This is a genomic window from Colwellia sp. MB3u-41, assembly GCF_014076845.1.
In the GTDB taxonomy this organism is placed as follows: Bacteria; Pseudomonadota; Gammaproteobacteria; order Enterobacterales; family Alteromonadaceae; genus Colwellia_A.
The window spans coordinates 115343-173013 of record NZ_JACGUT010000077.1 but is presented as its reverse complement, the minus strand read 5'-3'; the positions used below and the strand labels follow the sequence as shown (position 1 = coordinate 173013).

Genomic DNA, 57671 nt, shown 5'->3' with positions numbered 1-57671 from the left:
GAGTCTTTAGCTAAAGAACTCGCAGAGCGCTACCCTGACCGTATTGTAATATTTGACTGCCCACCCTTAATTGGCGTTACAGAAACGATGGTCTTAGCCAACTTAATGGGCCAAGCGCTGGTGGTAGTTGAAGAATCAAAAACGCTCTTAGCTGACATTGAAAAAGCGACAGGAAATCTCAATGAAGATTTAGCACTAGGTTTAGTGCTAAACAAAGCAATCAGATCTCACAAGGATATGTATGGCTATTATGGTTATGGATACGGCAGTAAATAAGACAGTATTAGCTGCAGCAATCTTTGCCATTTTATCTGCAAATACTTTCGCAGGGGAATGGCAGTTTACACCACAGTTGATTATTGATGAAACCTATACTGATAATGTTAATTCATCTGTTAACGAAAAAACATCAAGTTTAGTTAGTCAAACAGGTGTTGAATTAAGTACACTGTTTTCATCAAAAAAATTAAATTTTTCCTTTGATGCAAAAAGTCTTTATGCAATGTACACCCATGACCATGATACCGATGATGACTATCATACATTGGACAGTTCTTTTCGCTTAAACTTAGGCCCAAAAGGACTTGCTTTAATCGGTAGTGCTGCAATATCAAACCAAACACGTAATAATTCCCGTAATGCGCTTGCAGATATTGTTTCTGGTGACACCATTAGAGTTGAAAATTATTCGGGTGGTTTTCAGTACACTATTAATAATAGTGCTTTTATTGTTAATTCGGGTATTCAATACCAAACAACTAAGTCACAAGACGGTATAGGTGAACGAGAAGGCTATGCGGTACAGTTTTCAAGTAAAAATGGCTCTGCTGCTCGAAATATATATTGGGATACGTCATCTGAATATTCTGATGCGACTAATCAAGGCAGAGACGGACAGTTATTCAAAGGTGAAGTTAAAATCGGTTTGATTACGGGTTATAAAATAACCCCGTTTATACGATATTATGATGAAACTAATGAAGGTGATCTTGTTAATAATAGTTCATCACTTGAGTCAGACTCTTATGGTGGCGGCTTACGCTGGTTAATAAGCCCTAGAATCCTATTCGACCTATCTTATAACACACCTACTGGTACTCAGCTAGACCTCGATGGTAAAGAACAACAAGACTATGCTGCGGCCACAATTCGCTGGGAGCCTAGTCAAAGAACGACCTTAATAATTGATTACGGCCAACGATTTTATGGTGAAAGTTACGGTCTTGACTTTACCCATCAGAATAAGCGTTTGACTAATACAATAACCTATACAGAAGATGTTCAAGCATTTACCCGTAATAATTATGATAGTGTCGCCTTAGGTAGCTTTTGGTGTCCACAAGGTAACATAGCTGACTCTTCAACTTGTTTTGTCAATAATAATGATAATATCGATTTTGATAATTATCAGCTAATCAGCTTAAATGATTTTGTTTTAGTGGAAGATTTAGGCCTTTCATTAAACAAAGAGTTACAGTGGTCTTCAGAATTAGCGCTACCGCGAACCACTTTCAGTGTTGAGCTATCAAACTTGACCCGTGAAAATTTAAATACCCGTACCGAAGATGAAAATAAAAGGGCATCGTTTGCGATTAAACGCAAAGTTAGTGGTAAATCAAATATAAATCTCATGCTTGAATATACTGACACCCACTTTTTACTTGCACAAGAAAATGGCCGTCAAGACCGTTACCGACGTTATAGTATTGAGTATGACAAATCCTTAAATAGTAAACTAACCGTTAAATTAGGTGTAAGCCATCTTAACCGCAGTTCTACTACCCAGTCATTCAATTATGAGGAAGACAGAGTCTACTTCAATTTCAGTAAAGGTTTTTAGCAGTATGTATGAAAATTATTATGGTTTTAAAGAACGTCCTTTTCAGCTAAGCCCTGATCCGCGCTTCTTCTTCGCATCAAGTAATCATCAAAGAGCCATGTCTTATTTACAGTATGGTTTAGACCAAGGCGAAGGTTTTATCGTAGTAACAGGCCCTATTGGTACCGGTAAAACGACCATTGCTCGTAACCTGCTTAATAATATTGCTGACGATTCAATTATTGCCGCTCAACTTGTTACCACAAAACTTGATCCACGAGAATTACTTGAACTTGTTGCCTTTGAATTTAAAATTACGGTAAAAGGTAAAAGTAAAGCTGAGTTATTACAGTCAATTGAACAGTTTCTTATTGATTTGAATCGCCAAGGTAAGCGCGCTTTGTTGATTGTTGATGAAGCACAAAATTTACCGATAGAAACGGTTGAAGAACTCCGTATGTTATCTAATTTTCAACTTGATAATAAGCCATTGATACAAAGTTTCCTTCTCGGACAAGAAGAACTTAAAGATATTATTCAAGCGCCTAATATGGAGCAATTTCGTCAACGTATTATTGCTTCAGCACATTTAAAGCCACTGACAAGTGAAGAAGTAAAAGAATATATTAATCATAGATTACATCAGGCAGGTTGTAATAAAGAAGCTCTTTTTTCGGATGATGGCTTCGCTATTATTTATGAAAAAACCTTAGGTGTGCCCAGAAAGATCAATATTTTTGTTGACCGCTTATTACTCTTTGGTTTTTTAGAAGAGCTAACCTGTATTGATGTTGATGCTATTAATGAAGTTGCATTAGAGATGCAAGTAGAGCTAACAGGTTCACTGCACAAAACTCAATTAATGAGTAACGAACCCAGCCAAGCAAACGCACAACTCATCGTAAATTCAACTGAGAATGTTGAAAACATGAAAGAAATATTAAGAGAAGTCGAAGATATATTAGAGTCATCAATTAAGCAAAAAATTAAAATGGCTCGCTATGTTGATAAATTGCTTAAGCAAAAAAGCCGTTTGTATGCAGAAGCTAATATCGACTTAACGGCTAACAAAGGTACTGAACAAGATAAAGGTTAATAAATTTAAGTAAAGTAGAAGGTTTTGTTACGGCCAAACCTTCCAACTATTTTCTCTCTACCTGCCAGCACCCTACGTTTCATTAATGGTTAGACCATATTTTTCAATTAACGAATATAAAGTAGGCCGGGTTACACCGAGTAATTCTGCTGCTTTTGACATATTTCCTTCGGCTAGCGCATAAGCTTTTTGAATAGCGATTGATTCAGCTTTTTCACGTACTGAACGTAAGTTCAAAGATAATTCAAATTCAGTATTAGTGTGGTCAAAAAAGCCTAAGTCAAACGCTGTTACTTGTGTACCTGTCGTCATAATCACCGAACTTTTAACTTTGTTCTGAAGTTCACGAATATTACCGGGCCACTTATGCGCTTTAATTGCACTTAAACCGTCTTCTGAAAAGCTTTTTACATTACGTTTATACTCAAGAGAATACACCTGTAAGAAATACTGGGCGAGTATCAATACATCTTCATCTCGGTCACGTAAAGGTGGAATATTTAGGGTGATTTCACTCACGCGGTAAAATAAATCTTCACGGAAAGTTTTGTCTACCACCATTTGTTCTAAATTTTGATTCGTCGCACAGACTACTCGAACATCTACATTGATTTCTTGTCGTCCACCCAGGCGCTCAATCGTTTTTTCTTGGAGAAATCGTAATAGTTTTGCTTGTAAACTAAAGGGCATGTCTCCAATTTCATCTAAAAATAAAGTGCCACCTTCTGCACATTCTATTTTTCCTTTGGTTGCACGGTGTGCCCCTGTGAAGGCACCTTTTTCGAAACCAAATAACTCACTTTCTAGTAGATTTTCAGGAATTGAGGCACAATTGATCGCAACAAAAGGCTTTTTACTGCGGTCGCTGGCAATATGAACAGCATTAGCGGTAACTTCTTTACCGGTACCGCTTTCCCCTAACAGTAATGCTGTTATTTGTGTTGGCGCAATACGCTTGACCATCATGCGTAAACGGTCAATCGCTTCGCTGTTACCGATAATGCCGATATCGCTACCCACAACTTCACGCATTTTTCGATTTTCTTCTTCAATAGCGGCGACACTAAAGGCACGCGCAATGATGACATTGATAACGTCAGGGTCTATCGGTTTTTGGTAAAAGTCGTATGCTCCCGCTGAAATCGCTTTTAATGCATTTTTGCGGTCGTCATTGCCAGTAATAACAATAACCTTTGTATGAGGCGCTATCGTTAGAATTTCTTGCAGTGCCACTAAACCTTCAGTGGCATTAGCTTCATCGGGCGGCAGGCCTAAATCAAGTGTAACAACCTTAGGTTCATGGCGACGCACTGCCGCAATAGCACTATCGCGGTCTGAAGCTAGTACCGCTTCATAATCTGATAAGCTCCATTTGAGTTGTTTTTGTATTCCTTTATCATCATCAATGATCAGTAACTTTTCCATGCGGCTAAACCCCCTTTCTTATCATAACGTTAGCTTTCAATAATTCACTCATAAACAGGGTTTATGGGTAGGTCAATAATGAATGTAGTCCCTTGCCCTTCAATGCTTTCAACCTTAATTAGCCCTGCAATACCCTCAATAAACTGCTTCGCTTCAAAAACGCCAATCCCCATACCCGCGTTACCTTTGGTGGTATCAAAAGGCTTAAACAGTCGGTTATTAATAAAAGGCTTCGACATACCACAACCGTTATCTGAAATTTTTATGCCTATATGGTTGTCTTGCTGAGTAAGCTGTACTTTAACCCAACCTTGCTTATTTGTCGCTTCTTGTGCATTTTGTATTAAATGGTTGAGTACTGAATGAAATGATTCGCTATGAATGGCCATTTCACAGCTATTAATCTTTTCAAATGTCACAAGCGGTAAACTAATATTTCGCTGCTCTACTACACTGCTAATCAATTTTGCCATATCAACTAACTGGCTTTCAGACTGCGCCATTTGTTTATTTCGTAATTGCGATAAAACTTTTGATAAACGCTCAGTAGCTGACTCAACCGTTTCAAAAACATCAGCTATAAAGTCAGGGTTATCACGGTGCTTTTTAGCGTTAGTGCTGATTAAGGCTAACTGTGCTTGCACATTTTTTAAATCATGTACTAAAAAAGCGGACATACGATTAAAAGCGTCAAATTGTTTCGATTCGGCGAGTTTGTCATTAGCTTCATGTAAAGAGATAAAGTTTCCTAATTGTTTTGATATCGCAAAAAGTAAATCTCTGTCTTCCCAATTTAATTGCTTAACTTCGTTTTTACCGACCAAAAAGAACATACCATAAAAAGCTTTGCCAATAAAAATAGGAACGACAATTCTTATATTATTTGCATCAATTAAGGGTAAATTTAACGACAGGTTAGGGTAAATAGTTGGAGTTTGCTTATATTCGTCAATATCGATGATCCAACCTTGCTGCTGACAAAAACTGCTACAGTGAATTAGTTGGTCATTGAAAGAATCATCTAAAATAATATTCTCAGAGTATTGAACACTAAATCGTTGCTCCGTCACTTTTTTTAAAATAGCACCACCATAAGCATCAACTTTAGACATCATAATTTGTGTCGCCATTTGGTAATAGCTTTCTGCGTTAGTAGTTTCTATTTTTCCAATTAAATTTAACCATTCATCTCGGTATTCGTACTTATTAGCAAAAAAGTTTTTCGCGATAAATACCTTTAATTTTCGACGTAAAGATTCGGTGATCAATAAAGCGACGAGCACCAAGCTACCAAGCATTAGAAAACTAATACTAACGACACTCCCCCACTCACCACCGATGTAATTAATGACATAACCTGCCAGTGCCATAACCAGTAAATAAATACCTGCAATCATCAACATCGAGCTATAAAAAACCACATGTCGTGACACAAAAATGCGCACAGAGCCATTACGAATTCGACGTGTACTAATGAGCAATAACGGAAAAATCATTAGAGAAATATAGCCTCGGCTGAACCAAAAATTAAAATCGACACCATCAACCATAGTCGCTTGCGCATATAAAATGAAGTCAAAAATCGCAACACTCGCCAACGCTAGAACCATAGGTAAAATAGCCCAACGCACTTGCGAATTTGCACTACGATAAAGCTGTTCAAGCAGTACTAAACTCCATAAATTGAGCACGATAAAAAGAAGGAATATGTATTCGTAAGAATAGTTGAGTAGAGAGCTGGTTAACCAACACACCAACATTAACGTCCCCCAAATACTCACGTATTGACGAATATAATAATTAGCGATAATAGCCTTAAAAGAGGGATGCTCTGTATTGCAAAGTACAATTAATAACGACCAACAGGCTATTTTAAAAGCATCAGCAAACATTGCCCACTGCAAACTAAAACCCAGTTTGATTTGCAATGCTGCCACAACATTGGCAATAACCGTTACCAGTGTTGAAATTAGCACCCAGCGAGCAAGAGTTGTATTGTTGCGCGCTGCAAAAATAAGTAATGCAAAAACAAAATAAGCGGCGCTAGCTAACGAATAACCGAAGAGTCCTAATGAGTCCATAATATAAACTTCTTATTGAGTTTTTGTTTAATTGTTTTGTTGTACTTTTTCTTTGGTAAAGATTTGCGTTAATACCGGTACCAGTAAAAAACTAGCAATCGCTGACACACATAATCCAGAAATAATAACCGTACCTAGCGGTTGCCATAAACCGCCGCCAAAAAGTGTTAATGGCAATAAGCCACCGATGGTTGTTAACGTTGTTAATAATATTGGCGTAAAGCGGGTGGCACTTGCATCGAGAATTGCTTGCTGTAAATTATTTGATTCTGCCATATTACGGTTCGTTGTATCGATCAATATAATGGCGTTATTCACCACAATACCGAACAAACTAATTAAACCGATAAACGCCATCATCGAGAATGACTGCCCAGTAATGTAGAGACCTATTACTGAACCCGCCATCGCAAAAGGGATAGAAGTGAATATAATCAATGGCTGTAAAAATGACTTGAACTGTAATACCAGCACCGCAAAAATACCAATCGCCGTAACTAACATTATTTGCGCAAGACCTGAGAAATTCTCTTGCCTTGATTCTTCTTCACCCCCTAAAGTATAGCTAACGCCCTTGGGCATTTTATATTGTGCTAAATAGTTAATTACCTTTGTAGTCATTTCACTCACCGTATGACTTTTATCAACGTCAGCAGAAACCTTCGCCATGCGTAACTTTTGATAATGGTAAAACTCAGTACGGCCTTTTTGCAGTTTGGTGGTAATAAATTGATTGAGTGGAATAGCTTCGCCTAAACGATTAGTGACATTAATATCTTCTAAGCCGTTGATATCAGGTTTTTTACGGCGAACAACAATAGGATAATTTTCACCATTATCATCATTAAAACGACCGACTGTGGTACCAGAAAGGATTGTCTGCAGAGTTGTGTCGAGCGTATTAATGTCGATATTAGTTAAACCTGCTTTTTCATAATTTATATCAAGCAATAGTTCTGTATTAGCAATTCCGATAGGGTTATCAATATTAATGATGCCTTCAGTACTTGCCATCATACTTGAAAGATCGTTAGCAACCTGTTCTAAGTCGGTAAGTGACTCGCCCATTAATCGTACACTGATGGGTAAATCGGTGACCGGACCTTGGGTAAATTCACTAACAGTAATTTTAGCTTGTTGCCATTGCCCAAACTCCTCACGAAGCTCGGTAACAAAACGAGAGACTCTTTCTGCATCGTATTCATGTAAAACCACAATCACCTGACCGTATGTTGCCACACCTCGTTTAGGTATTTGATTATAGTAAATACGCGGGTTTGCATTACCGACGTTTAAAGCAACTTTATCGACTAATGCATTTCTTTCAATTATTTCAGTCATTTGTTGCATAACTTGGTCGGTATAAGCTAGCGATGAGTTTGGTGGTGTTTCAACATCAAGCATGATCATCGGCTTTTCTGCTTTAGGAAACAGACTGACACCTACTTTGCTAAACAATGACAACATACCGACCAAACAAAGTACTGCGATAGCGATAACGATCCAGCGAGAAAGTATGAGTCGAGCAAGCCATTTGGCATAAACACGCTCTGCAAAGATATTGACGTAATGCTGTAGTGTTTTTATTTTTGACTTACTTGGTGCTGTATTTTTGGCAAAAAATCGACTGGCTAATAATGGCGTTAATGTAAGCGCAATCAATAGAGAAGCGAACAAGACTAAAACAACCGTAACCGGCATTGAACGAACAAAGTCACCGGTATTACTTGCTAACATTAGCATGGGTAAAAACGCTAACATTGTAGTGACTGTTCCACTGGTTATTGCCCAACCAACTTTGGCGGTACCTGATGCTGCGGCATCGCCCAGATTTACAGCTGTTTTTTTCTCTCGGTGAATGCTTTCAGTAACCACTATGGCATTATCAACAAGCAAACCTAATGCGATAATCAACCCAACAATAGACATTTGTTGTAAGCCAAAGCCACTAAAATCTAACCAACCAATAGCGACTAAAAACGACAATGGAATAACAGCAATGACAACTAAAGATTCACGTAATCCTAAAAATACCAAAGACAGCAGACCAACCAAGACAAGGCCTTGCCAAAGGTTGTCAAAAAAGCCGTTGACTCTCAATTCAACACTGTCGGCTTGCTTGAATAAAACATCAACTTTTATGTTGCTGGGTAAACTTTCTGTAAAGCGCGCAATTTCATTATCAATACTTTCAGTTAATCCAAAAATATTCGTATTAGGTCGTTGCTCTATCGTAAGAAATATAACGGGTTTATTATCAAAATAAGCTAAATAGTTAGGTTCTAATCCTGAAAACTCAACAGTTGCGACATCTTTTAGACGCAAAACAAAACTGTCATCAGAGCGAATAACGGTTTCACCTAACTGAGCCAACTGTACAAAATTACCACTTGCTTTTACATTAAAGCGCCTTGAACTTGCATCAACATAACCGGGTGTAATATTTGTTGCGCGTCCTTGCAAAATAACATTAATATCGGTAACCGATAAGCCGTAATGTTTCAACAGCGCTAAATTCACGTCAATTGCGACAATTTGCTGAGGGTATCCCCAAACATCGGCTTTGCGAACATCGTTAATCGCTTCCAGACGTTTTTCTAACTGCTTAGCGTAAAACTCCATTGATTTGTAGTCTGTAGGCTCACTCCAAAGCGCAAGTTGCATAATAGCAACACTCGTAGGCGTGGCTTTTAACACAAGTAAATCGTGAACGCCTTCGGGTAAGGTAGGTTTTACCGTTGAAACCGCCTGTTTTACTTTGTTATAGGAAGCCTCAGGGTCTGTTCCGTAGAGAAAAGTAATTTCAATGCGAGCACCACCATTTTTTACTTGTGATTCAATCTTTTGAATATTTTCAATATCTGAAAATTCTTCTTCAAGTGGGTTAACCACTAGAGTTTCAATATCTGTTGGCGAGGCTCCGGGGTAAATCACTTCAATTAACGTAATAGACATGTCAAATTGAGGGTCTTCTGAGCGTGGCATTTGAAAATAAGAAACAATACCGACTAGCACCAATAATACGACTATCGTCAAAGTAAATTGGGCGTTCTTTATGGCGAGTTTAGGTAAAAGCATAGTGGCTATTCACCTAATTTAATATGTTGCCAGCCACTGGTAACTATTTGTATAGGCTGATCGTCAACTGACGCAAACAAATATAAAAATTGATTGTCTAAACGATAAATATCGTAGTGCTGATAAGTGAGTTCTTGATCGTTTTTTGTAATCACAATAGCTTGACCGTTGTCGTCAACAGAAATTAAGGCAGAAATAGGTAAACGGTAAACAAAATTGTCACTGGTAAAATCGATCGTAATTTCGGCAATTTGTCCTGCGACAAGACCACTTTTTAACGTAAGGTTCGGTAGTAAGACTTCAATAATAAACATATTACCGTCAGTGTTAGCAATAGCCGGTATTTTACTAACTTCACCAATAACAACGCCTAACGCTTGTAAGCTAACATTTACTTTTTGACCTAAACGAACCTGGCTTACTTCACTACCCGTTAACGCAACTTTTACTACCCAGTTTTTATCCAGCGCCGCTATTTTTAGTATTTCATGCCCGGGTGACTGTAATTCGCCTAATTCAGTATAGCGATTTAAGACCACCCCAGAAAATGGTGCTATGACTTGCGCTTTTTCGAAATTATAAAAGGCAATTTGATATGCCGCTCTCGTTGTTTCAACTTGGGTGAGTGCAATATCAAGATCTTGTTCTGAATTCAATGCATGTTCAAGCAACTTTTTTTGACGGTTAACTTCACGTTTTGCTTGTAATAGTTGTGCATAAGTCGCATTTTTATTTTGAAGTAATTCGGTAGTGTCTAAAGAAGCAAGTAACTGATTTTTTTCAAAATACTGCCCTTCATCAACGGATAGTTCGGTTAAATAGCCGCTACTTTTGAAAGATAAATTCAACGTTCGTTTAAAATCGAGTTTCCCCGTTCGTTTGATCGTATCTGCGTAAGGCTCAACAATGACTTGTTCGAGATCGTAACTTTGCGACAATACTGAAAATGATGCAGAAATGATTATTCCTGCGATTAAAAATCGAACAAAACTATTCCATGATTTCATATGTAATTCTATAACGCGTTAAATTAACTAATTTTATTATAGCCAATACTTTAGGGGTGTTGCTAAATAAAGTACATCTTTTTCCATTATTTTTGCTCTGCTTGATTCAGATTTATAAAATTCGCACATCAACTGAAAATAAAGACGACAAAGCTAGACAATTTTCACGATTAATTATAGTATTTGCCGCGCTTAGAACAGCAAACCACCCGTAGCTCAGCTGGATAGAGTTCACGCCTCCGAAGCGTGAGGTCACAGGTTCAAATCCTGTCGGGTGGACCACTTTTTATTCAAGTATCAAGCAGCACTTAAAATAGATAGTTTCATTTTATATAACTGTTGTTCTTCTTTTTTGTAGCTCCACTTCAACGCATTTTCCAACATCTTTTTAGCCAATTTCATCTCACTTCTTTTAAAGTATATTTTAGCTAAACCTATGTAAGCTTCTTTTAGATAAGGCGCATTTTTTAAGGCTTTTTTGAAATAAATTTCAGCTTGTTCACTATCTTTATGTGATTTATAGGCTTGTTCGAGCCAAACATATGGATTTGGGTTGTCCAAAGTATTCAATTTTTTTTGATAAAAATCGACTTCCGCCATTCTATTTTCCGTTAACAATAAAATCATATAATTACGTATTATAGGAATGTTTTTTTCATCCAAAGATATACCTAATTGATATAATTTTTCAGAGGTTAACTTATCATTTTCAGTTTTATGCAATAAAGCCATAAAGTTAAGGGCTTCAACGCTAGACGGTAAAATTCTCAACGCCTCTTTTCCATAGGCAAAAGCTAAATCTGGTTTGTTATGTATAAGGGCATCGCCAGCAATATTTCGATAGTACATAGACAAAAATTTATTAAAGGAGAATTCTGGTCCTTTTTCACTGTTTTTCACTGGGAAATAATCAATCACGATGCCTGGTTTAGTCAGATATATCAGACCTTTTTCTGGAACAAAGCTAGGATCATAGATAATAGTTTGCACATGTGAAGACGATGATAAAAACTGATTGTTTTTTTGGAAAATAGGCGCCGAAGTCACTTCACGATAAGAGGTTTTCAACCCCACTAGTCGAGTTAAAGCCGTTGTCAGAATAGATAAGCTTAAGCAATTCCCTTGTTTTTCACTTAAAGACTTTTGAGCAATATTGGTTTCACCGTAAAAGGTAAAGTTATTTTTAAAGCGTTGCAGATAAGTCGCTAAAGCAACATGCGACTCAAGCCCTTCCTTTTTAAGCTTTTCATACTCTTCAAAAAAATCAGCTTCTTGTTCCTTGGAAAGTGCGAAAATATCTTGTTCACTTATGACCGCCTCCGTAAACGTGAATAAACTGTTATTCAGCGGAATATCAATCTTTGCTTTAGGGTCAATGATAGCGTTAGAACAAGCACTTACTAACGAGATAAATAAAATAATAGCGGTGAGTTTTAACATAACAATTCCTTTGCTCCATTCGTTTGACAGACTTTATCTCCATCAAAGTATACTATAAGTGTATTCTTGTCAGTAAAGGTAGCTTATCAGTCTGCTATTTTATTAAAGCTAAGATGCGAATAAGCCTTTAATGTTTTGCTGATTAAGTATCAGATGAAAATGGTATTTAGGAGAAATATTTCAGTCCTCTCAAATTAAAACCAATAAAAAGCCTCGCAAGTGCGAGGCTGATTTTCATTTCCCTTTGGCTTCAAAAACAGCCAAAAATAAAGCCCCTTCCTAAATGACTATATAGGTTCACTTAGGAAGGGGCTTTGGATTCTAAAGAGCTCAACTCTATACTTTTTAATTAATGAGAAGTTGGCATTTACTTTTAAGTTGATTTAATTCTCTCGGTAAGAGAACATCAAAAGTCATATAAAGTAAGGACTGTTCTATATCAACCCAAGCTAAAGTATGAATATTCTTTCTTACATTTGCTTTATCATTAACACCAAACTTACACCTCGAATTATCAAATTGGTCTTTAGAGTTATTTAAAAGCATCTTTGCGTTTTCTTTTTGTTCTTTAGTGCTTAAAGAGTGTATAAATATTTTTTTGTAATCATTAAGCTTTATGATTAATATTGCTTGGGTATCACTTGACTGACTTTCTAAATACCCTGATTCAATGATTTTAAAAGAACTTTTACTTAAAGTTACTGTAGCTCCATTAGTAAACCTCGCAAGAGCAATATTAAGTTCTGATTTATAAATAACAATAAACAATGAAATTGTTATTGCAATAAACATTATTAAGAGTGCATGAAAGACTTTATTGTTCTTCTTCATTTCTTTGTTCCTGATTATCGTTATTATCATCATCGTCATCATCACCAAACAGCCATTCAAAAAATGTTTGTCCACCTTTTGCAACCAAGTCTGCCTGACTTGTTGGAGGTAAGTGACCTAGGTTGATACCGTTTTGAACAGTATTTCCAGCTTCATCAACATATTCATCCCTTTTTTCAGCTTCCTCTTTAAATAACCTATTGGAGATTCTAGTTATTTTGGTAGAACCTTGTAATAAGAGGTACAGAAATACCAATATAATTGGACCAATTCATTCCAATCATATTGGACCAACGTAAAATTAATTAAATCTTAAATAACCAATTAATTTATTATAAATTAATTGGTTATGAAGTTTCAGAACCTTAATTATGACAGCTACACACAATTATGTGAAAGAACATTTTTTTGTAAAACCAACTTAAACTCACAACCAAAGTTATTGGAAAGCATCACCTCGATTTATTAAAATAATGACTTATTTTTGATTGGGGCGATAACATGAATACAGTTGTTAAGGATTGGGTTATCGTTACAATCATTGAAAATAAAAAGCCGATTGGAAAAGTACTTTATGGCATCGTAATTGACGATATGAGTTGCCGATTTTTGAAGGGTGATTATGTTTGCTCGTCTATGATCATAGACATCAACTTTGACACTCAGCTCATAAAAACTGAATCAGGCAGTCTTTACCAAATTATCGAAAATGGTAAACGAACAAAAATTATGACGGAAGAATTTGAGTTATTACGCCAAGGTTTTAACCCTGAGCAAATAATTGCTATTCGCCCATCAACGAAACTAAAAGTCCATTAAGAATTTGGCTTCAAAAGCAGCCAAAAATAAAGCCCCGCGAGAGCGAGCCTTTGAATTCAATCATTAGATTTAACTTTTACTGCTTAATCTAATGATTGAATTTGACCAAAACGAACCTTCAGATAAACATTGAGGATCAAGCTTTTTCAATTTTTCTTTAAACTCTTGAACCAAAAAAGTTTCAACTCTATTTTCAACGATTGAATCTTCGTCAATAACGATTGCCTTTTCCACCATGATTGCATAAGACTGCAACGCTTTTCTAAGCTTATACGGAGAAGAGTTTACTAATTGATTACTTGAACCGACATGAACTTTAAGTGATTTAAGATCGATGAAGATATCTCTATCATCCCTATCTTCCCCAATTTTCAAAATATCAGGTTCGAGACGGTAGTGATCGAAGTTAATGTTAGGAGCAGCCCAATCGGGCAACCCCATTTCACATAATGCTCTGATATCACTTATGGGCGCATCAATTTTAGTGAAGATATTTTTATCCCACTTAATATATTGTGCATCCTCCCAATAGTCTTTTTCTGTGTATCTAGTCATCTACTTTAGCAACTCTGACTTCGCATCATTTAAAGCTTTAATGTATGTCTCTAGCTCAACGTTTATGGATGATACCTGCCCACTTTGAATTTCAAACTTAAATGACTCATCGGGTTCATTGGTTACAATGCCGACAAAAGCACCATCTATTTTGATCTCTGCTATTAGACTTTCATAATCTAAATCGCTGCCAACAGTTATTTCTATATTTCCCATGTTGTTATCTTTCCATAAAAGCATGGCCTTAAAATAACATTTTCTTTGAAAACAACCAAAAGCCCGCGAGTGCAATCCTTCTAGTCGGCAAGTTGAGAGGTTATCTTTCAATCCCTTTGGCTTCAAAGCAGCCAAAATAAAGCCCCTTGATGCCAAACAGCAAAAAGCCCCGTTGGTGGTGCTTAAGATTCAAAACTATCCCCTCATACGAGCCAAATTTAATCTATCTCTTTTCAGATTTAACTTATTACTATTTTTCATTGTATTGATAGGGTTGTAACTGTTCATTATTCTAGCACCATATTCTTTCAATAAATTGACAGTAACAGAAGGAAATAAAACAGGCATGCAGTAGGATTTCCCTCGATATACAGCTTCAAATTGGTACGTTTTATTCAAAGGGTAATAAGTAAGATTAATTGAACTTGGTGTAAAATAACCATAACTACGAACGGCTGCTTTTATCGCAGTATTATATTGGCGAAACAGCTCAACTCTATTTTTCCCTTCACCAGCAACGAATATATTAAATGGTTTTATGTACTCATATCTAGCAACATTACCGTCCCAAAATGAACTATCTGAAAAATAAAGTTTAGTTAGTCCATTTAGTTGCTCAAATAACTCCTTCGCATCAACTTCACTTAACTTTTCATAACGTTGAAAAGTACCACCGATTGTTAACCATGGGTCTACTGACATTGGTAGCTCTTCATCAGCAGAAGTAACACCATAAAAAGGGATTACTGCATCAACAAATAGGGATGGAAAGATAGAAGCCTTATAGCATGAACTATTATCAGGCAAGCTTTTCTCAAGGTTACTTTTTAGTTCAATTAATTGATGAGATAACATATATGCACCTAAAATATGGGTTCCATAATAGAAAAAATTGGAGTTATTTCAAGTTTGGTTTCAATAAGAGCCAGAAAGAAAGCTCCTAGACGCCCAAAAACAGAAGGCCCCGCGAATGCGAGGCTTAGGATTTATAGGTTAATTATCATGACCTTCGAACTCTCTAAAAACCCAAGAAAGGTTGCCATTAACGGCTGGCATCAATTCAATTTTGTTAAATGACAATAATCTCTGCCCGCTGCTTTTAAGAACTGATTCTGGCAAAAAATCACCGAATACAAATTCATCTAATTTTCCTCGTATCTCTTTGTAAACTTCATAAGCATTTTCAACAGGAACAAAACAAACTTTGCATTCCGTATCTTTTACCAATATCAATGCTCTAAACTCATGCCCCCTAATCATTCCCATGTACAAATTTTCATAATTCATAGCATTTTCTACAAGGTGCTTCACGGTACAAGTCGATATATTCCTTATAGCTGATTTTGCATTATCATAAAGCTGTTCCCAGTCGTCAGCTTGATATATGTCCTTTGGGTGTAACTGCTGGTCTTTATTAAAGATTGCAGTAAAGGCGTGCCAGTTAGGTAGCAAAGGTTTGAACGACTGGCTTTTAATCATACATGCAGCTTGAAATGGTGGCATATCTCTTAGTTGGTATGGCAAGCGCTTGGTTGAATAAAGTAGATGATTTGGGTTCGATAACAATGATATATGCTGCATTATCGATATAATTTCATATTCTCTTGCTTCATTACCCATATTCATTTCGCTATCGTCAAATAAATCGAAATGATCATTTTGATATTCAATTAGGAATGCTAGATAACAATCGCGACCCGCATTCGGTTTTCCCTCTAACGAAAAGGCATAGATGTTTCTTACAGATTCCTCCATATCTATTGCATCACGGAGGATTTGAATTATAGCGTCTTTTGAACCGTAAGTTGTCCGGGGGAGTTTTTGTCGCACGACAGTTGCATTGGTGTTAGCTAACACCAATTCTATTGCTGGTATGTTCATATTTGTTATTCCTTAGCACATTGGCTATCAGCCAAAGCATTATTAAGTAAAATAGTGTTGTGCCATCAGTACTCTGAAAAACACCTGTTCAAAATATCAACATTATTTAGCGAAGGCAATACTTATTATTTCTCCTGAATAGATTGAAATACAAAAACAATCCCTAAGTTAGAGTTCCAGGCCACATTGAATTCCTTTGGCTTCAAAAGCAGCCAAAAATAAAGCCCCTTGTGAAGGTCCAACTTTAAGAGGGCACTTCATAAGGGGCTTTGGATTGAAATAAAAAGTAAGACGACTAATTTTTTAGAGCTAATTTCATCTAAAGCCTATCTGTGCATTTTTATTGAAGTGATTATGTTGCTATTTTTTTCAATAATAACTTTAGCCCCGCCACCAGTAATAGATCTGCCTGTTTTTGCTTTGAACTCTCTTCCTCTAAAGATAAAGTTAATCACAACAGAACTTTTACTTTCTGTTAAGTGAAAGTCATAGTTTTCTTTCAACAAAAGAAATTTATATTTAGTTCCAGACTTTTTATCTAAGTAACGCTTAAATGCAAGGTCTACGTATTTTAAATGATAGCCTTTATATAAGACTTCTTTGTTCTCTTCTGAAATAGTCTCATCAAATGCTAAAGCATAGTTGGGGCTTATCATTACTAATATTAACAATACAATTTTCATAATTTACTCTATAAATGGGTCGTCTTTTATACTGTTTTTTAGACATGCCAAAACTTCAGGCTTGATGTTTTGCTATAAAATAAGTGGTTTATTCGTACTGAGGCATTACGCTAATAATTTATCACAACAACTGACGTTGGTGCGTCGCTTTAATCCTTTATGCTTACAGTAATCCGTTAATACATCACTATGTCCTACTGCACCATGAAACAGTTTTCTAAAATCCTTACTTAGTGTTAACCAGTTTTCAGGGTTTATATTTAATCGATTAAGTAAGGCAGGTTGATTGTCTTCAATATACCCCGTTTTATCTTCACGAAGACAGCGACCTGTTAGTTCAATTAATTCAAGGTAATCTGTTAACTCAAACGGTAAGCCTTTTGGCATTGCTTGGCGAGGATTACCCACAAAAGGAAGCAGCATATTGGATTGTTTTGATTTTTTAGCTGATATGACACGTTGTTTTACACTGGTGTAATCCGAACTTTCAGGGGTTTTAGCTATATTCGCTCGAACAGGGTTTAAGTCTACATACGCCATACAAGCAGCAAGCGCAGCTTCATCTAACAAGGCTTGTGATTTAAATCGACCTTCCCAAAAATGACCTGTACAGTTATCTTCTTGGTTGGCTTGTATTGCTATACTTTGGTTGAGCAATCGCATAAACCAGCTGATATCCATTAGACGGTTACGATACACTTCAACGGTTTCAAGTAACGAAGTCATTAAATAGTCAGGAATTTCTTCACCACGGTAATATTGTTGTGTTAGCAACGTGCCTTTGAATAATTGATGCCAGCGCTCAATAACTTCTTTTGTTGACCAGCCTTTTGCCGTGTCTTCATCAATAAATAGTACGGTATGTGTGTGGTTACTCATCACAGCATAAGCGCATACATCAATAGCAAACACTTGACTTAGTGACAGTAATTTATCTTCTACCCAACCTCTCCTATGATCAAAGTTCTGCCTAGTATTTTTATCTTCACCGCATAAAAAAGCACGACGAACACAACGAGAAATACAGTGATAATAAGGAGTGTCAATTAAGCTAATTAATTGTTTTCTAGCGGTAGTCATAAAAAGACCTCTCAACTAAGGTGATTGATTAACCTTAGTTGAGAGGTTTGTATTTATCAAATTTGAGCGACTGTCCTTGTTAATTTTAAAATGTCATTGGAACAACCAGTAAAAATATATAGATATAGAGATTTTAGTGAATATACCGTTGACAGTCTTTGTATGGACCAACTTTTTTTCGCAAATCCGAACTCATTCAATGATCCAATGGATTGCCAGCCGACAATAGAATCAGACTCAGATAACATTGAACTTAGGGCTATTTTATCCGAGCTTATAAAAAATAGGGTTGAAACTGAAACACTTTCAACTCTCAAATCTGCAAAAATCAATCTACAAAATAGTAATACTTACGCACGTGATTTAGCGAGAACAAATGTAAATGATGAGTTGGCTAGAATCTCCTATTATGCAACAAATCCAGAATATGAAGAGCAGGGTACGAGCACTGAAGAAGCCGAAAATTGGATACTTCTGGGTGAAATTCGAAGAGAAATTATAAATAAATATAACAAAGGTGTTTGCTGTTTTTCTTCCTCCTATGAAAGCTCATTATTATGGAGTCATTACGGTGATCAACATCAAGGATTGTGTGTTGGTTATAGTTTAAGTAGAAATCCTGCACCTATACTTCACAAGGTTATTTACGATGACAATAGAGTTTTGAAGACCAGCTTAATTGCACAAGCAATGCTTCAAAATGATCTAAATGCCAAAAAACAACTTGATGACCGTGTTTTACTACGAAAAGCAACACCGTGGAAATATGAAGATGAATGGCGAATTTTTGATTCTGTTGGTCTAAATGATTCACCACTTGCTATGACTGACATAACCTTTGGGTTACGTTGCCCTTCATCTATTATGCATACAATTATTAATGCACTTAAGGATAGAGATGATGGGATCGATTTTTATCAAATGCGCCAAATAAGCGGTAGCTATGAATTACGTAGAGTATCTATTGATGGTGAAATATCCAGCTACTTTCCACGCACAGCAAGATCTGGTATTGAGATTTTTGGCCCCGTTGACAAATAAAATTTGAAAACAACAAAGTTCAGCTTCTGCATCCATTGGTCAGCAGAGTGCGAGGCTAATTTCAATCCCTTTGGCTTCAAAAGCAGCCAAAAATAAAGCCCCTTGCATAGTGACCAATTCGAGGCACTGCACAAGGGGCTTTGTATTCAAAGTATAGTGAGGGGTTGTGTGAGAATAACTCTCAAGTGTCAACGACCCCTTTATTTTTTCCTAATTTTTTAATCTTTTAGTGTTTTTCCTAAGTGACATTGCAGAAAAGAGTATAATGAAAACGGCTAATAACAAAGGATATAGAAAATATTTGGTATTATTCCAGTTATTCACGATTTCATCAGAACTTGCAATATTAATTTTACCAGAATCGATACCCCAAACATGAAAATAACGTGTGTTTAAATTATGAGATAGGAACCCCTTTTTATCATTAACACTCAATATAATATTTTTATCTTTATACTCTCTCAATTGAGTATAAAGTGACTCTGATGCTCCTGCTCGATATGTTAGAATATATTTATTATCATCTGACTCAATTTCAAGCACTATATCTCGATTTAGACTTAAAGTTTTTAACGTCCCTTCTATGTAAGTTTCTTGGTTTTTTTGAGGAATTTCCAAATAATCACTAACAGTTTTTGAATATAGTATTGAAGCCCCGGTTAATAATCCGAATATGCAAAGTAAAACATTTAGAAATGCGGAGGTATTAGTAACAGCCTTTTTTAACTCAACTTCATCTATATTCTCACTTCCCTGTTGAATCAGATCATCTAACAGACTACTCTTTTCTTTGGTAGGTAAAAAAGAAATAAAAAATGGTGTATTATTTTTATTCACGACCTCTTTAATTTTATATTTTCCAAATTTTAAAAGAGTCAAATCTTTAAGAGAAGATTTGACTAAAACTCGACCAAAGCTTTTTTTGACTAGTTCACCATTTGAAATTTCAAACTTAATAGTGAATATATATAAACTCAACATAAAGATTGGAATAAGCATAAAAATAAGAGTTACAAACTCTATCTGAGTATTTACATACAAATACCCGCCAATAGATACCGCAATAAGAGCAAAGCCTATACTTGTCAACTTTGTTGAATATGTCATATTATTACTCATTCTCTTTTCGATCTACAGGGTAATTTTCAGGTGATTCAGATGCAAGAGCTTCACTTGCCTGAAGTACTGTTTCTGTAAATAAAGTTGTTGCTACTGCAACTCCAGTAGTAGCTGGTGCTCCCCCTGTAACTCCAGCAATAAACCCTTTAACAGCAGCCAATCCTGTCTTGTCCATAGTCATATCTTGATTTGTATATAAATCGGCTGACAGCTGACCCGCTGCTCCTGAAATTGTCCCTGTTACAGCTCCAGCAGTCATTTGTACGGCAGTTTGAATAACTTTTGAACCAGCCATTTTAGCTACCGTTCCTGCTATTAAGGTAGTTGCTCCCCCTCCTGTTGCAGCTCCTATAAATCCTCCCACGGCTATAGCTAAAGCCTTTTCTCCAAAACTAGCATTAGAATCATGTACAGCTTGACCTGCTTGCACTACGCCAATTACAAAACCTACCGCTTGTAAAAGAAGCTTACCATCGGGATCCGTATATTTATATGGATTATTATTAACATACATATACCGATTAAACGACATTACAGGATTTTTAGCCGTATAACCAACCGGATCATTCGAATAAAAACGACCGATAACTGGATCATAGTATCGTGCCTGCATATAACTTAACCCTAAGTCAGTATCAAACTTATGCCCTGTATAACCAATTTCATTTTTTGTCCCACCCCAGTCTTGGCCAAAAGGCTTATAGCGATGTTGTGAAACCATGTTGCCTAAACTATTTGATTTCGCCGCTGTACTGCCTAGCAAGTCACGGTGAATATAAGTAACTACACTGGCTTTTTGTTGTGCGACGAGTTGACTCCCTAAATAGTAATTCTCTTGTGATACACCATTAATATTCTCAAAAACAAGTTGCCCCGATGATGTATAAAAAGAATAACGCGTGCCAGTGCTATCTATTGCTTTAACCCGGCGATTATGGCCATCATATCGATAGCTGTTCCCATTACCATAGGTCATTTGATTTGCTAAATTATAACTAAACGATTTATTACCATTACTGGTCACATTGCCTCTACTATCATAAGCCATATTATAGTTGACAGAGCCAGAGGTGCTGGACAATTTTTTATCACTCCCGTAGTAATAGTTAATATAGGAACCGCCAAACCTAAACGTAGTAATATTGCCCATATTATCGTAGTTCATATCACCAATAACGTTCCATGAACCTACTGGTCCAGGACCAGGATAAGGTGGTGTAGGAGGTGGATAATCCCCCCCAATAGCAATGCTGGTTGCCGGGACTGATTCAGCTTGAAATTGTGTCTCTGAACCACCAGATGATATAACATATTTCTTCGTAGTATCTAAACGATCTAGCGCATCATAGGTAAACTTTAAATCATGTGAGGTGTTCTGTAGATCGTTCCAGCGCGTAATATTGAAGTTTCCATCATAGCTATATTGGTTATTAACAAGAGAGCTACCACCACATGAAGTACGCTGAATATTAGGTACACCAAAACTTTTTAAAGTTTGTATTGTTAAACAACTATTGCCATGGGTCATATTCTTTAATTGCCCGTTTTCAAAATAATCAATGTTACTGGCATAACTCCCTACCGACTGCGCTTGACCTAATGCGTTAGGAGAATAATAAATAGTTCTTCCACTCGGGTAAGTGATACTATTTTTGTTAGCCTCAGCATTATATTGATGGGTTAGTGTCCATATATAGCCATCAAAAACTAATGACTCTGATGTCATCAAATTCAAATCATTGTAGTTATAATTATGTGTTGCACCATTAAAACTCAATGATTTCAAATTACCGTTCTTATCATAAAAGTATGCTTTATTTGCCGTTGAGTCACCAAAACTGACCAGACTTAATGCTCCCAAATTATTGTAGCTATACGTTGTTTTTTCACCTATTGAAACCGAAGTGTCACAAGCTGTTAAACTGCTTGAAACTGAGTTTCCTTGAGCTGACCACACAGTGTTACCGACTGCATCAATACTAACAGCCGTATTACCTATGTCAGGTCTAACTGTTTTACATAAGTTGTGATAATAGTCGTAAACTCTATGCTCGGAAATTCCTCCTTGGGTGATACTTTTAAGGTTCCCATATAAACTGTAAGTCATAATAGTGTTCGCAAGATTATTGGGGGTCACAATACTAATGGGCTCTTGCTGACTTGGGCTACCGTAGGCTTTATAAGTTGTGGTGGTGAGCAAATTACGATTATCTGTCACCGACACTTTACTATTGGGTGCATAGCTATAACGAACACCGTTACCACCAAGTGCATTATTTACTGACTTGGTTATTCTCCCTAAACCATCGTAGGTTATATTAGTGCCATATGTTGTTGTTATAGATCTTTTGGGTTGAGATTGGAATGTTTTTTTCCCATAGGCGTTGTAAGTATTTCTTGTGTAAACAATGGTTGATGAATCACGTTTATCACGTACTTTTGTCAGTACTGGGCGAAGCAGACCATTATAATAGACTTTACTTTCAAAGTTGCCCTTAGTAGTCGTTTTTATCAGCATACCATTATGCACAAATGAAGATTCTTCACTTCCATGAGCACTATTATAAGAAATAGTTGTATTGTTCCATTGAGCACTTGCAGGGTTTATAAGCGTTTTACGCCCTAAGTTATCATGACCATAGTTGATGACATTACCATTAAAGTCTGTTGTTTGCTTTATCCAGCCATTGCTATCAACGGTTCTATAGCCGTATTGGCTTGTGGTTGAAGTGCTTTGAGGTGTTCTGATTGTACGAGGGATACCACGATAATAATCGCTCGCTTCAGACCAACGATTACTTGCATTTAAACGGGTGAGTTTAGGTAGGCCCGCGTTTGTACCACTGGTGTGATAACTTTCATTACGTTTAACCCAGCGACCCAAGCGATAGCTATGATATGGCTTTGATTTATATCCCCCACTTGCCGAGTGATAGGTTTGCTGTGAAACCAATTCATTCCCTACATAATTATTATCACTACTCACGTAGGTTGTGGTGGGTAAGTTTAATAAGTAGTTCGTTGTGTCATGGTAATAGCCTTGTTTTGTATAGCGCTTATTGTTATTAAAATTATTGTATTCATAGGTCTTTCTAGCAACGCCATAATCATTGTGCTCAGAAAAAACTTTATAATATCTTTTGTTTACACTGCCTTGATGTAGCTCAATTGTTTTTTTCGTCATCAGTGCTCTATAAGTGATAGGCGCAACATTAACATTCTCAACTAAACTATCACCTACAAAGGGTCCTTGCTGATACGTATTAACCACTCGTTTTAATAAGTTCGTTGCGTTGGTATCATAATATTCAGTGACCACAAGCTTACCATCAAGCACACTCGTGTAATCTCTATTGTGGTAGTACATAGTTTTCGAACCATCCGGTGCTAATACTGTCGTTCTCTTATAATCTATATTGTTAATATAATCAGCAGGATAAGGAGAAGAAATTCTGAAGTTTGAGCCTGAAGAAGCCTCATTTGCATAATAACCTAAGTTTTCAGAGTAACTATAAGACCAATTTGATATGGGTAAACCCGGTCCTGAAATTGTTTTGGTAGTCAATGCCATTGATTGATGGCACTTTTTTGTATAATAAATATTTTTATATGCGTTATACAGTTTATGAACCTTCGTCTTGCCCCGTAATCTTGCCTCAACAGTGAACGTGCCCTTAACACCATTAGGATGAGTGATCGAAACAGTTTGAGGGTATCGAGATGGAATGCTACATCGGGTTTCTAGCCTTTTGTAATGATTAAATGCAGAAAAATTGAAACGCCATTCACTATTATCAGGCCTTCTTACTGAGGCCAACGTTTTTACATCTCCACCTTGATAGCTATAAAACCACTGACGCCCATTAGCATTAACACTGGTAATTAGTCGATTATTAGGCGAGGCTAAATCATAACGTAAAGTAATAAGACGGCCGTCACTCGATGATATTTGATTAAGTACTTTATAAGTATTAGGCCCAGCTTGAACATTACCATAATGATAATTAACCGTATTATTAAACCTATCTTGAATTTTGCTAACATACAGATATATATTTTTAACACCGATACTTCCTGAGCCATTTGTTAAAATGCGATCAGTCTCTATCACTTTTACGTTAAACGTATAAGTTAACCCATTTGGTGACTGCACAATATACATCTCTCCCACACCAAGCGTATTAGGTGCACAAGTAACTCGCCAATTAGATTTTGTTTTTTTCGGATGAGTTCCACCTACATACAGTAACTGCTCAGAAACCATGCCTGGAACATGTAAATGCTCACCATCAAAATATTCAGAGCCAAGAAAAACGCCACCACTCGCAACCATTTGCGTTACCTCTGGTTCACCACTACATTCTTGTCCTCGACCCCAAGTTCCTAGCATTTTATGGCCAATAATGACCTTAGTACGAATGTGTGGAATATCTAATGCCCAATCACCAAAACCACCTTTTGCCCAAAAACTAAAAGCGCTATCTTTAAATTGACGGGAAATTGAAACAGGAATGTTGTTATTACCAGGAAGAGATACGTCTGTATAAGTGAAACTAAGCGCACCAGTATTTAAGTCTATCTGCTCCCCCAATAAACCTGTTGTTTCTGGAGTAATGGAATCTTTTGCATTTAAACCAAACTGGATAAATTCATTTGACGAAGGTGATGAATCACCTTCGCCTGTATCAGGAATAAGATTGACATGTTGATTGTCTAAAGTGGTACCTGATGATTTAGTTATGACTTCTTTTTTTTGTGTGTTTATATCTACTTTTTTTATTACTTCTGCAGATAGAGCTTCAACACTCGCGAGCAGTGAACTTGCAATGATGATCAATTTAAATATTTTACACATTTTAAAAGTCCCTTTATACGTGATTAAAAACAAATGATACTTTTTATTAACATTAGTTTAACATTTTATTTTCGTCAAATAAGATCATAAGTCAAAACAGACAACACTTACCCACCGTTAGCCTCAAGGGATTAGCCATTAAGTATTTTTAATAGTAAGTTAGCCCATAGTCGTCAGTTAAGTTAAATGGGTATTAGTTAATGACAACATTGGTTATTTTAGCTGCAGGCTTAGGCTCGCGCTTTGGTGGCAACAAACAGTTAGCCGGGTTTAGTGCCGCCAATTTGACTTTAATGGAGTGCAATATTTGTCATGCGGTAGACGCAGGATTTACAAAAGTTATTTTTATTATTCGGGCAGATTTACGTGCTTTATTTTCTCAACAGGTATTGCCCCGGCTTGTTGGTAAAATAGAAATAGAATTTATTGAGTAAAACTTAAGTGATTTACCTGCAGGAATTTCTCTTCCTGAAAATAGAGAAAACCCCCTCGGGACTGCGCATGCAATTTGGTGTTGTCGTAAGAGTATTAACAGTAATTTTGCAGTAATCAATGCTGATGATTACTATGGAAAAAAGGCTTTTAAATTACTCCTAACAAAAAGCACTGATTTTCCTGAGCCTTATTTAATGGTGGCTTTTCAATTAGACAAAACCCTTTCTGAATTTGGTGGTGTTAATCGTGGATTTTGCCAGTTTGACTCTCATAATTTACTATTAAGTATTGATGAATGTCATGACATTAAGCGTGTTGTGAGTGATGATGAACAAAAAATTACCGGCCAATTTAATCATTTAAGTACAAGAAGTGAACTTCAGCCAAACAGTCTAACATCAATGAATTGTTGGCGTTTTACCACAGATATATTTTCAGCGATAGAGGTTTATATTAGTAAAGCTGTCACTGACAACAACAAAGAGAGTACGACTGCAAATGTTAATCGTTTTGAATGCTACTTAACAGCCGTTGTTATGCAACAAATAGCGCAAGAGAACAAAAAAGTTAAGCTGCTAACCTCGACAGATAACTGGTTTGGCTTAACCTTTCCTGAAGATACAGCTTTAGTTGAAAAGAACATAGTTAACCTTCATCAAGAAAAAGCCTTTGCTACGCTAGTTAGCTAAAAGCTGATTAAGTAAAGGTACAACCTTCTCTTGAGTTAATGCTAATTGGTCAAAAAGTACAAATTGTTGGCGAGCCTTTACGATGAAAATTTGGCAATGATTACTGTTAATCATTGCCTCTATATACCACAAACCATTGATCAAATAACAACAAGCGAGATAGGCAACTACTTTTTCTTTATCGATAACAACATCAGCGCATTGCTGATAGCTTTGAATAGCAATATCAACATCAGTCAGCATTAACCCATTAATCGCAATAAACATCGCAATATCGTATTCAGCTTCAGCTAAACAACTACATTCAAAATCGACTAGCCATGTATGATCCAGCGGACTTTCAGGGTTAAACGAGTCGCTTAAGCGAATGTTTTCATCATTTACATCACCATGACATAGCACCAAGCGATTATTTTTTGATTGAGATGGCGTTATCTTGACGATAATTTTATTCAAAACAGTCCGCTGAGATGGCGTGATTGCTTTGTTGATGGTTTGTCTTAACATTAGTGGTTCAATCGCTAATATTGGATGATTTAGGGGCAATTTTAATTGATGTGTTTTGGCCATCAAGTTCATCGCAATGATAATTTTGTTGATGGGTAAACGGGTAACGTTTTCAGCAAAGTAATGAGCGAGTGAATCGCCCACGATAAACTGACATACCAACCATAAGGGTGAATGATAAATTATTGCCGGTGCCAAACCAGCTTCGGCTGCCAGCAAGTTACTCGCAATTTCAGCCATGGCGGTTTCTTTATGGTCAGCGAGCGATTTAACAAAATAATCTGTTTCAATAGAATTTACAGTAGAAATAACGCTAAAGCACTCATGACTTTCACCGCCAGCCAACGGCGTAATTTTATACTGGCCCTTGGCAAAACAAGGTAAAGCTTTAATTTCTTGAGAAATATTGTCAATGCTTTGATTCATTAACGTTGTCACCTAACTATTCTGTCGCAGACGCAATATTACCATTTGATTGATGATTATTTTTTTGGTATTTACCCAACCACATCACATAACCCACAATCGCAATGACCACATATAAACAAAATAACACAACCGTTGGTTGTAAGTCTTTTTCGATGTAAAGATAAATAGAGACAAGATCAATCACTATCCAGTAGAGCCAATTTTCTAATACTTTCTTAGTGACTAAATACGTGGCGAACACAGCAAAAACTGTAGTAGCAGAATCTAGATAAGGAAAATCTGTTGGTGTGTAGTTGTCCATTAACCAACCAATAGCCAAAGCACAAGCTGTTAGTAATAATATAATTTTAGTGTGAAAAATTAATGGCCAGCTTTGAATCTCAAGCGTCGATGAATGTGCATTGCGGTTAACGCCAGGATTGGCAGACGGCGAAATTTTACGCCAGCAATACCATCCAAAAATAGCCATTACGAGATAATAAACCTGAAGTACCGCATCCATCCATAAATAGACATCATAAAAAATAACGGTATAAATTACCGTACTGACTAGCGCTGCAGGCCAGCACCAACTATTTTCTTTTGCGGCAAGTACGACATAAAACAAAGCAGAAATAACCGCTAAGAGTTCCCACAAGGGTAAACCATAAAAATAATTAAGAGTGCTTTGTAGCGAATCAATCATTAGCTTTCAGCTTCTACTTCTGAACGATCACCACCAATAAATTTACAAACGAACACCGCTGCATTTAAAGTTTGATGAACATGTTTAATTTCTGCCATAACATGGCGAGTCGCTAAATCGTAATCACCAAAAACTTGTGTGCTCATACCATTAGTGACCACATTCAAACCATCGACATTACGTAGACGCTTTATAAATGCCCAAATCTCAGTTTTAAACTGTTCTTCTGCTAGTGGATACAAACTAATTTCTATCGATATTTTCATATTATTTCCTAATGGTATGCCACTTTTTTACAGTGAACAAAAACTGCGTGATCCTAAACAAAAAACGTCACCCTGAACGATAATCCCGTCACTCTAAATGAGAACCTCATCATCCTAAGCAAAAAACCCGTCATCCTGAACTTGTTTCAGGATCTCATGACTTTAAGTCTCGAATACAGATACTGAAATAAATTCAGCATGACGGCATGTTACTTCAACATGGTGGCATATCAATTTAGGATGACCGCGTATTAGCTGAGGAGCGCTTAGCTCTAAAAGTTATAATCAAACGTTAAACCAAATACCGCGGGTTCACCAAACTGATAATAAGCTTTATTGGCATAACCATCGCGTGGGTCATTACCAAAGTAAAAACCACGCGTTTGGTATTCTTTATCAAGCATATTACGCGCCCATAATTTCACTTGCCAATTTTGTGCTAAATAACGAATTGATCCCTGTAACAATGCCACCGAATTAGATTTTTCATCATGACTGTCAGAAAAATAAAACTCGTCTTTACCATCGACAGCTAAGTTGAATTGCCATTGGTCATTAATAAAGTAGTTCAATCCAAAGTTAAATTGATGGTTTGGCGCATGTGCTTGATCGCGACCTGTTTCTCTATCACCATTTTTATAAACATAGCCACTAAATTCAGTATCAAGTAAACCTAAGCCACCATATATCTCTAGGTTGTCTGTAACATTCCAGGCGGCTTCAATTTCAATACCTTGGTTATAACCTTGCGCGGCATTGTCCCAGTAACTAATAAACTCTGAACTACCATCTTGGCGTTCTTTAAGGTGGTAACTGCTTATTTGAATATCGTCTCTGTCCATATAAAAAACAGCGGCACGTACATAAGCACTATCATCAAAAAAGTTTGCCTTATAGCCTAGCTCATAATTCCACAAATATTCAGGCTCAAAGCTACGTAGGTCTTCAGATAATGTACCGCTTGAATTAACGCTACCAGCTTTGTAACCACGGTTAGCTGAAGCATACATCATAGAACTTTCATCAACTTGGTAAGAGAGTACAACTTTACCACCGACCATATTATCGTCAGGCGAGTTATCAATCGCGTCGGAATTATTATAGTCACTGCTACGACGTTCAATGCGTAAACCGGTAGTTAGTCTAAATTTTTCATTTAACTGCGTGTCAAATTGTGTAAAAACAGCAAAAGTGTCAGCGGTATAGCTTGATGAAAAGTCACTGGCTAAATAAGTGTATTGGCGCTGCAGGTCTTCTTCTTCTTTTTTGACGTAAATACCGGCAACCCACGAAGTTGTATTCGCAAAAATATTAGCATCAGGTTGAGAAACAAAGCGAAGTTCAGCGGTACTGTTCTTTTTGTCACGTAGGTAATGATCTGTTGAAGAATAACCATCCACTTCAGCTAAACAACCCGTTGGTGTAATACAAGGATCAGGATTATAAATACCGTTGTCCCAATCATCAGCGATCCATTCATATTCACCATAAGCCCAATCTTCATCATAACCATAGGCTAAGTCCGAATTTGCATGACTAAGAGTAGACACCACATTAAACCCTTTAATGCCTGAATAGGTAAATTTTGCACTCATTGCTATAGTTTCTTGCTGATCAAAACCAGGCTGGTTTGAAAAAGATGTTCTGTTGTTGTCGAGTGAAAACGCGTCGTAACCATTGTCAAAGTCAAAGTACAGCACAGCTAAATCAATCGTTAAATGTTCACTTGCTGTAATCGCTAACTTGCCACGTAAAGATGTTTCATCACGATTATTGGTATCGTCTTTTCCTAGATAAGTATTTTCAATAAAGCCGTCACTTTTATATTGCTCCGCTGAAAAGCGGTAATTTACTTTTTCACTGGCAGGACCAGAAAGTACAAGCCCTGCGCCAACACTATTATAGTTACCTGCACTAAAGCGTATGGCTGATTCAAACTCATCGCTTGGCGCATTAGTCGACATATAAACCAAACCAGCTAACGCTGTGGCGCCAAACCGGGTGCCTTGTGGGCCACGAAACAATTCTACTTGCGCAATATCAAACGTAGAAGCAATACTGCCTATGCCTGAGAAATCAATATCGTCAACAACTAAACCGACCGAAGCATTAATAGGTTCTTGAAATTGGCTACGCTCGCCAATACCCCTAATTTGATAGTAGCGGGCGCGTTGAGAGCCACTTGAATAATTGACATTAGCAATTCCGCCAACAAGTTCTTCTAAATTTTGGGCATTACGAAGTGCGATGTCCTCTTGAGTCAAAATAGATAAAGACGAAGGCGTATTTTGAACATTGATTTCGCGATAATCACCCTTTACCATGATTTTTTCGAGTACGTCTGTGTCATCAGTTGCATAAGCAACAGGTAAGTTTAGGGAAAGTGCTAAGGCAATGGCTAAAGGAGATTTTATTAGGTTCATACAGCGCTCTTTTTGTGGCATGCAAGCAAAAGAGAGCAATACAAAAATACAACGCAAGTAAGCACTTACATTAAGTGTTTACGACAAGTATTTAAAGTATTAACCATTCCTACGCCGGCATTATCCGTTTCAGGTATTAAGGGTAAAAATTCTCAGCAATACAAAAGCCTATTAACAACAGCTTTTTATTGCACCCCTTGGTTTGTTCGGCATACTAACAATTTTCTCACCAATGTACAGGAAATTGTCATTATTCATGACCATGTATTTGCTTAATATGATGATTTTCAGTAAATTAGCATTATAGTTTTTTTTATTAAATTGCCATGACAAATCATCTAAGCCAAAATCATTTATGTTCAATAACTTTATTAGGTAATTTAGTTGCTAAACCTGACATTCGTTATCAAGCAAACCCTGTAGTTGCCGTAGCTGAACTCGTCTTGGCGACTCATAGTAAATGGTTTGACAAAGCCAGCAATCAATTTAAAGAATGGACGAGTTACCATACAGTTAAAGTGATTGGCGATATTGTTGATCGTTCGCTATGTCACTCACAAAAAGGCGATATTATTTTAGTGCAAGGCTATTTACTCAATAGTAAAAAAGCTAATCGTGAGATATTACACGCCACTTATGCACAAACATTCGCGAAAGGTTACGCACAATCAATTAACCAAGTGCATATGAGTGGGGAAATTAGCAGTGAAATTAATTTAGTACTTACCGAGAATAATAAAGAATTAGTTGCGCTCAACTTAACGGTAAATAATTTAGTGTATTCCCCTATTACTCAGCAAACCCAAAATATCTCTATCGAACGTTCAGTGCATATTTGGGGTAAGCAAGCGCATTATATTAAAGATAAAGCTGAACTCGGTGACCAGCTAGTGGTTGATGGACGATTAAGCTACCTTAACGATAGTAAAAAATCACAGTTTATTGATTCCCACCAAGTCGTTTTATTGAAACATTAACATTCTTTCACTATAATTTTTATAAATATGGGATTGTTGACGAGATATGAAAATTCTTTATTATATAAAAAAGATAGTTAAGCCTGCACTTTCAACGGTACTCGTTATTTACTGTTTATTACATGTATTAACAACCGTTGCAGAAGAATATAGCCTTGAGATTTTAGCAAAATTACCCACACTTAGTACGAAAAATAAAATAACATTAATTCCATTGCCCCTTAAAAGAAAAGAGAAAAATCAATACTTACTTGCAGATGAAAAAGGTGAGTTATCTTTACTCAGCGGTGCCAAACTACTTTCTTTATCTCGCTTACCCTTAAGCGACCAAAATAACCTGGCACAAGTAAAGTTAACCGCTTTTACCTTACATCCAAGCTTTTCGTTAGCAGATAAACCCGGTTACCAAACCTTTTTTACAGCTCATATTGAACCCAATAAAAAAAATAATAATGTTGCACGCTTAACTCTATTAGAGGATCCAGTAACATTGCCATTTGACGCGGTGGTCACCCAATGGCAATACGATAGTTCAGCCCCTGATCGTATAGATAAAGAGCAACGCAGAGAAGTCATCAGAATTGCGGTTCCTAGCAATACCCATCATATCCAGAAAATGGCGTTCAATCCTTATAATAAAGTATGGCACGAAGACTACGGCTTAATACATATTGCCCTATCAGACAGTGTACAAAAACAATCGAATGCTAATACAAGCACGTTATATTCTGGTGTTGTTTTACGTATTAACCCTGCAAGATTTGGTCTCAAGAGTTATAGAACGCCAAGCAGTAACCCTTTCATGAAAATAAACAGTATTAACAATGAGATTTTTATTTTAGGGGCTCAAAATATCAATTCTTTTTCGTGGTCGAAACAACATTATGGCGCATTGCTCATAGAACACACCTACGAGGGTGTTCACCAAGTCGCTGTTGCAGAAAAAGGGGCTGATTGGCGAGATTCTGATCAAAAGAAACTCGTTTTTACACTTAAGTCTAGCCAATGGCGCAATGAAAGTATTTTTCCATATTATGGCAGATCGCTAAAAAATGCTGTCGGTAATATTTTATACCTTGCTAATAATGCAAAGAACTGGCAACTTGCTCAATTTAGTACCGCGATAAAAAATGGTGAGGTTAAGAAAGAATTTTTGGGACAAACTATTGTATCTTTTAACAAAGATGAGCTTTCCCCAGCAAATAAAGTTTCACTGCTCTTAGATCATGCCGGCGAACCTTTACTGCTAGATTATGCCAACAAGCGATTATTAGCCATTCAACCGAGTACATTGGTAATAGATAAAGACAGTAATATTGAGGCCAGAGGTGAACAAGAAGAGCATGATGAGCAAGCAGACACAGTAAACAGTAATGCTTACGGCAATCTCTTATTAATATTATTTATCTCAGTAGTAGCCGTAATATTTTATCGATTACGACCGAAAAGCAATGCTGTAAAAGCGAAATTAAGCAGTCAGTTTGCTCGGTTTGAATTAGATAGCTCGCAAACGACCCTATTATTTTACAAACGTCATCAGTCTGAAGTCGGTAGCCAACTAGCTATTGCTGACATTGTTAAGAGTGAAATTTCTATTAATGGTAATATTGTCAGTATCATCAATAAAGATGATGACTACGGCTACAACGAACAACGAGAAAACCAATTACACCTCAATTTCACTAAAGCTAATCGACATAAACTTCTTAATGATGAAATCCGAGAAGTTCAACTTTACCTGACAGATATAAACACTAAAGAATATGTCATCTGTTTGTACTTACGAAAAGGCAACCAGCGTTTAACTAAGGCTAAATACTTTGACACTTTAGAGTCATTGATTGATTGGAGTTGGTTTATCGCTAAACAATTAAACCCGCAGGCGACACAAAAGCGTAAAATAAAAGCGGCTGTATTTGAGCCCCCCCAAATTAAGGCATCAGTAAAAGTAGAGCAACCTCACGTTATTAGCAAAGAAATAAAATCGGTTACAGAAAATAAATCAGCAGAAGAACTACACAATATTACTCTCCATGACTCTGAATTAATTAATACTTTAGATAAGCTTGCCGACTTAAAACAAAAAGGCTTTCTCAATGAAGAAGAGTTTAGTTTAGCTAAAGCTAAAATTTTATCAGACATCACAGATAATAAATAAATGCTAAACAGACACACTAAAACACTATTTTTGATCACAACATTGGTAAGTATTGCCATTCTTTTAAGTGTGCTTTTTTCTTTAGATGCACTGCAAAGTGACAACCTTCAACCCCTCATTGATCAATTAATTCCTCAAGGGCCACTAGGGATACTGACCCTATTAATTGTATTAGCATTACTCACCAGCATAGGTTTACCTAGGCAAGTTGCAGCCTTTTCTTGTGGCTATATATTGGGTATCTTTTATGGTGCGCTAGTCGCTACTTTAGCGGCAACGCTCGGTTGTATATTAACATTATTGGTCGCAAAAACTTTTTTTAGACAGAGAGTGCTAGACACCTACCCTGAAAAACTAAACCGCGTATCTGTTTTCTTCTCAACTCACACTTTTAGCAAAGCATTAATTATTCGTTTACTTCCAGCGGGTTCTAACTTTCTAACTAACATACTAGCAGGTATTGCCAATATAAATTTTATCCCTTATGTTACAGGGACTTGCGTTGGATTTATTCCACAAATGTTTATATTTTCATTACTTGGTGCGGGGATTAAAATAGGGGAAAATCAACAAATACTGCTGAGTTTATGCTTACTCGTTGTTGCGTTAATTTTTGGCTATTTACTCTATAAGAAAGAAAACACTGCCCAAAAAAAAGGAGCTATTTAGCTCCTTATTATCACACGAATACCGATGAGTTAATCAAGGGTAAGTAAATACTTAACTAAGTTATTGTAGTCGGCTTCAAGATTTTTTTTGTCTAAACTGGCATTATCAATTTTATAACGACCATTAACAATAACCGTAGGAACGCCAGTTAACCCACCACTCTTCGCATAATAGTCTTGTTTTTTCTTCATTTGTTTAACTTTGCTGTTAACACCAAAGCTTTTCATTAATTTATCAAATTTTTCGCCGTCAGCGCCATTTAATACAAACACATTACGAATATCTTTTTCAGAGGTAAAAACCGCACGTTGTACATGAATATAATTAAAAAGTGCGCCCATTAACTTTCTTTCCATACCTAGCTCTTCAGCAACTACCAACGCTTTACTTAACATTTGTTGCATCACTGGAGAAGCGCCACGTAAGAAATCAACATGATTAAATTCAAAGTTAACCCCTGTTGGTAATTGTTTTTTTACGCCAGCCATAAAAGGTTCAAAACGAAAACAATGTGGGCAATAAAATGAAAAGAATTCACGCACTTCAGGTTTTTTCGTTACTTGTTCGCTAACAACGGTATAGTGTGTACCTTCTTGATAATTTGCTGCAGAAGCCATTAATGGCAACAAGAGCATAACAAATAAACTTAATAACTTTTTCATTTAATTTTTTCCTCTATGATAAATTTTGCACTTTTTATTACTAATAATTATGCAGGTAATAAACTTAATGGGGGCTGTTGAAGCGCAGACACTTGCTCTTTAAGCATCAGAATTTGCTGTTCCCAATATTTATCCGTATTAAACCATGGAAAGTTATGTGGGAACGCTGGATCTTGCCAACGCTTACATAACCAGGCCATATAATTAACAACTCGCATGGTACGTAATGATTCTATCAAAATAAGTTGCTTGGGTTCAAATGAATAAAACTCTTCGTACCCAGATAGCATTGTATCAAGCTGTAACAATCGCTGTTGACGATCGCCAGAAAGCATCATCCATAAGTCTTGAATCGCTGGCCCCATGCGACAATCATCTAGATCGACAAAGTGTGGGCCATTGTCTGTCCATAAAATATTACCTGCATGACAATCACCATGCAAACGTATTTCGTTACTGGGTTGATATTGCTCGGCGGCTATATCAACAACTTGCTCTAAAATAGTAAAAAAAGCTTTGCTCAAGTAATGGGGGACGAAACCAGAATCTTTTATGATATCTGTTGCCTGAAAAAGCATTTCTTGCTTATTAAAAGTTGGGCGATGCTTAAAACGTTTTGTTGCCGCGACAGCATGAATGCGTCCTAAAAATCGTCCCATCCATTCAAGCTGATCTAAATTGTCCACTTCAAATATACGACCACCACGACAAGGGTAGATAGCAAAATTGAAGCCTTCATAAGAGAAAAGTGACTCTCCACCAATCTTTAATGGCGCAACTAGCGGTAATTCTTGCTTGGCTAATTCAAAAGCAAAACTATGTTCTTCTCTTAGTTCAGCTTCGGTCCAGCGTTGTGGCCGATAAAATTTAGTAACATATTTTTTTTTATCATCATCATGAAATTGATACACACGATTTTCATAACTATTTAAGGCAAGCAAGCCACTATCAACAAAGAGGCCTGTGCTTTCTAGGCCATCTAAAATTAAGTTGGGTGACAGTGTAGTAAAATCAAATACAGACATTAGCGTTTATTAAAAAACCTACTTTCATGTTCAAGAGAAACGTCATCTTCCTCTGAAACCAGTTCAATAACAAATGAAATATCGGTCATGTACTCTTTTAATTCATAAGGGTCAACAGAAAGGCTCATCGGCAAGGTATAGACACCCGCAGCTTTTACCATAACTTCTTTTTCGCCATGCCATTTAGTATTTGCAATACCTTTTACTGACAAGCGATAAACGTTGTCAGTTTGCGATTTGTTTAATATTTTTAAGGTGTAAACATTTTCTATATCACCGTTAAATTTTTCTTTAGCTAACTCATTTCTGTCACGAATAATATCCATGGTAACAGGGACTCTATTAACAATTTCTAAAACAAGTAAGCTAGTCATCACTGTTAAAACAATTGCATATCCTACTAATTTTGAGCGGATAAAGTGAACTTTTTTGCCTTGTAATTCATGTTCAGTGGTGTAACGTATTAGCCCTTTCGGGTAGTTCATTTTGTCCATAACATCGTCACAGGCATCGATACACGCGCCACAGTTAATACATTCATACTGTAAGCCGTTACGAATATCTATACCTGTTGGACAAACCTGCACACAAAGGTTGCAATCAATACAATCACCGATGTCTAACGATGCATGGTCTATCTTGCGAGAGCGCGCGCCACGGTCTTCACCACGATTAAAGTCATATGAAACTGTTAAGGTATCTTTGTCAAACATCGCTGATTGAAAACGCGCATAAGGACACATATGTAAACACATAATTTCTCGCATCCAGCCAGCATTTCCATAGGTACAAAAGGTAAAAAACCACACAACCGCGGCTAAAGTAAACGAGGCCTGAAAAGTGAAAAAATCAATAAAAACTTCATCTACTGGTGCAAAATAACCCGCAAAGGTCAGTGCGGTTAACAGAGAGAAAAATAGCCAGCAGGTGTGCTTCAATGCTTTGCGCCAGAATTTGTCAAAATCAAGCTCACGGCTATCGAGTTTTTTACGTTGATTAGCGGTGCCTTCAATTTTTTCTTCAAACCAGATAAAAATAAAGGTCCAAACGGTCTGAGGACATAAGTACCCACACCAGACACGCCCTAAAAAGGTAGTGATGAAAAACAATAAAAAAGCACTAAGAATACAAAGCCAAGCGAGCAGTGTTAAGTCTTGCGGCCATAACGTTAAGCCCCATAAGGTAAAACGTTGCTCTGAAATATCAAATAAAATGGCTTGATGATCGTTATATTGTAGCCAAGGCAGTAACGCAAAAAGGGCTAAAAAAACAAAGTTCATTCTTTGCCTAAGTAATTGAAAGACACCACTAACCTTACGCACATAAATTTGGTCACGTGGCTGGTAGGTTTCTACCTTATTCGGTTGATGTATCTGAATGTTTTTAACGGGAATTTGTACCGATGGTTTTTTGTTCTTGTCTTCTGATTTCACGATAAATCCTTGATATACGAGAGCACCGAGATTATAACGATATTTAGCGACTAATACGTTATAAAATAATTAAAATTAGTGAATAAGCCAAAAATTGATTATTCTTATATAACCATTCAATTATATGAAAATTTATGAAAAATTTATTGATCTTAATCGTTGCAACTGCCTTATTTTTACATTTTTATCCGCAACCAGAGCTAGAAGACTGGTTTACAGAACAAAAAACAATGATTGTCGATAAATTTTCAGAAGCTACCGATACGAGGGTGAGATTAAAAGCAGATAAGATTTATACCGATTTAAAAAGCGAACTGGCTAGCTTTAGCAGTGAAGAACAGGTTTTTTTAAAAAAAATAACTGCCGATAGAAAGTCAGTAAAAGCATTTTTTATCGACTACTGTAACGCTAATCAGCAAAGCCCTCATTTTCATCATGAAAATCAAAAGAAAGTTTGCCGAACTATTTCGCGTTATAGTTCGCTGCTATAAACCGATAAACAATTATCATTTATTGACGGGAAAACAGCGTTACCGAGAAACTAAAAAAAATGTCGATTCTCAATAGCGCTATATGTACTAAGTAGAAAGGCTTGCTAACAACTTAGAAAATGCTTGTTCTGATTGTTGCTCTAAGTGATGTGCTCCCGCTTTAATTACCCAGTGGCCATTCACCATTACGTCGTGAACCATGTTCTGCTGGCTCGCAAAGATCATACTATCTAATAGATGTTGGTCATGATGGGCAAATAAAGCCACTTTCTTTGCGTTAAGTACCAGCAAGTCAGCTTGTTTCCCTACTGCCAATTCCCCCGTATTACTGTTAGTACTTTGCGCGCCGCCTAACGCTGCTTTTTGCCATAAATTACGACCCACTGAAGGTTCATTTTCTGTTGCCAAAATGGCACGTTGCTGTTTAATTAATCGTTGAGCATATTCTAGCCAACGCAATTCTTCCACAGGATTAACTGAAATATGGCTATCAGATCCTATCGCTAAGGTGCCTTGTTCAGCTAAAAACTCAGTGGTTGGAAAAATACCATCCCCCAAATTTGCTTCAGTGGTTGGGCAAATCCCAGCAATAGCTTTGCTGACAATAAGACCTTGGCGCTCTTGTTCGTTGATATGCGTGGCATGAATTAAGCACCATTGTTGATCTAATGCTGCATTATTTAATAACCATTCCACCGGACGTTGACCATAATGTGCTAAACAGTCGTCTACTTCTTTTTGTTGCTCAGCAATATGAATGTGCACAGGAGCTTTATTGTCTAAATCTCGTACATGTTTTACCGCTTGTTCTAACGAAGGCTTATCAACCGCTCTTAACGAGTGTGGTGCAATACCAATATTGGTGTTTTGATATTTGGCACTTAAAGTAAAGCAATCACTGACCAGTTGATTGAATTGTTCAACTGAATTAATAAAACGTTTTTGTCCATCGTTTGCAGGTAATGGACCAAAGCCACTAAACCGATAAAGTACAGGTAATAACGTTAAGCCAATACCCGATTGTTGACTGGCCTTAAAAATAGCTTTTGCCATTTCTGCAAGTTCGTCGTGGTTATCGCCATTGATTTGATGATGTAAATAATGAAACTCGGCTACTCGGGTATATCCCATTTTAAGCATTTCAATATAGAGCTGGGTGGCAATTATTTCGGCATCATTTACGGTTAATTGGTCAATAAATTTGTACATAACGTGACGCCATGTCCAAAAACTATCTTGACCTTCGCTGCCCTGCTCACTGAAACCGGCAAAGGCGCGCTGAAAGGCATGAGAATGACAATTAACCATACCGGGAATAACAACGCCTACTTTTTCAGCGCCATCAATATACCCCGATGCGATTGCCGTGATCACACCGTTTTCTATTGTCAGTGTTTGTTGTGTTTTCCAACCGCTGCTGAGTAAAATACGTTCTGCAAATAACTTCATCAATAATCCCTGTGCTAATTTTTTTGTTGCGAAAATTCAATCAATGTTTTTACTAATTGTTCAAGCTTAGGAATAACGTCATTTGCCAACGATTCGTTATATTCAGGGCTAGGCTCACTCATATAAGTACGTTGGGATAGTTCTAACTGTACCGCATGAATGTTTTTCTCTGGCTTGCCATATTCACGGGTAATAAAGCCCCCTTTAAACCGTCCGTTAGTGATCATTGAATAAGGTGAATAATCAAGATTTTGCAGTGCCGTTATTAATTCAGGCGCGCAACTCTTACCGTCAGCCGTGCCAAAATTAAAATCGGGTAATTGTCCCTCAAAAAACCGAGGAACTTTTGATAAAATAGAATGTGCTTCAAGTAAAACAGCTTGACCAAATTCTGTTTGAATATCAGTTAACGTTGTTTTTAATGCTTGATGATAGGGCTGCCAATACGTACTTATTCGATGAGATATTTCAGCTTTATTAGGTGCTTGTCCATCAAGGTAAAGTGATTCAAGATCAAAAGAAGTCGTCGGACAAAGTTCAGTGCTATTTGCCCCTGGATACAAATCAACACCTTTAGGGTCTCGATTAAGATCAATAACATAACGGCTATACTTTGGCATAATAATATAGGCACCTAGCGCTTGTGCAAAAGCATAAAGTTTGTCTTTATGCCAGTCTGTATCGGCCACTTTTTTACCTTGATCTGTCATTTTACGAGCAATGTCGCTAGGTAAATTTTCACCATTATGTGGCATACTAATCAGTAACGGAATACGACCTTTTATCAACGTATAGGTATCAGACATTTTAACCCTCTAATTGTATATACAACTTGTATAGACTAATTTATCATGCAGTTGCTATCGCACGCAAATTTATTGTTCTATGAGATCCGCGAAAAAAGAGCCTTTAAGACTTTTATAAACTACCGTTTTTTTAATAAATTTTCTCGTCATTTGTTCACTGCACTTATCATCTTCTTTACACATAAAAATATAACCTTGATTAGATTTAAAGAGATTGGTAGTGGTTTATAATGTATGTTTATCAGGCTGTTTCTCCTTAATATTGCTAAATATATTTGCTGGTTAGCGACTTATAGCATAGAGTGTCTTTTATAAAAATTAACTTTTACTCTCTCATGTAGACCTAAAAATCAAACAATGAATGATGACACTATAAGTAACTTACAGCGCATTTTTAGGTACCCAATTTGTTGGATTAAACGTACGCTATTTTGCAGTATTTTATTAATCACATGCGGTGTTTATGCAGAACAACCACCCAATAGAAATAATTCTCCCCTCAAAATAGCCCTACCCGACAGATCATCAATCAATGAGGCCTCTGGAGAAAAATTCCAACTACTCGTCAATTTTCTCAAAGAGTACTGGCAAATTTGGGCAATAGATAATCAACGTGAAGTTTCATTTAGCTATATGTCGACAGATAAGGCTTATCAATCGCTGGCAAATAATAGTATCGATATTATTGCCATGACCCGCTACCAAAAAGAGCAGCCAAACATATTTTTCAGTATTCCTTACGCTAAGTGGAAACAAAGAGTTTACCGTCGCATCCAAAGTAATAAAAGTGATGGTATGCAAATAGGGATATATTCCAAAGAGCAATCAACACTGGGATTTCTCAGCGATCATATCGATCGTTATTATTACCAAGATATTGACAAATTACTGGGTGATTATCAAAAGTATGATGCATTATATGCAACAGAACCTTGGTTACTTAATGAAAAATTAAACGAATATAATATCAGTGGTGCTTTTCATATAACGAAGAATGAAGTTCCTGAAATTTACTTTCGTTTTGCAGTCAACAAAAACGAAAGAATGCTAATGCATGAAATTAACGATGGCATTCGCTCGGTAAGTCAACAGCAAGCTGAGTTATGGAGTAATAAATATTTAGAATTAAATAAAGGAGATATATCCTTAACGTTTGGTCGTTATTTCACTCATTTATCTTTTGCAGAAAAAGATTTTATTATTGACCATAATCAACTCTATTTTTCTGTCCTTGCCAATGGTTTTCCTCCCTATATTATTACTAAAAACTTTAATCACATTACTGAGCGAGGTTTCACAATTGATTTATTCAATATTTCAACAGAGCGAACGGGTATTGTTTACAAACCCGTTTATTTAAATAATATAGAACAAGTTTTCACCTATTTAGAACAACAAAAAATCAATGTACTTCCCCTCGTGGAGTACAATAAGGAACGAGCAGAAAAACTCAACTTTTCGACACCCTATTTAAAAGCCAATTATAGTATGGTCTACCGTCATAATGACACCATAATAGATGGAATAAGTGGCATTGCTAACCAGAATATTGCCGTGGTCAATGACTTTAATGTCACAAAATTAATAAAAGAAAAACTACCTTTTGCCAATATTAATTACTTCGACTCGATGATCAAGGCTATTTCTTCAGTGTCATTGGGCGAGTCTGATGTATTTATAGGAGGGTCACTAATCTCTTCCTATTTAATTAAAGAAAACCGCTTATCAAACTTAACAAGCCAACCCTTAATAAAATTTAACGATAGTGCTCAATTCTCTTTTGCCAGTAAACTTGGCCATGATGAGGTTATCAGCTTACTCAATCGCACCATCAAAAGTATCTCTGCAACAGGCTATGAGCAACTTTATGCTAAATGGAGCCAGTCAGCCTTTCATGATAATAATGCCGATAAGCAAATTGCTAATGCTTATCGGAAAGTCAGTTATTTATTTGCGGCGATTATGCTTTTTGGTCTCATTATTTTTTGGATTTATTACCGTCAACTCAGGCTAAGAAAACTTGCACAAGAAAAGATTGAACATGCCTTGGCGATTGCTGAATCGGCAAAAACAGAAGCAGAAAAATCAGCTCAAGCCAAAATAACTTTTCTTGCTCGTATGAGTCACGAAATTCGAACCCCGATGAATGGTGTTTTAGGCATGGCAGAAGCGCTTGCGTTTACCTCTTTAAATAAAGAACAGAGTGATTTACTTGAAACGTTGCAAGGTTCAGCAACCAATTTATTAGCTTTATTAAATGACGTACTCGACTTTTCAAAAATGGACGCAGGTAAGCTTACTTTAGAGTCTGTACCCGTAAATTTTCATTTACTGTGTAAAAATATTATTAGTGGCTTTAATCACATAGAACCATATAAAGCGCTAGATATTAACTTACAAATAGACAGTCAAATAACCCATTGCTATTTGACCGACCCTACTCGTTTCACACAAGTGCTTAATAACTTGCTCAGTAATGCCGTTAAATTCACCGAAAAAGGACAAATTGACCTCATTGTCTCTTTACTTAAAAGTGAGATGATTAATAACAACACCTATGACACACTTTACTTTGATGTTAAAGATACTGGTATGGGAATAGCAGCAAACAAACTAAACTTTTTATTTACCCCTTTTATTCAAGCCGATGATGACATCACGCGAAAGTATGGTGGTACCGGGTTAGGGTTAAGTATTTGCCAAGAAATAATTACTGCTATGGGCAGCGAAATTAAAATTGACTCAACTATTAAGCAAGGTAGCTCCTTCCATTTTACTTTAAAATTAAAGCAATCAAGTTTAGAGAGCACAACTGATAACCGCCGCAGCAATACTCGTTTAGTTAATGCTGCTGACGATGATCGTTTTAAAGGCCTCCGTATACTTATTGCTGAAGATAACTTAGTCAATGTTAAGGTGCTCAGTGCCCAACTTGAACGACTAAATATTAAGGCTGATATTGCTTACGACGGTAAGGAAGCTTTAGATTTACATGAAAAAGAAGCTTATGACATTATAATTTCTGACTGTCACATGCCTAATATTGATGGCTTTGAACTTGCTCAAACACTGACGAAAAATATTCAAAACCGTCCTCTTTGGTTAATTGCCGTGACTGCTGATGCGCTAAGTGGTGCGGCAGAAAAGTGCAGCGCTGCCGGGTTTGATGACTACATGGCGAAGCCTTGCCCACAAGAGGAAATCACGAATAAACTTAACAATGCCTATCGGCAGTTATTGAAAAAACAGCAGAAACAGAAATTAACGCAACAGAATTTCACCCTCTTTGACTTAGCTATGCTACTAAAAAATAATGAACACGATATTGAGTTGAGTAAAAATGTTGGCCAACTTTTTATTGCCTCTTGGCAAAAAGAAAAACAACAATGGTTAAGTGCAATCCAAAAACCTGATCATAAATATATACAGGCACTGGCTCATAAACTAAAGGGGAGTACTCGATACTTTGCCCATAATGAAATATCCAAAACAATAAATAATATCAGTAAACAAGCAACAGCAGAAAATGGTGAAGATATAAAAATATCTGCTACACAGCTTTGTTTACAACTAGATATTCTTACTGAAGAAATTAGTTGCTGGTTATTATCAGCATCGCGATAGTCCTGTTATTAATAATATAAATTGTTTATTGTTAATCGCTTTAATCAATCGTTATGAGTTATTTATATCACTTTATTAAATCGCTTTATTCAACCATACTATCCTAATTCCCCCCATCCAAATCAATCAAAGAGAGTGACTATGTTTACGAACAAAGAAACACAACAAGTGCCAAATACTACTTTTCCAATCATTACTCCTGACGGTTGGGCAAGTCGTAATAGTGATGATATCTTTGCCAATAAAACGGTTATTGTTTTTTCATTACCGGGTGCTTTTACACCCACTTGTTCATCTTCACATTTACCAAGATACAATGAACTTGCGAAAAAATTTGCCGCTAATGGCGTTGATGAAATAATTTGTATGTCTGTTAATGACACTTTTGTGATGAATGCTTGGGCGCAAGATAAAGATGCCGACAATATTAGCTTTATTCCTGATGGAAATGGTGATTTTACCGAAGCGATGGGCTTATTGGTTGATAAAAAAGAAATTGGTTTTGGAAAGCGCAGCTGGCGTTACTCGATGTTAGTAAAAAATGGCATTATAGAAAAAATGTTCATTGAACCTAACTTGCCCGGCGACCCATTTGAAGTCTCTGATGCCGATACCATGCTTGGTTACATTAACCCTGATGCAGTTCAATCCCAAGAAATAACCATATTTAGCAAGCCAGACTGTCCATTTTGTAAAAAAGCGAAAGCATTATTAACCAGCAAAGGCCTAAAGTTTGAAGAATTAATCGTTGGTAATGATGTAAATATCTCAATGTTCCGTGCAATTACAAACGCGGATACCGTACCACAAGTTTTTATTGATGGTAAGCATATTGGTGGTAGTGAAGATTTAGCCACTTATTTTGGTTAATTCAAACTGACATTTACCTTAAGACGCTATGCCGATTGAAGTTAATTCATCGGCATTTTTATTTCATAGCCTAGGTGTTTTTGATAAAATCTCCTGTTCTTAGTTTAAAACTAATAAAGAATATGAGGACTCGATGAAGTTATTGCGTCAATTAACTATTAAATCTCGTCTAAGCTTAATCATCAGCAGACTAGCAATTCTTAGTAGTGTCAGTTTATCAAACGCTTTACACGCAACAGCAAGAAAAAGTACAACAGGAAGTTGAAGGTGCTGTCAGCATTCTTGAGCATTTTCATCAATTACAGTTGTCGGGTAAAATCATAGAAAAGCAAGCCCAAGAACAAGCAATATCAATATTATCAAGCTTTCGTTATGACAATAATAATGATGTTTAGCTAAACGATTTATAACCTCATATGATCATACATCCTTTCAAACCACAATTAAATAATAAACCGGTTGGGCAAGTAAAGGATCCTGATGGTACGCCGTTGTTTCTTAATATGGTCGATATTGTTAAAGAAAAAGGCCAAGGCTGTATGCCTTATAAATGGCCTAAACCTGGCTTAGAAAAACCAGTTGATAACATTTATGCTGAACAACGTAACCTCCTATTATTAGTGTCATTTTTGTTGGCTGTTGCTATGGGGTTCATTGTATATTATTAGCAATAAATATTTTGGTTCCCGCACAGACCGCCTCTGATCTTATGAAAAACATGGCTGAAGGTGACGGCGACCTTACCAAACGATTAGACAATAAAGGTAACGATGAAATATCAGGTTTATCTCATTACTTTAATTTATTTACTGATAAAATGCGCTTGTCGTTAGTAGAAATATCAACCCGAACAAACCATGTCATGCAAAGTGCAGAATTACTCTCTGAAATGAGTCAAAGTAATAATGATTTTGTACAGATGCAAAGCGACAATACCACGCAAGTTGCTGCAGCAATGGAGCAAATGACGGCAAATATTCGAGAAGTCAGTAGCAATGCAGAAGCGGCAGAAAAAGCCGCAGAACAAGCAAGAGAAAATACCATATCAAGTAAGAAAATTGTTTCCACCACCATTTTTCAATTCACAGGGTTATCAAAGGATATTAATAAAGTCAGTGATGTGATCACCCATTTAGTGGAAGAGTCACAGAATATTGGCACTGTACTCGTCATTCGAGGTATGGCTGAACAAACTAATTTATTAGCATTGAATGCGGCCATTGAAGCAGCAAGAGCGGGAGAGCAAGGCCGTGGTTGCTGATGAAGTGTATTTACCGATTAGTGACTTAGCAGGAATGACAAGCGAATCGATTACAACAACCGAAAAATTGGCTTTAGCAAGCGTCGATTTGAAAAAGAATAGTAAGGAAGTCGCTGAAACTATAAGCCACTTTATATTACGTAGTCTCGTTAAAAACGATATGGCTAGACCACATTAAATCTAGCCATATTTTTACACTTTAAATTTACCTACAAGGTCATTCAAGCCCGTAAACTCTTGTTGTAAGCTGTCACAGGCTTGTTGTGTTTGCTGTAAATTTTGTACACCTTGCTGATTTAAGTCCATCAGTTTTAATATATCTTCATCAATAGAGTGAATCACATTAACTTGTTGTTGGGTCGCTTGTGTTACTGCATGATTTTCATTGTCGACCTGTTGTAAAGTATGAATAATTAATTGCATTTTTTCATCAGCAATAGTGGCTTTTTCGACACTATTAGTACTATTTCTTTGGCTTTCTGCCATAGAAGTGACAACCGCATTGGTACCCATTTCCAGATTATTAATCATAGTTTCAATTTCAAGCGCTGCTTCTTGGGTACGCTGTGCTAGCTCTCTAACTTCATCAGACACAACAGCAAAACCTCGACCAGCTTCTCCAGCTCGAGCCGCTTCAATAGCCGCATTTAGCGCAAGTAAATTAGTTTGAGAACTAACGCCTTTTATCACATCTAAAATACTGGCTATATTTTTAGTTTCACTGCTGAGCTTCTCAATTTCATCACTTGACTGAGTCATTATTTTTGATAAATGCCCAATAGATTGAATATTGTCGTTGAGTGCCGCTAGCCCTTCATTTGACTGCGCTCGCATTCCTGATGTTAAATCTGATGCAGTAACGGCATTGGTAGAAATTTCTTGTGACGAATGGTTAAGTTCTGTTACCGCTGTCGAGACACTCTCGCCACGATTAAGCTGTTGGTCTGCCATATCAATACCTACTTGCGAGCTTTTTCGCACCTGGTCAATTTGCTGCTCTAGGTTGGCAGCAGATTCTTTAACTTTTTTCATCGAATGATGCATCGTCTCAATAATGCCATTAAAGTTTTGTGATAACTCTCCAAACTCATCTTGGCTATCCACCAATATACGTTCGGTTAAATCGCCATCACCTCGAGAAATACCTTTTATAGCCAGGTTTAAAGTATGAATTGGCTTCATTAAATAACTAAATAATAGATGCAAAAGAATGATTGTTGCTAAAAGGCTCACAATAACGACAACAATTGCTATATTTCTAGAATTAACCATAGGTTGATAAGCTTTTTCGCTATCAAGTACAACACCCACATACCAATCAACCGATTCAATACCTTTAATGGGAATAAAGGAAACAATGGTCTTGTTATTAATTTCATTTAAGTCACTCAGAAATGGCGGTGATTGCCCCAATAACTCACTAACATCTTTATCGACATATTTATCATCAGGATGACTTAATATTTTTCCTTTTGATGTCACTAAATAGGCGTAGCCTAAATCAAGAAAATCAATTTCATTCAAAATAGATGAAATCTCATCTAGAAAAATATCCCCTCCTGCGGCCCCAACAAACTGATTATCTTTTAAAATAGGCGCGACTGCAGTTAACACTTTTTGATCCGTCGTCGCATCAATGTAAGTTTCAGTAAAAGAAGACTTACGCCCTGCTTTTGCTAATAAATACCAAGGGCGCTGGCGAATATCAAAACCTTCAGGAAGTTTTATCGTGAGATCATCAAGAATAAATTTGCCAGTACTGGCGAGTCCGACAAAAGTATTTTTCATCTTCCCCGCTTTTACCGCTTGTTGAACCCCATGAAAAATTTCTTCATCATCATTAATATCAGTTATATTTAGCGCCACTGCATCAATTATTTGTAAGCGGTTCGTTAACCAATTAGCAATATTTCCAGAGACAGAACGTCCTATTTCATCAATCGCATTATTAAGGTTTTTTTGGGTATTATCTTTCAAAAATATATAATTAATTGATGTGGATGCTGACAGGGCTATTAATAATAATACGGTAGTAGCAATAATTATTTTGTGGGAAAATTTTAATCTAAACACTCACTAACTCTCTTACTTCATCATTCAATCTTATTACATTACCATATCACTCCAAAAAGCTAGAGCCAACTTCCTGTTACATTTAATTTTTGAAAGCAACTTCAAAATTAATCTGATAAAATAGTTTTATATTTTTATTAATAATATTCTACTTACCTTTATGGACAATCAACCTTTCAACCCTCTTCATGGCATCACCTTAAAAGCGCTTGTTACCGAACTCGTTGAATATTTTGGTTACCCTGCCCTTAGCCAACAAATAAAAATAAAATGCTTTACCGAAGATCCAAGTATTAATTCAACCTTAAAATTTTTACGTAAAACACCTTGGGCCCGAGAAAAAGTTGAAGCACTTTTTATTAAGAACTTTCATAAAGTTCATCAGCCTAATTCTGGTGAAAAGAGCGACGATTAATTTCGCCCGCTATTTAGATTTAATAAAAATTTAACTTATAGCGCAATAAACTAATTGCTTGATTAGAAACCTGTCACACTGGCTCCATATTCATTATTTTTTGGAGTCAGGGATGAAACCCATTAATCACTATATTTTAACTTGGCAATGCCCTGATACCTCAGGCGTATTAGCTAAAGTTTCTCAAAGCCTTTATCAACATGGCGCTTTTATTACAGAAACCTCCCAGTACAGTGACCCCTATACCGCCACCTTTTTTTCGCGTATCGCATTTGACGACAGAAACTTAACGGTTTCAATTGTACAATTCCGCGAAGCAATAGCCGAATTAGCCCTGCCACTGGCGATGAATTTTCAATTAAGAGCGCGTGATAATTTTCCTAAGGTTGTTGTTGCGGTTTCTAAAGACGATCATTGCTTGGTGTCTTTACTAACAAAAGTTAAGGCTGGAGTTTTACCCATCAATGTAGCGGCGGTTATTTCTAATCATCAAGACTGCGAAGCTTTGGTCAATTGGCATAACATTCCTTTTCATCATTTACCGATTACCGCGTCGACAAAAGAGCAACAAGAAAGCCAATTACAAGAATTATTAACCTGTTATAAAACAGATTTATTAGTGCTTGCACGATATATGCAAATTTTATCCAATAATTTTTGTCAACAATGGCAAGGTCGAGCCATTAATATTCATCATTCTTTTTTACCCAGTTTTAAAGGAGCAAAACCTTACCATCAGGCTCACCAACGTGGGGTTAAGGTTATTGGCGCCACAGCACATTATATAACAAGTGATTTAGATGAAGGCCCAATCATTGTTCAAGAAGTCAAAGCCATTAATCATAGCCTGACCATAGAACAAATGGTTCATAGTGGCCACGACATCGAAGCAACAGCTTTGACTCATGCCGTTAGAATGCACGCCGAGCAGCGTGTGTGCTTAAATCAAGGAAAAACAGTGATTTTACTGTAAACCTCATTTTCACCCAGAGCTTAAGTCACTTTATTTCACGCATTAGCTCAAGAAGGTGTGTCGGTTCAAAGCACTATATTCAGTGGTGCTTTGCTGTTTTCATTCCATATATCTGCTACATTAAAGCATAACCTTTTGCCTTAATTAGTTGTTTTCTCCATGATCCACTACCAGATATTTCCTGAAAATTTAAATAGTCATTTATTCTCTGTTGAGCTTTCTTTTAGCACAAAAATTGGCAAAAATTACCACTTGTCTTTACCCGCTTGGTTACCTGGCAGTTATATGATCCGTGACTTTGCTAAAAACATCATTGAGATTAGTGCTCATAATAGTGAGCAAGACATTTTTTCAAATATAAAAGATATACCCCTAAATAAAACCGACAAACAAACGTGGCAATTTACCGCGACGAGCACTAGCACAACAATAAGTTATCAAGTATTCGCATTCGATTTATCAGTACGCACGGCTTATTTAGATAGTGAACGAGGCTTTTTTAATGGTAGCTCTACATTTTTACAAGTACAAGAGTTACCAAATGAGGGCTGTCAGTTAAGTATTTTATTACCACCGAAATTAACCAAAGAACAATCTGCTTGGTTAAGTAATTGGCGAGTTGCCACAGGCTTAACACGCACTAAAGACACTGAAAAATACCAATTTGGTGTTTATATTGCTGAAGATTACCAGGAGCTGATTGACTGCCCTGTCGCTATTGGTAACTTTGATGCTTTCGAATTTGTTGTCGAAGGTGTTATTCATCACTTAGTCTTTACTAGCCAACATTTTGGTGATCGAGAGCGCCTAAAAGTAGATATTGCTAAGCTTTGTCAGCATCATATTAATTTGTTTAAAGAAGCCCCTTTTAAAGAATACTGGTTTATTACTCATTTATTAGGTAGCGGATTTGGAGGGCTTGAACATAAAAATTCAACTGTTTTACAAGCCAGTCGTTTCGATTTACCAAACCCTAATAAGCCTGATGAAACAACAGAGAATTATCAAACATTTTTAAGCTTATGTTCACACGAATACTTTCATGCTTGGAATATTTGTCGAATTAAGCCCAAAGAATTTAGACCTTACAATTTACAACAGGAAGTTCACACGACACAACTGTGGGCATATGAAGGGATCACTTCTTATTATGATGATTTTTCATTATTTCGTACGGGGTTAATCAGCTTTGATGACTATCTGAAACAACTTTCAAAAACAGCTACACGTGTTTATAGGGGTCAAGGTGAACTCAAACAAAGTGTCACTGCTTCAAGTTACGATACTTGGACCAAGTTTTATCAACAGGGGCCTGATGCAGTTAATAATATTGTAAGTTACTACACTAAAGGGTCTTTAATTGCGCTTTGGCTAGATTTAACTATTCGTGAAAAATCAGCAGGTGTCCATAGTTTAGACACGTTAATGCGTGAATTATGGCTACATTTTGGCAGAACCCAAATGGGTACCTGCGAAGAAGACTTTATTAATATTGCAAATATCCTATGTAATGACGATATTACCTCATCTTTTCATGACTTACTCTACAATGCTCAACGTGTTAACTTAACCCCCTTACTTAAACAAGTAGGTATTGCATTTACCGCACAAAAATTCAAACACCTTAATAGTTTAGAGACGACGGGAAATGATGTGTATTCACCTTACCTTGGCGCTCAATATAAAACATTGCCATTAGGAGTGAAAATAACTCAAATTATTGAGAAATCGCCTGCAGCTCAAGCTGGCTTAGCGGTAAATGACATTTTGGTCTCTGTCAATAATATACAAGTTAGTGAAAAATCATTACAACAACTTGCTGAGCATTTGCCAGAAAATACTCAGGTAACTTGCCACTATTTCCGGGACGATCAATTAATAACCAATGAGATTATGTTTATTGATTCTCCTTTAGCCGCCATTGCTATTACTGAAGTCGACCATGCGCTCAGCAAAAAGTGGCGCTGTATAAATTAACTGTAAATTTTTTGCCACAAAAGCAGCAAAAATAGTTATTCATTAAAAAACAGAAAACTAGTAACAAAAGTTACCTTGTGTAAAAATTGTCTTATTGTTTAAAAAATAGAAGACTAGGAATTTAAAATGATCAAAATGAAACGAATTCACCACGTCGCTTATCGTTGTGCTGATGCAAAAGTAACCGTTGATTGGTACAAAGAACATTTAAACATGGAGCTAACTGTAGCGATTGCTGAAAATGAAGTGCCATCGACAAAAGCACCCGACCCTTATATGCATATATTTTTAGATGCTGGTATGGGTAACGTGTTAGCTTTTTTTGAAATCCCTAACTCTCCAGCTATGGGTCGAGATGAAAATACCCCTACGTGGGTTCAACATATAGCGTTAGAAGTGGAAGATATTGATGCTTTAGTATCAGCCAAAGCAGAGCTCCAAGCCAAGGGGGTTGATGTGCTAGGTCCCGTAAACCATGGCGTATTTAAATCTATTTATTTCTTTGACCCAAGTGGCCATCGATTAGAATTGGCTGCAAATACCGGTTCAATTGAACAAATGACAGAACTTAAAAAAGTTGCTCCTTTAATGATTTCAGAATGGGCAGAAACCAAAGTAGCACCAAAACATGCTGCTTGGTTACACGAGCTAGATTAGTTTTCCCCTGTCTTAATCATGCCCTAGACAAACTAAGTTGAATTTTTTTATTCTGCTTAGTTTTTTCTTTCGTATTTTCTTATCTAAAATCCCTCACACCATAAAGATATACAGCCGTATATAACACTATATTTTTACTTATTTGTTCGGTTGCCCGACCATTAAACGAAGAATTTCGTATATAAAGCCAACAAAAATGCGTACTACATACATGACTACATTTGTAAGACATAAGCCATAAAGAATAACTATTCTTACCATTCATTAACTTATAAAAATATTAATAGCATTAAAAAACAATGAATTAAGATTTTTTAATTAATAAGATGTAAATAAACATGTATTTATAACTTGCGGCTTTTACAAACTAAGGTAAAGTATTGCTCAGCTACTTTGTAGCCAAATAACAATATGGATTGAACTGCATGGAAAGCATTTAACCTTCTCTTAGTAGAAAGTTACCTTTATAAAAATACGGATGATTAAGTTACTATCAGGATGATTGTTGATATTTAGGTCTATACGACCCATACGGACAGCCAAATAAAGTGTCATGATGACCAATAAAAAAATAAATTAAGTATTTAACGCAACATAAAAAATAATAATACGTTAGAGCTTAAATGGAATTGCTAATAGGTTAGGATAACCACTTAAAATTTACGAAAACGATGACTTGTTCATCGTTTTTTTATGCCTGAAGATTAATCATGAAAACGCTATCGCTGTTTGCCACAATATAACGTAAAATACAACGATTGAATTTACAAACGAAATTATTTTATGTCTCGTAACAAAAAATCTAGAAAACAAGGCACTGGCTCTATCGGCGCAGTAAAAGATGATAAGAAAAAAGCCATAGTTCCTGTTGATAGAAAACCAAAGAAAAAAACAGGCAAGCAAGCAGGTAATCGCCAGAAAGAAGCCTTTGATGCAGGTAAGGAATCTCAAACACCAGCAGAAAATAAAGATCCACGTATTGGTAGTAAAAAACTGATTGATCTGGGCGTTCCTATTAAAGCAGCGACACAACCTTTTAAAGCCAAAAATAAAGGGAAAGCTGTTACCTCTCCTATCGCGGCTATTCGTGTTGTTGAACCCGACACCTCTTTAGAGCAAGAGCTATTCGCTATTGAAGAAGATACGCGTTTACAGAGTATTCTTGCGCAACAAGATGAAGATATCTCACTAAGTAATGAAGACGTTGATTACTTCAACGAAAAAATGGAACGTCATCAGCAATTACGTGAGTTACTTGGCTTAGAAGATGAAGATGAAGATGAATCATCTGTGACAACAAGTAAAGCAAAATCTGGAGATGATCTTTGGGACAAATTTGACAATAGCAATCTATCAGAATTCGAATAAGGTTTTATTATGTTTTTAAGCACTTGGTTTTATGCAATTGTTGGTGGAGTAATGATTATTGCTGCGCTTGTTTTTTATACAGTGAAATTATTAACTCAACTAAAAAAGCAAACCGTAAAAATAAAGCAGGCAGAGCAAGATAGAAAAGTAGCGCTAGCAAAACACGATAGTAAAATTCTCAGCAGTGTGGTTATTATTGCTCACGCAATGAAAGAAGAGCAATGTGATATCGCTGAGGGTTGTTGGCGATTGAGTGTATTGCTCGATTCTTTAAAGTTGAGCAGTGGTTTGTCAGCAGAGTTTCCTGCAATCTTTGAGCTTTATGATAAAATTAAACATATGCCTATTCTTGATGCAAGAAAGAAACTTGCCAAAAATGAGCGTATGAAACTTGATTTTGAACGTATGAAAGTAGAGAGCGATTTATCTGCAAAGATAAAAATTGATGTTATTTCATTGCATCAATATGCCCAAGAACGTATCAGTATGCTAACAAGCTAACTTTTATTACTAAATAAATAAAACTTTGTTGCGCTCGATCAATACCCTTAATGTTTGCATTGTTAAACTGTGATTTAGAATATAAGTCATCGCTAATTCGGTAACACAATGCAAGCAAATCAATTTTTTGACCCTAAATTACTGTCTAAATATAATACCAGTGGACCTAGATATACCTCTTATCCAACGGCATTAGAATTTCACGAAGCGTTTTCTGAACAAGATTTCATCCAAGCAGTGAAAGATTCACCCAACCGTGAATTGTCCTTGTATGTACATATTCCCTTTTGCCATAGCCTTTGCTACTACTGTGGCTGCAATAAAGTGATTTCTCGTCACCGTGACAAGGCCGATACCTACTTAGAGTTTTTGGCGGAAGAAATTAGTTCACGCGCTGCACTTTTTACTGACTACACCGTTAAACAACTCCATTGGGGTGGCGGCACACCCAGCTTTTTAACCCATAGCCAAATCACAAAATTAGTCTCTTTATTAAAAGAAAAATTCACTTTTGCTGAACATGTAGAGATGAGTATTGAAATTGATCCGCGTGAAATTGAAATGAACCTTGCTGATCACCTTTTTGACTTAGGCTTTAATCGTTTAAGTATCGGTGTGCAAGACATTGACAAAAAAGTACAAGAAACGATTAACCGTGTGCAATCAACCAAATTTATTAGCGACTTTATTGCCCATGCAAAAGCAGTGGGCTTCAAATCAATTAATATCGACTTGATCTATGGTTTGCCTCACCAAACTATAGAAACCTTTACAAAAACGCTTAACAAAGCTCATGAGATGGATGTCGACCGTATTTCATTGTTTAGCTATGCACACTTACCAAACCGATTTGCTGCCCAACGTAAATTACGTGACGAATGGTTACCTAGCGTGCAAGAAAAATTTGCCTTAATGAAACTTGCCATCGAAAAGCTTTGTGACTTTGACTACGATTTCATTGGTATGGATCACTTTGCTAAACCTAATGACGAACTTTCTATTGCACAAAAAGAGGGTTCACTGCACCGTAACTTCCAAGGATATACTACAAAGGGTGATTGTGACTTATTAGGATTAGGTGTTTCTTCTATTAGTAATATCGGTACTTCCTTCAGCCAAAATATTAAAGAATTGCAAGCCTATTATAAAGCGATAGATACTAGAAAAAATGCGCAAGTGAAAGGGGTTAGTTTATCAACAGATGACGTGATCCGTGGCGAAGTTATTCGTGAATTAATGTGTAATTTATATATTGATAAACAACAGATCAGTAAAAAGTACGACATTGATTTTGAAGAATATTTTGCTGAAGATTTACCACTACTGAAAACATTTATCAGTGATGGTTTGGTTGAAAATACGGCTGATTTTATTAAAATAGATCAGAAAGCACGCTTGTTGGTTCGTAATATTTGTATGAGTTTTGATGCTTACATGAAACAGCACGTTAACCAACAGCGCTTCTCGCGGGTAATTTAAGCGGAATTCTCACCTTTATAAATAATAAATAACTATAAAGGTGAGAAATTTAATCAATTTTTCCTAAACTAAACTTGTGGTCAGCACTTGAAAAAATTAATTCAACGCCTTTTTCTGTAACCTCTTCTTGTGCTAAATCTGCCCATTGGTAATAAACATTACGGTGTACTTTTGCCAATAAATTACGACGTACTAAAACATATAATTCGCCGTTAGCATTCATCGTTAACGGATGAGTTTCATCAAGCACGAATTCGTCATCTACATTGGTACTAACCGTCATTATTGATTTGTTATCATCTTGCCAAGCCCATTGCGTTAATACAAAAGGGGCGTCTTCAACGATAATCTTAACTTTTTCAGCGGGTGTCACTAAAAAGTACTCGTCGCGATCACCGGCGACTTCTCTTAATAAAACCGAAGCAAAAAGTTTAACTAGCGATAACCGTTTAAATATTGTGCCGCCATAAAACCAGTCGCCATTACCTTTGACCTGTAGATCAATTTCGCCACAATACGGTGGGTTCCATGATTCTATCGGCGGTAATTTTTTAGTATTGCCTGGTGTTAGCTTATTTAATTGTTCAGAAATTTTGTCTAGTGACATTTATACCGCCAAATTATCCGCTGGATAGTAATTTTAAGACCTAAGGTAAAAATACAGTATGAGGAGACATTAGTAAAACTGCATCTAAAATTAACTTAATAATCAGTAAAAAGTACAGTTAAGCAGAATATTGCCCATAAAACGCTTAAAAGCAAAAATTTTTCTTGTCAATCTGCTCAAAAATACAATATACTCTTCGCGCCTTATCACTGGGCGCTTCAAGTAATATCAGTGGTGGCTATAGCTCAGTTGGTAGAGCCCCGGATTGTGATTCCGGTTGTCGAGGGTTCAAGTCCCTTTAGCCACCCCATTCTTTATAAGTTTATCTCAAAGAGAACACACATCCATCAGTGATCCCACTTTCGCTTACCGTGGGTGCAAGTCCCTTTAACCACCCCATTCTTTATAAACACACCTATAACATATTAAATAAAACCATCAGTGATTCTATTTTCGCTTACCGTGGATTCAAGTCCCTTTAGCCACCCCATTCTTTATAAGTTTATCTCAAAGAGAACACACATCCATCAGTGATCCCACTTTCGCTTACCGTGGGTGCAAGTCCCTTTAGCCACCCCATTCTTTATAAACACACCTATAACATATTAAATAAAACCATCAGTGATTCTATTTTCGCTTACCGTGGGTGCAAGTCCCTTTAACCACCCCATTCTTTATAAGTTTATCTCAAATACAACACACATCCATCAGTGATCCCACTTTCGCTTACCGTGGGTGCAAGCCCCTTTAACCACCCCATTCTTCCCCTTTAGATTCAAAGCCTCTGGGCAATCACCTACTATAATTAGCACTTTCTAATGAATGCTCCTGTGCATATTCTGTGAACGTCACGTTGATATTAGCTAAGCTAATTAGGTCTAATTCACTACACGACTATCCAACTTATAGCCCACATGTTCAACATCGACCAGAACTAATTAACTGTGCTTGATTAGAGTATTTGACTTAAATTAATGACATTTAACTACGTATAAGAATTACGACAAAACGCCTAAATTTATTGTTAAGTATTATAAATCCAACTTTCATTTAAAATCGTTAATAACTTGATAGTTCTTTTATCCTAAAAATCAAAACTTCATATAAACCTACATCAAACTAAACAATTGATATTTAATTAAAGATTACTGTGCAACAATGTTTTAGTTCTCTTAAAATCTAATTTCTCCACCAAGAACAGCATAATTTAATAAGCATATTAGTTGTGATTTCATGATCAATTATTGTTTATGTAATGAGTTTTAGAACAATATAACCCCTGCTAAAATATCAGCCTTGACAAATATCAGCTCTGACAATAAAAGTAACTGAGTATTGAAAATATAATGAGGAAATAACTATCCAAAAATTCTGTAACTATTGTCATGATATCAATGGGGGGAATTACCTCTAAAAAGATCAAAGTATTAATATAATTTATCCCACCTTTTCCTGCGTTAGATCATATCAGTGGCGTTATTAGTCATTTATTATCAAAATACCGACCTTTTTTTGAAATTAATGATGGCTAAATATATTAAATGGACATTACTTATTGGCCTTGTTGTTGGCGGATATTTTTGGTTTGGACAAGAAAAACCAATGAATGTGACGGTAATACAGGCAAGTTATGGCGATGTTGAAAGTATTGTTGCCAATACTCGCGCAGGCACCGTATCATCGTGCCAACGCGCAAAAATGTCGTTTCCTATTGGTGGCACCATTTCAAGTATTGA

Annotated in this window: 49 protein-coding genes, 2 tRNA genes, 1 pseudogene and 1 riboswitch (2 of these 53 running past the window's edge); of the genes and pseudogenes, 26 read left to right on the top strand and 26 right to left on the bottom strand. The window is 36.5% G+C overall.

Annotated features, from left to right (window positions below):
- The 3 genes in view from H4J73_RS09970 to H4J73_RS09960 are tightly spaced (at most 4 nt apart) and all read left to right on the top strand, a layout consistent with a single transcriptional unit that may run on beyond the window.
- On the top strand, nt 1-276 hold the final stretch of the coding sequence (locus H4J73_RS09970) for an XrtA-associated tyrosine autokinase (RefSeq protein WP_182180715.1). The gene continues 597 nt to the left of window position 1, outside the view; the window shows 276 of its 873 coding nt (coding positions 598-873); its start codon lies off the left edge, out of view; the stop codon is at nt 274-276.
- On the top strand, nt 242-1840 hold the full coding sequence (locus H4J73_RS09965; protein WP_182180716.1) for a TIGR03016 family PEP-CTERM system-associated outer membrane protein: 1599 nt from the start codon (nt 242-244) through the stop codon (nt 1838-1840). The genes H4J73_RS09970 and H4J73_RS09965 overlap by 35 nt, the downstream gene beginning before the upstream one ends.
- 4 nt (nt 1841-1844) lie before the next feature.
- Nucleotides 1845-2915 (top strand): XrtA/PEP-CTERM system-associated ATPase, encoded by a 1071-nt coding sequence (locus H4J73_RS09960; protein WP_182223468.1) that lies wholly within the window; start codon nt 1845-1847, stop codon nt 2913-2915.
- Nucleotides 2916-2987: 72 nt separating this feature from the next.
- Here the strand turns inward: H4J73_RS09960 and prsR are convergent, their stop codons facing one another.
- Genes prsR through H4J73_RS09940 form a run of 4 tightly spaced genes read right to left on the bottom strand, consistent with a single transcriptional unit; the run spans nt 2988 to nt 10506 of the window.
- Nucleotides 2988-4340 carry a PEP-CTERM-box response regulator transcription factor gene (gene prsR, locus H4J73_RS09955; RefSeq protein WP_182180720.1) on the bottom strand — a complete coding sequence of 451 codons (1353 nt, stop codon included), beginning with the start codon at nt 4338-4340 and terminating at the stop codon, nt 2988-2990.
- Between the two features lie 44 nt (nt 4341-4384).
- The gene (gene prsK, locus H4J73_RS09950; protein WP_182223467.1) at nt 4385-6421 is read right to left on the bottom strand and encodes an XrtA/PEP-CTERM system histidine kinase PrsK; all 2037 of its coding nucleotides are present in this window, start codon (nt 6419-6421) and stop codon (nt 4385-4387) included.
- A 27-nt stretch (nt 6422-6448) separates the two neighbouring features.
- On the bottom strand, nt 6449-9499 hold the full coding sequence (locus H4J73_RS09945; RefSeq protein ID WP_182223466.1) for an efflux RND transporter permease subunit: 3051 nt from the start codon (nt 9497-9499) through the stop codon (nt 6449-6451).
- Between the two features lie 5 nt (nt 9500-9504).
- Nucleotides 9505-10506, bottom strand: a complete 1002-nt coding sequence (locus H4J73_RS09940) for an efflux RND transporter periplasmic adaptor subunit (protein WP_182180727.1) — start codon at nt 10504-10506, stop codon at nt 9505-9507.
- 205 nt (nt 10507-10711) lie between these two features.
- Between H4J73_RS09940 and H4J73_RS09935 the strand changes: the two genes are divergently transcribed.
- A tRNA-Arg gene (locus H4J73_RS09935) sits at nt 10712-10788 on the top strand.
- A 15-nt stretch (nt 10789-10803) separates the two neighbouring features.
- Here the strand turns inward: H4J73_RS09935 and H4J73_RS09930 are convergent.
- The 3 genes from H4J73_RS09930 to H4J73_RS09920 form a co-directional block, all read right to left on the bottom strand.
- Entirely contained in the window at nt 10804-11946 is a 1143-nt protein-coding gene (locus H4J73_RS09930; protein ID WP_182223465.1) for a lipopolysaccharide assembly protein LapB, read from the bottom strand.
- A gap of 345 nt (nt 11947-12291) precedes the next feature.
- Nucleotides 12292-12777, bottom strand: a complete 486-nt coding sequence (locus tag H4J73_RS09925; RefSeq protein WP_182180731.1) for a hypothetical protein — start codon at nt 12775-12777, stop codon at nt 12292-12294.
- Complete coding sequence (locus H4J73_RS09920) at nt 12761-13033, bottom strand: hypothetical protein (protein ID WP_182180733.1); 273 nt, start codon at nt 13031-13033, stop codon at nt 12761-12763. The genes H4J73_RS09925 and H4J73_RS09920 overlap by 17 nt, the downstream gene beginning before the upstream one ends.
- 245 nt (nt 13034-13278) lie before the next feature.
- Between H4J73_RS09920 and H4J73_RS09915 the strand changes: the two genes are divergently transcribed.
- Nucleotides 13279-13596, top strand: a complete 318-nt coding sequence (locus H4J73_RS09915; protein WP_182223464.1) for a hypothetical protein — start codon at nt 13279-13281, stop codon at nt 13594-13596.
- A gap of 69 nt (nt 13597-13665) precedes the next feature.
- Here the strand turns inward: H4J73_RS09915 and H4J73_RS09910 are convergent, their stop codons facing one another.
- The 6 genes from H4J73_RS09910 to H4J73_RS09885 all read right to left on the bottom strand — a co-directional run bounded on the left by H4J73_RS09910 (nt 13666) and on the right by H4J73_RS09885 (nt 18011).
- On the bottom strand, nt 13666-14151 hold the full coding sequence (locus H4J73_RS09910; RefSeq protein WP_182223463.1) for a hypothetical protein: 486 nt from the start codon (nt 14149-14151) through the stop codon (nt 13666-13668).
- Complete coding sequence (locus tag H4J73_RS09905; RefSeq protein ID WP_182180739.1) at nt 14152-14502, bottom strand: hypothetical protein; 351 nt, start codon at nt 14500-14502, stop codon at nt 14152-14154.
- Nucleotides 14503-14562: 60 nt separating this feature from the next.
- The gene (locus H4J73_RS09900) at nt 14563-15222 is read right to left on the bottom strand and encodes a hypothetical protein (RefSeq protein ID WP_182223462.1); all 660 of its coding nucleotides are present in this window, start codon (nt 15220-15222) and stop codon (nt 14563-14565) included.
- 138 nt (nt 15223-15360) lie between these two features.
- The gene (locus H4J73_RS09895; RefSeq protein ID WP_182180743.1) at nt 15361-16248 is read right to left on the bottom strand and encodes a hypothetical protein; all 888 of its coding nucleotides are present in this window, start codon (nt 16246-16248) and stop codon (nt 15361-15363) included.
- 326 nt (nt 16249-16574) lie between these two features.
- Nucleotides 16575-16931: a hypothetical protein gene (locus H4J73_RS09890; RefSeq protein WP_182180745.1), complete on the bottom strand. Its 357-nt coding sequence runs from the start codon at nt 16929-16931 to the stop codon at nt 16575-16577.
- A gap of 105 nt (nt 16932-17036) precedes the next feature.
- Nucleotides 17037-18011: a transposase gene (locus H4J73_RS09885; RefSeq protein ID WP_182223461.1), complete on the bottom strand. Its 975-nt coding sequence runs from the start codon at nt 18009-18011 to the stop codon at nt 17037-17039.
- A gap of 162 nt (nt 18012-18173) precedes the next feature.
- Here H4J73_RS09885 and H4J73_RS09880 point away from each other — a divergent pair, with 162 nt between their 5' ends.
- Complete coding sequence (locus H4J73_RS09880) at nt 18174-19052, top strand: DUF2971 domain-containing protein (protein WP_220460668.1); 879 nt, start codon at nt 18174-18176, stop codon at nt 19050-19052.
- A gap of 210 nt (nt 19053-19262) precedes the next feature.
- On the opposite strand, the gene H4J73_RS09875 is transcribed toward H4J73_RS09880, so the two are convergent.
- Both H4J73_RS09875 and H4J73_RS20495 read right to left on the bottom strand, forming a co-directional pair.
- Entirely contained in the window at nt 19263-20159 is an 897-nt protein-coding gene (locus H4J73_RS09875; protein ID WP_182223460.1) for a hypothetical protein, read from the bottom strand.
- 4 nt (nt 20160-20163) lie between these two features.
- Nucleotides 20164-25026: an RHS repeat domain-containing protein gene (locus H4J73_RS20495; protein ID WP_182223459.1), complete on the bottom strand. Its 4863-nt coding sequence runs from the start codon at nt 25024-25026 to the stop codon at nt 20164-20166.
- A 200-nt stretch (nt 25027-25226) separates the two neighbouring features.
- On the opposite strand from H4J73_RS20495, the gene H4J73_RS09865 reads away from it, so the two are divergent.
- Nucleotides 25227-25460 (top strand): NTP transferase domain-containing protein, encoded by a 234-nt coding sequence (locus H4J73_RS09865; protein WP_182180755.1) that lies wholly within the window; start codon nt 25227-25229, stop codon nt 25458-25460.
- A gap of 195 nt (nt 25461-25655) precedes the next feature.
- Nucleotides 25656-26150 (top strand): hypothetical protein, encoded by a 495-nt coding sequence (locus H4J73_RS09860; protein ID WP_182180757.1) that lies wholly within the window; start codon nt 25656-25658, stop codon nt 26148-26150.
- On the opposite strand, the gene H4J73_RS09855 is transcribed toward H4J73_RS09860, so the two are convergent.
- The 4 genes from H4J73_RS09855 to H4J73_RS09840 all read right to left on the bottom strand — a co-directional run bounded on the left by H4J73_RS09855 (nt 26139) and on the right by H4J73_RS09840 (nt 30460).
- Nucleotides 26139-27083 (bottom strand): phosphotransferase, encoded by a 945-nt coding sequence (locus H4J73_RS09855; RefSeq protein ID WP_182180759.1) that lies wholly within the window; start codon nt 27081-27083, stop codon nt 26139-26141. The genes H4J73_RS09860 and H4J73_RS09855 overlap by 12 nt on opposite strands.
- 16 nt (nt 27084-27099) lie before the next feature.
- Nucleotides 27100-27771, bottom strand: a complete 672-nt coding sequence (pnuC, locus tag H4J73_RS09850) for a nicotinamide riboside transporter PnuC (protein ID WP_182180761.1) — start codon at nt 27769-27771, stop codon at nt 27100-27102.
- On the bottom strand, nt 27771-28037 hold the full coding sequence (locus tag H4J73_RS09845) for a hypothetical protein (protein ID WP_182180763.1): 267 nt from the start codon (nt 28035-28037) through the stop codon (nt 27771-27773). Before H4J73_RS09845 ends, pnuC begins: the two co-directional genes overlap by 1 nt.
- Nucleotides 28038-28309: 272 nt before the next feature.
- Nucleotides 28310-30460, bottom strand: a complete 2151-nt coding sequence (locus H4J73_RS09840; RefSeq protein ID WP_182180488.1) for a TonB-dependent receptor — start codon at nt 30458-30460, stop codon at nt 28310-28312.
- Nucleotides 30461-30549: 89 nt separating this feature from the next.
- A riboswitch (TPP riboswitch) is annotated at nt 30550-30668 on the bottom strand.
- Nucleotides 30669-30786: 118 nt separating this feature from the next.
- On the opposite strand from H4J73_RS09840, the gene H4J73_RS09835 reads away from it, so the two are divergent.
- From H4J73_RS09835 to H4J73_RS09825, 3 genes are read left to right on the top strand one after another with little or no spacing between them, the layout of a single operon-like run.
- Nucleotides 30787-31437: a single-stranded DNA-binding protein gene (locus tag H4J73_RS09835; RefSeq protein ID WP_182180486.1), complete on the top strand. Its 651-nt coding sequence runs from the start codon at nt 30787-30789 to the stop codon at nt 31435-31437.
- A gap of 46 nt (nt 31438-31483) precedes the next feature.
- Nucleotides 31484-33595, top strand: a complete 2112-nt coding sequence (locus tag H4J73_RS09830; RefSeq protein WP_182180483.1) for an SHOCT domain-containing protein — start codon at nt 31484-31486, stop codon at nt 33593-33595.
- Nucleotides 33596-34264, top strand: a complete 669-nt coding sequence (locus H4J73_RS09825) for a TVP38/TMEM64 family protein (RefSeq protein ID WP_182180482.1) — start codon at nt 33596-33598, stop codon at nt 34262-34264.
- A gap of 29 nt (nt 34265-34293) precedes the next feature.
- Here the strand turns inward: H4J73_RS09825 and H4J73_RS09820 are convergent, their stop codons facing one another.
- From H4J73_RS09820 to ccoG, 3 genes are read right to left on the bottom strand one after another with little or no spacing between them, the layout of a single operon-like run.
- A complete protein-coding gene (locus tag H4J73_RS09820) occupies nt 34294-34926 on the bottom strand; it encodes a thiol:disulfide interchange protein DsbA/DsbL (RefSeq protein ID WP_182180480.1) in 633 nt (210 codons plus the stop codon).
- A 47-nt stretch (nt 34927-34973) separates the two neighbouring features.
- On the bottom strand, nt 34974-35951 hold the full coding sequence (locus H4J73_RS09815; RefSeq protein ID WP_182180478.1) for a serine/threonine protein kinase: 978 nt from the start codon (nt 35949-35951) through the stop codon (nt 34974-34976).
- On the bottom strand, nt 35951-37384 hold the full coding sequence (ccoG, locus tag H4J73_RS09810; protein WP_182223458.1) for a cytochrome c oxidase accessory protein CcoG: 1434 nt from the start codon (nt 37382-37384) through the stop codon (nt 35951-35953). Before ccoG ends, H4J73_RS09815 begins: the two co-directional genes overlap by 1 nt.
- Nucleotides 37385-37518: 134 nt before the next feature.
- Between ccoG and H4J73_RS09805 the strand changes: the two genes are divergently transcribed.
- On the top strand, nt 37519-37875 hold the full coding sequence (locus H4J73_RS09805; protein ID WP_182180474.1) for a hypothetical protein: 357 nt from the start codon (nt 37519-37521) through the stop codon (nt 37873-37875).
- A gap of 87 nt (nt 37876-37962) precedes the next feature.
- Here the strand turns inward: H4J73_RS09805 and H4J73_RS09800 are convergent, their stop codons facing one another.
- Complete coding sequence (locus H4J73_RS09800) at nt 37963-39324, bottom strand: formimidoylglutamate deiminase (protein WP_220460058.1); 1362 nt, start codon at nt 39322-39324, stop codon at nt 37963-37965.
- Between the two features lie 14 nt (nt 39325-39338).
- Nucleotides 39339-40130, bottom strand: coding sequence for an N-formylglutamate deformylase (hutG, locus tag H4J73_RS09795; RefSeq protein WP_182180470.1), 792 nt, complete (start codon nt 40128-40130; stop codon nt 39339-39341).
- 357 nt (nt 40131-40487) lie between these two features.
- Here hutG and H4J73_RS09790 point away from each other — a divergent pair, with 357 nt between their 5' ends.
- The 5 genes and pseudogenes from H4J73_RS09790 to H4J73_RS09765 all read left to right on the top strand — a co-directional run bounded on the left by H4J73_RS09790 (nt 40488) and on the right by H4J73_RS09765 (nt 46063).
- On the top strand, nt 40488-43754 hold the full coding sequence (locus tag H4J73_RS09790) for an ATP-binding protein (protein ID WP_182223457.1): 3267 nt from the start codon (nt 40488-40490) through the stop codon (nt 43752-43754).
- A 141-nt stretch (nt 43755-43895) separates the two neighbouring features.
- Nucleotides 43896-44624: a glutathione peroxidase gene (locus H4J73_RS09785; protein ID WP_182180466.1), complete on the top strand. Its 729-nt coding sequence runs from the start codon at nt 43896-43898 to the stop codon at nt 44622-44624.
- A 206-nt stretch (nt 44625-44830) separates the two neighbouring features.
- Nucleotides 44831-45292 (top strand): annotated as a pseudogene (locus H4J73_RS09775) (cache domain-containing protein).
- A gap of 50 nt (nt 45293-45342) precedes the next feature.
- Entirely contained in the window at nt 45343-45885 is a 543-nt protein-coding gene (locus H4J73_RS09770) for a methyl-accepting chemotaxis protein (RefSeq protein WP_182180462.1), read from the top strand.
- Nucleotides 45875-46063, top strand: a complete 189-nt coding sequence (locus H4J73_RS09765) for a hypothetical protein (RefSeq protein WP_182180460.1) — start codon at nt 45875-45877, stop codon at nt 46061-46063. The genes H4J73_RS09770 and H4J73_RS09765 overlap by 11 nt, the downstream gene beginning before the upstream one ends.
- Nucleotides 46064-46077: 14 nt before the next feature.
- On the opposite strand, the gene H4J73_RS09760 is transcribed toward H4J73_RS09765, so the two are convergent.
- Nucleotides 46078-47958 (bottom strand): methyl-accepting chemotaxis protein, encoded by a 1881-nt coding sequence (locus H4J73_RS09760; RefSeq protein ID WP_182180458.1) that lies wholly within the window; start codon nt 47956-47958, stop codon nt 46078-46080.
- A gap of 160 nt (nt 47959-48118) precedes the next feature.
- Between H4J73_RS09760 and H4J73_RS09755 the strand changes: the two genes are divergently transcribed.
- The 7 genes from H4J73_RS09755 (at nt 48119) to hemN (ending at nt 55328) form a co-directional block, all read left to right on the top strand.
- A complete protein-coding gene (locus H4J73_RS09755; protein WP_182180456.1) occupies nt 48119-48373 on the top strand; it encodes a VF530 family DNA-binding protein in 255 nt (84 codons plus the stop codon).
- Between the two features lie 112 nt (nt 48374-48485).
- A complete protein-coding gene (purU, locus tag H4J73_RS09750; RefSeq protein WP_182180454.1) occupies nt 48486-49346 on the top strand; it encodes a formyltetrahydrofolate deformylase in 861 nt (286 codons plus the stop codon).
- Nucleotides 49347-49505: 159 nt separating this feature from the next.
- Nucleotides 49506-51323 (top strand): M61 family metallopeptidase, encoded by a 1818-nt coding sequence (locus tag H4J73_RS09745; protein WP_182180452.1) that lies wholly within the window; start codon nt 49506-49508, stop codon nt 51321-51323.
- Nucleotides 51324-51449: 126 nt separating this feature from the next.
- Nucleotides 51450-51980 (top strand): VOC family protein, encoded by a 531-nt coding sequence (locus H4J73_RS09740; RefSeq protein ID WP_182180450.1) that lies wholly within the window; start codon nt 51450-51452, stop codon nt 51978-51980.
- 783 nt (nt 51981-52763) lie between these two features.
- Complete coding sequence (gene yihI / locus H4J73_RS09735) at nt 52764-53348, top strand: Der GTPase-activating protein YihI (protein ID WP_182223455.1); 585 nt, start codon at nt 52764-52766, stop codon at nt 53346-53348.
- A gap of 9 nt (nt 53349-53357) precedes the next feature.
- The gene (locus tag H4J73_RS09730) at nt 53358-53849 is read left to right on the top strand and encodes a DUF2489 domain-containing protein (protein WP_182180446.1); all 492 of its coding nucleotides are present in this window, start codon (nt 53358-53360) and stop codon (nt 53847-53849) included.
- Between the two features lie 108 nt (nt 53850-53957).
- Nucleotides 53958-55328, top strand: coding sequence for an oxygen-independent coproporphyrinogen III oxidase (gene hemN, locus H4J73_RS09725; protein WP_182223454.1), 1371 nt, complete (start codon nt 53958-53960; stop codon nt 55326-55328).
- A gap of 49 nt (nt 55329-55377) precedes the next feature.
- Here hemN and H4J73_RS09720 read toward each other — a convergent pair whose 3' ends face one another.
- Entirely contained in the window at nt 55378-55935 is a 558-nt protein-coding gene (locus tag H4J73_RS09720) for a DUF1285 domain-containing protein (protein ID WP_182180442.1), read from the bottom strand.
- A 234-nt stretch (nt 55936-56169) separates the two neighbouring features.
- Here H4J73_RS09720 and H4J73_RS09715 point away from each other — a divergent pair.
- Nucleotides 56170-56245 (top strand) — tRNA-His (locus H4J73_RS09715).
- A 1160-nt stretch (nt 56246-57405) separates the two neighbouring features.
- Nucleotides 57406-57671: the 5' portion of an efflux RND transporter periplasmic adaptor subunit gene (locus tag H4J73_RS09710; protein WP_182180440.1), read on the top strand. The gene runs 925 nt beyond the window's last position; 266 of the gene's 1191 nt are visible here — the first part of the coding sequence; its start codon is at nt 57406-57408; the stop codon falls past the right edge of the window.

Excerpts from the sequence above, each read along its gene's own strand:
- H4J73_RS09900 (WP_182223462.1), bottom strand. The coding sequence starts at position 15,222 with ATGTTATCTCATCAATTAATTGAACTAAAAAGTAACCTTGAGAAAAGC.
- H4J73_RS09820 (WP_182180480.1), bottom strand. The coding sequence starts at position 34,926 with ATGAAAAAGTTATTAAGTTTATTTGTTATGCTCTTGTTGCCATTAATG.
- H4J73_RS09825 (WP_182180482.1), top strand. The coding sequence starts at position 33,596 with ATGCTAAACAGACACACTAAAACACTATTTTTGATCACAACATTGGTA.
- H4J73_RS09865 (WP_182180755.1), top strand. The coding sequence starts at position 25,227 with ATGACAACATTGGTTATTTTAGCTGCAGGCTTAGGCTCGCGCTTTGGT.
- H4J73_RS09815 (WP_182180478.1), bottom strand. The coding sequence starts at position 35,951 with ATGTCTGTATTTGATTTTACTACACTGTCACCCAACTTAATTTTAGAT.
- H4J73_RS09855 (WP_182180759.1), bottom strand. The coding sequence starts at position 27,083 with ATGAATCAAAGCATTGACAATATTTCTCAAGAAATTAAAGCTTTACCT.
- H4J73_RS09945 (WP_182223466.1), bottom strand. The coding sequence starts at position 9,499 with ATGCTTTTACCTAAACTCGCCATAAAGAACGCCCAATTTACTTTGACG.
- purU (WP_182180454.1), top strand. The coding sequence starts at position 48,486 with ATGAAACCCATTAATCACTATATTTTAACTTGGCAATGCCCTGATACC.
- hutG (WP_182180470.1), bottom strand. The coding sequence starts at position 40,130 with ATGTCTGATACCTATACGTTGATAAAAGGTCGTATTCCGTTACTGATT.
- H4J73_RS09940 (WP_182180727.1), bottom strand. The coding sequence starts at position 10,506 with ATGAAATCATGGAATAGTTTTGTTCGATTTTTAATCGCAGGAATAATC.
- H4J73_RS09895 (WP_182180743.1), bottom strand. The coding sequence starts at position 16,248 with ATGAACATACCAGCAATAGAATTGGTGTTAGCTAACACCAATGCAACT.
- H4J73_RS09860 (WP_182180757.1), top strand. The coding sequence starts at position 25,656 with ATGGTGGCTTTTCAATTAGACAAAACCCTTTCTGAATTTGGTGGTGTT.
- H4J73_RS09770 (WP_182180462.1), top strand. The coding sequence starts at position 45,343 with ATGGCTGAAGGTGACGGCGACCTTACCAAACGATTAGACAATAAAGGT.
- H4J73_RS09805 (WP_182180474.1), top strand. The coding sequence starts at position 37,519 with ATGAAAAATTTATTGATCTTAATCGTTGCAACTGCCTTATTTTTACAT.
- H4J73_RS09840 (WP_182180488.1), bottom strand. The coding sequence starts at position 30,460 with ATGAACCTAATAAAATCTCCTTTAGCCATTGCCTTAGCACTTTCCCTA.
- H4J73_RS09785 (WP_182180466.1), top strand. The coding sequence starts at position 43,896 with ATGTTTACGAACAAAGAAACACAACAAGTGCCAAATACTACTTTTCCA.
- H4J73_RS09835 (WP_182180486.1), top strand. The coding sequence starts at position 30,787 with ATGACAAATCATCTAAGCCAAAATCATTTATGTTCAATAACTTTATTA.
- H4J73_RS09880 (WP_220460668.1), top strand. The coding sequence starts at position 18,174 with ATGGACCAACTTTTTTTCGCAAATCCGAACTCATTCAATGATCCAATG.
- H4J73_RS09830 (WP_182180483.1), top strand. The coding sequence starts at position 31,484 with ATGAAAATTCTTTATTATATAAAAAAGATAGTTAAGCCTGCACTTTCA.
- H4J73_RS09740 (WP_182180450.1), top strand. The coding sequence starts at position 51,450 with ATGATCAAAATGAAACGAATTCACCACGTCGCTTATCGTTGTGCTGAT.
- H4J73_RS09890 (WP_182180745.1), bottom strand. The coding sequence starts at position 16,931 with ATGAAAATTGTATTGTTAATATTAGTAATGATAAGCCCCAACTATGCT.
- prsK (WP_182223467.1), bottom strand. The coding sequence starts at position 6,421 with ATGGACTCATTAGGACTCTTCGGTTATTCGTTAGCTAGCGCCGCTTAT.
- H4J73_RS09915 (WP_182223464.1), top strand. The coding sequence starts at position 13,279 with ATGAATACAGTTGTTAAGGATTGGGTTATCGTTACAATCATTGAAAAT.
- H4J73_RS09925 (WP_182180731.1), bottom strand. The coding sequence starts at position 12,777 with ATGAAGAAGAACAATAAAGTCTTTCATGCACTCTTAATAATGTTTATT.
- hemN (WP_182223454.1), top strand. The coding sequence starts at position 53,958 with ATGCAAGCAAATCAATTTTTTGACCCTAAATTACTGTCTAAATATAAT.
- H4J73_RS09745 (WP_182180452.1), top strand. The coding sequence starts at position 49,506 with ATGATCCACTACCAGATATTTCCTGAAAATTTAAATAGTCATTTATTC.
- H4J73_RS09800 (WP_220460058.1), bottom strand. The coding sequence starts at position 39,324 with ATGAAGTTATTTGCAGAACGTATTTTACTCAGCAGCGGTTGGAAAACA.
- H4J73_RS09960 (WP_182223468.1), top strand. The coding sequence starts at position 1,845 with ATGTATGAAAATTATTATGGTTTTAAAGAACGTCCTTTTCAGCTAAGC.
- H4J73_RS09845 (WP_182180763.1), bottom strand. The coding sequence starts at position 28,037 with ATGAAAATATCGATAGAAATTAGTTTGTATCCACTAGCAGAAGAACAG.
- prsR (WP_182180720.1), bottom strand. The coding sequence starts at position 4,340 with ATGGAAAAGTTACTGATCATTGATGATGATAAAGGAATACAAAAACAA.
- H4J73_RS09875 (WP_182223460.1), bottom strand. The coding sequence starts at position 20,159 with ATGACATATTCAACAAAGTTGACAAGTATAGGCTTTGCTCTTATTGCG.
- H4J73_RS09965 (WP_182180716.1), top strand. The coding sequence starts at position 242 with ATGGCTATTATGGTTATGGATACGGCAGTAAATAAGACAGTATTAGCT.
- H4J73_RS09755 (WP_182180456.1), top strand. The coding sequence starts at position 48,119 with ATGGACAATCAACCTTTCAACCCTCTTCATGGCATCACCTTAAAAGCG.
- H4J73_RS09930 (WP_182223465.1), bottom strand. The coding sequence starts at position 11,946 with ATGTTAAAACTCACCGCTATTATTTTATTTATCTCGTTAGTAAGTGCT.
- H4J73_RS09730 (WP_182180446.1), top strand. The coding sequence starts at position 53,358 with ATGTTTTTAAGCACTTGGTTTTATGCAATTGTTGGTGGAGTAATGATT.
- pnuC (WP_182180761.1), bottom strand. The coding sequence starts at position 27,771 with ATGATTGATTCGCTACAAAGCACTCTTAATTATTTTTATGGTTTACCC.
- H4J73_RS09790 (WP_182223457.1), top strand. The coding sequence starts at position 40,488 with ATGAATGATGACACTATAAGTAACTTACAGCGCATTTTTAGGTACCCA.
- H4J73_RS09720 (WP_182180442.1), bottom strand. The coding sequence starts at position 55,935 with ATGTCACTAGACAAAATTTCTGAACAATTAAATAAGCTAACACCAGGC.
- H4J73_RS09910 (WP_182223463.1), bottom strand. The coding sequence starts at position 14,151 with ATGACTAGATACACAGAAAAAGACTATTGGGAGGATGCACAATATATT.
- yihI (WP_182223455.1), top strand. The coding sequence starts at position 52,764 with ATGTCTCGTAACAAAAAATCTAGAAAACAAGGCACTGGCTCTATCGGC.
- H4J73_RS09885 (WP_182223461.1), bottom strand. The coding sequence starts at position 18,011 with ATGACTACCGCTAGAAAACAATTAATTAGCTTAATTGACACTCCTTAT.
- H4J73_RS20495 (WP_182223459.1), bottom strand. The coding sequence starts at position 25,026 with ATGTGTAAAATATTTAAATTGATCATCATTGCAAGTTCACTGCTCGCG.